We start from the raw sequence: 56413 nt of genomic DNA on the forward strand, positions 1-56413 counted from the left end.
GGTGTTTTCGGATGATGCCTATCTTGTCATCCGCTTTGAACGTACGTCTTTCTCTTACTTGTTTTTCCATCTCTAATCTCCATTTTCGGCTTGGAGTATTAGCTTAATTTAGGTCAGCAAAATTGCGTTTTCATCTGAACTGGAATAATACATAATCCATCCTGTATATTTTTTAAGAGTTAAACTGTATTTTACCTCTGTGGAAGTATTATTTTGAATTACAATAAATTCGTAATTCCTATCGAATTTTGCATAACTAGGAATAATTCCTAAACTGAAAATCATAGGTAATTCAAGGTAAGCTTCATTTAAAACGTCTAGTCGGTCTGATTTTAAAATGATGACAGTATCATACTTGTCTTTCATAGCTAAATTTTCTTTGGCAATTTTTACACGATCCACAGTGTGTCCGCGTTTCTCCAACATATCAGCTAAATCCTCTAAGTACCCATCCGTTATAAAAAGAATATTTTTTTTCTTTAAAGGACTTTTGTTGTCAGGAGAAGAAAAATCCATTTGATTTTTATGGATAGAGTAACTATAAAACGAACTAACACAGTTGGTAGCGAAAAATAAAATAGAAATGATAACTAGATATCTCATTTGATATATTCTCCATAACTTTTTACAACATCTGGGTGATAAGAAATACGGTCTTGGATCGGAATTTCAAAATCACCATCAGAGAATATACTTACAAGTTGCATTCCTTGAGGAATTGGGCATCGGATGTACTCTTCACCTACCTTTCCGGGAGGGAGCCATTCACTTCCGCTTCCTGGTGATCTAGCATCGTTACCAGAATTCGTTCCGTCACAGGAAAAAACTACAAAATCTGAATTATTGTTTTTATAGAATCTTTCAAATCTCTCAGGCCTATCCTTTAATTTGGATTTGAGTTTAACCATAACTCCTGCTTTCCGATATAGGTGTTCAAAATCAATAAGATCAGGATTTTTATTATGAACATCCGCAATACCTTCTAGATTATTACCCTTCATATATTTAAAATTAAATTCATCATAAGAAGTTTTCATTAATTTTAAGATTCTATATTTTTTTGATTTGTTTTGGTATGAAAATTTTATCTTGAGATACTTATTAGTATTATCAAGCTCTTCTGTTTCGTTGATTTCATGAATTATGATTTTCCAATATTCATCTTCAAATGTTGGGTTTATTGGAACGTATGTTCTCCCATTCAAGTTCCACTGATAAAAGGTAGTTTTACAATTTACTATAGAGAATAGAAAAAACGCCAAAAAAAGTTTATACATTAATTAAACTTCCTATTACAATCGTTGTACGAATTTATTGGTTCTTTTTATTTTGCATCGAAGGTTCGTCAACTAACAAAATATGGGATTTTCAAAAAGACTTACAAAGTATTGCATTGGTTTGTTGCTTAATCTGTTTTTTTTGTTTGGCTGAAAGTAAGTTCTGCAGAAATCGGAACTATCCGACCCCTCTTCGTTAATTCTTAGTTAGTCGGTCTCCGGTGCCTTCCCATCCAGGTCAGGCAACCTCCGACCCGTCCTGCTCGAGGTCTCAGGCATCCTGCCTTCGACAGAAACAGCTTCACGCTCCCTATGGGTCGCTACTGTTTCTGACTCTCGCAGTCGTTCGACTCCCGTCGTAAATCATTTGTTATACGACAATAATAATAAAAAACCAATCAAACGATTATATACTTTAGCGTAGGTAAAATAGTGAGGGTGTTTGTTGCGAAAAGCACCCAAGGATGGGTGCGGGCGGGAGCTCTGGCCATGGATGGCCAGGCGAACGCGAGCAATGAATATCCGAACTTTGGAGACGCCGGGAGTCGAACCCGGGTCCTATCGTCCTCAAATGCAGCTTCTACACGTTTAGTTTGCAAATAAATTTCGGAAAGACTTACCCTACAAACGGGGGACTCATTCCTATCCTACTTAGAGTTCAATTCGGCCCGAAGCGGGCGACAGATCCGAAAGGTCCTTAGAGAGGTGTCGGTTTCTTGGCCACCTAAGGAAACAGCCATGGAAACCGTAGAGCTTAAAACTAAGCTGCTAGAGCAAATTCGTTATTTGCAGTTATTGTTTTGAAGGTTTTTAAGAGGACCCTCACCCCTACGTGCCACTGAACCCAAGCCAACAACAGTCGAAACCAATGTCGTCCCCAATTCTTACTACTTAGACGAGTATATCGGAAGAGTTAGGAAGGAAAAGCAAAAAAGGTTGAATTGGAGTTTTGGTGTGATGGAATGAAAGAATTCCTATGAATTTATCCCTTCGGTATCCATTTACAGCGACGTTCTTTCTATTTTTGGCCTTGTTTTGTTCTCAAAAGGAACTTCCTTCCGATGCAGAAATTCGGGAGGCGGTTTACGGAAAAGATGCCGGACAAGTGGTTCGGGTTTTAGGCCAAAAGCAGATCAATTTGGATGAAACTCCCGAAATGGAAACTTTAGTTTTGTTTCAGTCAGGGACAAGTGAGGTTCTTGCAGCTTTTCGCAAAGAAGGTTCGAGTTGGACCTTTCTTTGGAAATTGGAATATTTTTTACAAAACTTAGGGCCTATGTTTTATGATGCCAAACTAAAGTCCTGGGTTTCGGGATCAGCACCGGGAAAAGAAAAGGTTACTTTTGCCGGGGATTGTCTTCGTCGAATTGTTGTTGCGGAACTTCCTGGAGATAATTTTAATTCTGTATTTATTGAAGTGCTTGCCGAAGAACCACCGTTAGGTTTATTTTCTGTTCCTATGGGATATCGTAAAGGCAAAAAAATTTGGGATGGATTCCAACTCAAAGAACATGAAGAGTTAAAAAGAAGTAAACGTGTAGACTTTGAATACAGCGCCAAGGACAAATCCTTTCGTATATTTCCCACCAATCCAAATTTTTCCCAAGAATTTGTATTCAATGGTTGGGAGATGATTGCAAACCTTCCCATGCAACCAGTGCCTTCCTTTGTATCTCTAGAAGTGACTCCGAAATTTGAAATTGGTAAAGAATCCCAAGTGACTTTACAACTTAAGAATCGTGGAAACTATGTGAGTCTGGCATATCTATCTTTGTCTTTTCCTGAAGCCGGAAGTGTTCGGTTGCCAGGGGAGACTCAAGGAGTTCGTTTGTATAAAAAGGGAGACATTGTTTACAATATTGTCTCAAATAAAAAAATTCCGGCGGACTATCCTTTATTGGAAGTAACTAAAGAAGGATGGGCCAATAACTTTCGTTATGGGGTGAAGTTTTTTTATACCCCGAAAGAATCAGTGACTCCAAAAATTTTATTTCGATCTACTTATAAATTTTATCATGAGATAGTTTCTATTCCCAACCAATTTTCCATTGCTCCTTTTGAACGCGACCAACAAGGATTTCCATCCTATCTTTTGGGAGCACCGGCTAACTAAACTGAAATGAAACACCAACTGACGGAAGAAGTCACACTTGCTAGAAGGGAGATTGTGCGTGTCCAAGTGGATCGATTTCATCTTTATTATTATGATTTTTTTCATCGCAAAGAGACAATTGAGATGGCAAAGTTTTTTTTTGAAACTGTATACAATTTAGATGGGAAGGAAGAATGGGAGGAGTTGGCTTTTACTACTTACGATAAAGTCAAAAACATGATGAAGGAAGGCACTCGGGAAAGTGTCGAACGACTAATGGAACTCAATACCATTACCGATGAACTTGATATTCAAATGGCCAAACTTCTCCTTTCGAAAGGATGGCAATCGGGAAAAGAATTGGATCAAGAGGAATACTTTACACTTTTTTGCGAATTGGATGAAAGAGAGATTCGAAAAAAACAATTAGAAGTTGTACTCTTTAATCTTAAAAAATTCTATGAATTGGCGCACAAACCAGTGAGTGCTTATATTATCAAACCCGCGGCAATGATGTCTCGTTTACTTGGAGTGTATCCTTTGTTTAAAAAAGTGGAACAAGGATACTATGCCACATTACCTGTCGGCCAAGATTTATTTAACGAGTTCTATGCGAAAGTAAAGGAAAAGGAATGGGAGTTTTTATATAAAGCCTTCCCAACCCTCGAAGGGGAAACATGAGAAGACGTTCCAGGTTTGTATCTAAAGAAGAAGAACATATTGAGGCACATGATCGTTGGTTATTGACTTATGCCGATATGATCACATTGTTACTTGGACTTTTTATTATACTATATGCCATCAGTAAAGTTGACGCCAATCGCCTAACTGCAGTAGCCAAGGATATCAAACGAGGGTTTGGTTTGAACGTAAGCTCTGTGGGAGCCATTTTAGAAGGTGGTTCGGGAATTTTAGAAGACGATACGATGGAACCAAAATCACAAGTATTTCGGCTTTGGGAACGGATAGGTTTTGCGTTGAAAACACTTCGAGAAAAAGCAAAGTTAAAACTTGGCCTTGCAGAAACGGAAGAACTCAAACTGACTTTTGCTGGTTCTGATTTGGCCTCGGACGATATTTTGAAAGCAGATCCAGACCTTAAATTTGCATTTGAACAATTGGCAGTTTTATCCAAGGGAATGGATATAGACATTGTCGTTCGAGTGCAAATTCCTTATGAATCGCAAATTGATAAATCGAAATTTCAAAATTCATGGGATTACCATTCTCATAGGGCTTCTTTACTTGCTGAAAAATTAGTGAACGAATACGGCATTCCCAAAGAACAAGTTTCTGTTCAAGGTTATGCGGTCTTTCAAAAAGCGAAAGAATCAGACACACCAGAAAAAAAAGCCAAAGAAGAACGAATCGAAATTCTCATTCGTAAAAAAGATACATTAGAAAATCCAAAATAACAAAAGGAAAATGATATAAATTTATGAAATTTAAAAGTATAATTGAATTAATTTTTGAGAGAGATAAACGCAATACGCATATCGCGCATGGTTTGGGGAATAAACGTGAAGCGGTTAACGTGCGAGGTAGGTGGGAAATTAAAGTGAGCGCGGCGAATAAACGCAATACGTATATCCCCCCTGCAATTTCGTTTTTTAAACGAATTACGATTAAAATCCCGGCTTCCCACTTAACAGCGTTTACAGATTTGAAATTAGTGTTTCCGATATTTTTATCTTCACTCATATTAGTTTTTCTTATATCTTGTAAAAAAGATAAAGGCATTATGAATGTAGATTGGCAAAATGAATCTTTAAGTTTAACGGCTGAGATTTGCGCCAAGTATAGAGAGTGTGCTGACAAAGAATGGAAATCTATTCCTGAAAATCTAAAGAAATTTACGGAAGGAAGGTTGGAAGAAACCCAATGTCAAAAAAGGTTTCGTGAGAGCAATGCATACAAACTTTTGGGAGCCGATCCATTAGCGATTCAAACTGCTTATAAGGATTGTCACAAACAAATTTTGCAATTTAGCTGTAAGGACTTACAAGAAGGAAAGATTGAAACAGTTTCATCTTGTGAAGTGTTTCAGAAGATCCAGAACGGGAATTAGAGAATGAAGGTCAGGTGTAATCTCCTGACTTTTTTGCAAATGTCTGTTCTAAGAGTTTGCAGTCAAAAGCCCATTATTTCTTTTATATGATTTGAGTTTTCCTCAGTGGTTAACATTTTTAAAAGTAGTAACGCGACACCTATTGCCGTCGCCGGACTCCAACTAGTGATAATATTCTTATCTACAACTATGGGAGAATTTTGAACAATAGCACCTAGTTCTTCTAGTTGTTTTTGTCTGACACTTTTTTTATGATTGTAAGTCGTTGCTTTTCGTTCGTTCAAAACACCAGACTTTGCGATTGGTAAAGCTCCCACACAAATGGATGTTATGATTTTATCTTTTTGGTTAAACCGTCTTATCAATTCCAAAAATTCTGGATGGTACGCTTCTTCATAAAAACCATATTCTTCAAAACCACCTGGTATTGCTAAAGCTTCAAAGTCATTGATATCAATTTCATTAATTAAATAATCAACATAGAGTTTAACACCAAAAGATCCAGTGACTTCTTTGGTAAAACCGCATGTATAGAGTTTTGTTGTTTTGTCTCCATCGACTAGGTTCCAACCGATAACATCAATGAAGACACTAGCTTCAAAAGATTCGAAACCTTTTGCGAGTAGGAGTAGAACTTTTTTCATACTTTAATCATTTACTTTGATTTTACCAGAGGTGATGTTTAATGATTTAAAACTCACAATTTCAAATGGAGTTTGTCCATCAATGGTACCATCCACTTCGGCAATGAGAACAAGATGATTTGTTTCTCGAAGGTCTATCATCAAAATTCCTTCTATTTGATAATCATTTCCGATGGCTCCATCATCGACAATATAGGCAAAAGGAACAACTCCTTCGCGTAATTCTGGTGCAAATATCTCATCGTCTCCATGATCAATAATGTATTTACCGAGAACATTCTCTTCTTCAATGTCTCCAAACCGATCATAGAAATCGATTTTTTTGTTTTTACTCATATGAAACCAATCGAAAAGAAGGATGTTCTTATTCATTGTTTTCTGAGCTTCAAATGGTATGGATACATTTGCCGGTTTGCCAAAAATCTTTTTATGTTCCCCAATAACTTGATTAAATATAACTTCATATTGATTCATATGTTATCTCTATTTATGATTAGATTTTAATAATCTTTAATTTACATTGATTCAAGGTTTACTGTAACTTGAATCAATCGAACATCTGATGTTAATCATTAATTTTTTAAGATAAACCAGGTCAATATTTTTCTAATATTATACTTTTATTAATCAATAAGAATGAATTAGAAAATTTTGCGTTTGTTTGGAATTAATGGGAAAAACGGTAATGATAACTGTTATGAAGGGACTGGAAATTGAAAAGTTCGGAAATGTATGGTAATATTCTTTGAAAGAGAATAAACTACTTTTAGGAGTCCTTTTGCTGATTCCAAGCAATAACTTTAACTCCTGGTGAATAATGACTTAATGAAGGACTGTTGAAGTTCACATAACCACTAAATTTTTTGTAATTTATATCTAAGTTTTTCAACTCAATATGAAATAATTCCCAGGGTTTGTGATGTATTTCCAATGGATTCTGGTATACAGTTGAATTTTTATATAAACAATATCTTTCTGTTAACCACAAATCTATGTTTTGCGGATTGTCTATTTTATTTGCAATATTGAATTCAATATCTATTTTACTTCGTTTCCCTAATAGAGCGTATGAGTTAGAAGATCTTTTTATATTTGAATATTTATAGGGTAAACCAGAAAGAAGATTTGCCATGATTGTTGGAAGAATTTTTTGAGCTTCAATGCTCAAAAAAAATACACCCGGCTTATTCTTGTTTTTAACATATGTTCGTAAGTTAACTTCATGGAAATTTGAAAAATATTTTATCTGAAAAGTGTTTCTGATATGAATTTTGTTCATTGTGAAAGCAACTATAGAAATCCAATAAGATCCATTTATTTGGTCTAAGTCTAAATAGTGCGGAACTAAATTTCTTAATATAGTTTCTTCAATTTGATAATGTAAAAAAATAGCATCATTCCATTCTTGATACCAAAACCACTTATTGTTTGGCATTTTCCAGGGTCTGTGTTTGGTAAATGATATAATGTCATCAATTGTTTTATTCATGATATCGGCATTGCAGTTATACCAAATACTTTATCACAACCGCTGCGAGTCCTGCACCAGCTAACGGTATAAATACGGGAAGCCAAGCATATTTCCAATTCGAATTTCCTTTATTGGGAATGGGGATTAGGGAATGAATAATTCTTGGGCCAAGATCGCGTGCAGGGTTGATCGCATAACCTGTGGTCCCACCCATGGAAAGGCCAATGGCCCAAACAAGTAAACCTACGAAGCCGGCACCAACAATTCCTGAGGCTCCCCCGTTAAGTGGAGAGAAGATGGCATGAATTCCTAAAATAAGGAGAAAGGTTCCAAAACCTTCGCTAATCATATTCGAGACTGTGTCTTTGATGGCAGGTTCTGTAGAGAATACCGCTAGAATTTTTCCTGGATCTTTTGTTTCTTTCCAATGGGGTAAGTAGTGTAGGTAGACAAGGAAGGCTCCGAGAGCTCCACCTCCGATTTGTGCCAGGCTGTAAGGGATAAAATTGGAATAATCTCCCGATTGGATACAAACAGAGAGGGTCACAGCAGGATTTAAATGGGCTCCTGGACTACCCAAGGCCTTTGCTACCAAAACACCAAAACAAACCGCAAGCGCCCAAGCAGTTGTGATTGTGATCCAACCACCATCCTTAGCCTTCGATTTTTCTAATAAAACCCCGGCAACAACACCATCACCTAGTAGAATGAGAACTGCCGTTCCAAAAAATTCTCCAACAAGTTCCAAATGAACCCCCCTCTGGCTTTTCGTAAGGACTTTATCTAAAGGGACATAGAACCATTCGCAACCCTTTTTGGAACTGCTTTTCACCAATTTATTCTAGGATTTTCCATTGAATCATAAATCGTGGGAAAATAGACCATGAAAAATAGCGCGCTTGAGTATCACTCTAGGTTTCCGAAAGGAAAAACCAAAGTAGTTCCGACAAAACCAACGGAGAACAGTTATGACCTGTCCTTGGCCTACTCACCGGGTGTCGCTTACCCTTGCCTCGAAATCGAAAAAAAACCAGACCTCGTTTATGAATACACGAACCGAGGCAATTTAGTCGGAATCATCACCAATGGAACTGCTATTTTGGGTCTTGGTAATATTGGTGCTTCCGCCGGAAAACCAGTGATGGAAGGTAAAGCTGTTTTATTCAAAAAATTTGCCGGCATTGATGTGTTTGATATCGAAATCAATGAAATCGATCCTGAAAAATTCATCACGATTGTAAAGGCCCTCGAACCAACGTTTGGTGGTATTAACTTAGAAGACATCCGTGCTCCAGAATGTTTCCATATTGAAAAAACTTTAGATGAAAGTATGAAGATTCCTGTATTTCATGATGACCAACATGGAACAGCAATCATTTCTACTGCGGCACTTCTCAATTCTTTAGAGATCACTGGTAAAAAAGCTGGTAACTTAAAAGTGGTCATCAACGGAGCCGGAGCTGCGGCCATTTCCATTGCAGGTATGTTAACACATATTGGAGTCAAACATGAATCCATTTATATGTTGGATTCCCGTGGTGTGATCAATCACAAAAGAACGAATTTACATGAGTCCAAATTGCCATTTGTTCGCACAACTGACGCAGAAACTCTAGAAGATATTTTCCCTGGAACCGATCTTTTTATTGGAGTGTCTGTTGCCAATGTGGTGACAGAAGCCATGGTAAAAACGATGGCAGAAAAACCCATTATGTTCGCTCTTTCCAATCCAGATCCAGAGATTCCTTATCCAGATGCAAAACGAGCAAGGCCTGATCTCATTATGGCAACCGGTCGCAGTGATTATCCTAACCAAGTGAATAATGTCCTTGGATTTCCGTTTATCTTTCGCGGCGCACTTGATGTTCGTGCAAAAGTAGTGAATATGGAAATGAAGTTAGCGGCAGCTTATGCACTGAGTGAGCTCACAAAACTTCCTGTGCCTACACAAGTCACCGAAGCATACAATGAATTAGAAATTAGATTTGGGGCCGATTATATCATTCCAAAACCTTTAGATTCACGAGTCCTTTACCATGTAGCACCCGCAGTAGCAGAAGCTGCTGTGAAAACAGGAGTGAATCAGGTGGAGTACCCAGGTCGCGAGGCCTATGTGAAATTTTTGGAATCGATCATGGCCCAACAAAAAGAACCAATCAGCGTTTTAGAAATCTAAAAAAAATCGGTTTTCCCCTAGAAAAAGTACTTGTCTAAATTTGTGCAATGCACATAACTGAGTTGTGCATTGCACAAATAGGTGAAAACCAGGAGCTAAATTATGGAAAAACAAATCATGGACATTCTCAACGCAGGTATCGGACTTTTCCAATCAGGAAAAGAAGGTCTTGGGAAAGCAAAAACTCAGTTGGAAACAACTTATAATGAATTAGTATCAAAAGGTGCTTTGGATAACACGGAAGATTCTGTAAAGATTCGCCAATCCGTTGACAAAATCCTAACAGACATTAAAGAATTCTCTAGTGTTGCAGGAAAAAACTACGATGAAACTCGTTCTAAAATCGTAGAAAACTACAACAAAATTGCAGAAGAAATCAAAGCAAAAATGCCTGAAGGAAAAATTGAATCCGTAAAAGCAAAAATCAACGAAGTTGCGGAATCTATCAAAAAAACAGGTGCTGCAAAAGCATAAGTTACACTCAATAGAAGAAGGGGTCGGGTTTTCCGACCTTTTTCTTTTTTCTCTCCCTTCTTCCAAACTCTAACTTTTATTTCTTTTTAAACCTCACTTCCCAACATATCAGATCATTTTAACTCACTTCACGCCCATCTAATGACCCTTTTGATAGATGATTGTTTGTAAACATTCGTTTGTTATAGTTTCCAATTGACAGACCTTTATTTTTGATCCATTCTGGAATCAATGTTTCGTTCCATTGCCTTAATCATTTGTATTTCTTTTTATTTTATCTCTTGTTCTCTTGCTGACCTACGTCCCCCCACCTTACAAAAAGAAGGTCTAAATCCTGATTTAAAAAAGAAAGGATTGTCAGTCATCACAAACCCTCCCGTGAAAGAACTAACCCCTGGCAATTGGAAAGATTACAAACATATCCAGTTTGTGATCAAAGATGTTTGGCATTCGAAGTTTGTTCGTTTTTTTACTCCTATAAGAGAATCCGAACAACGACTCCGCGTGTATTTGGATTTTGAAAAAGATGCGATGGAGGTAGAATTTCTCGGCGGTGAAAAAAAAGGCCTTATCCTCGGCCTTGTCAAAAAAGATGCCTACCAAATTGCCGCTGATACCGGAAAGGTTTTTACCGGTGATGATGAAGTCCGCATTTATTTAGAATCTCTCCGGCTGTACCTAACACTACCATGGCGACTGACCGAGTATCCGATCATTCAATATGCGGGCCCGATCCAAAAATTAGGCCAAGACTTTGAAGTAGTGTATTTTACCTCAGTCCAAGCCAATGCCACTCCTGATACGGACCAGTATGTTGGTTATTTTGAAAAAACAAGTGGCGCTTTGGAATGGATGGAGTTTACCTACCGTGAACTCTTTAGTTTTTACAAAGGTGTTTTGAAGTATGGGTATTATGAATCTTGGAATGAGAAACAATACCCAAGAAGGATAACAATTTTAGATCGTTTTGAAGATCCTGATTTTGTTCACGAAATTCGCATCGAAAAAATAGAAATCCCGAAACAACCCATGGAAGAAGAGGATAAAGTTTTGGAGTTAGGCGAGTAGCGAAAGGGATCGTAGCGGAAAGCCCGGTCCACCACTTTTCCAGTGGTGGATTCGCCCCAAAAAACAAAAAAGATTTTTAGTGAGATTGGAACTATCTAATTCAATGTAAATCGAATGGGGACAAGAACTTTTACCGTGATGGCTTTTCCTTCTAAGATAGAAGGAGAAAAACGTTTTCTACGATAAACTTTGATGGCTTCTTCTTCGAGTCCACCACCTAACTGCTTTCCTACGGATCTCACTCGTAATACTTCTCCCGTATTTCCGATGATGACTTCTAAAGTCATGGTTCCTGTTAAACCGAGTGCTTTTGCTTCGGAAGTATATTCAGGTCGGGCATTGGGAGATAAATCTACGGGTGAGGTTGCGCCAGATACAATGGGGTCAGAAGCACCAGCAATTCTTGGGTCTTCTTTTTTCTCTTCTTTTTCTTTGTCTGTAAGATCAAAGTCTCCATCGGTTGGTTTGGAATCAGTGGATGGTTCTTGGATTTGGACATTGTCAATGAATGCCACTTCTTCCACAAGACTATCCAAACTGTCCGTTTCCAAATGAGGAGTGAACCAAAAAAGAATGATGATGGCTTGTAAAAAGGCGGAAATGGCAAGACCAGTTTCGATTCGGTATCGATCGATAAATCGATGGATCCTTTCTCGTTTGGATCTTTTTGGTGTAACAATTGTTCCGTTCACTTTACTTCCCTTTTAACCCGCCACCTTGGGTGGTCTTGGTAACGAGGGAGACCTTTAAGGCCCCAATCTCTCGGAGGGTTTCGAATACACTATCTAACTCTTCATAAGTCAAATCTTGGTCCGCATGAATCAAAACTTTCAAGTCCGGTGTGGTAGAAAGTTTGGCACGGATTTCACTCATTGCTTCGTTGAGTTCCATTTTGACTGAGTTGAAATAGACAGTTCTCTTTTCATCAGCAGTTAAGTAAAGATTGGCGATCTTTTTGTTTAACTGTTCTCCACCAGGAACATCTGGTAGATTGATGGGAAGGTCTGGATCCGAATCCAATACGGAGGTTACCATAAAGAACACGAGGAGTAAGAAGGCAATGTCTGCCATCGAACTTACGGGAACTGAAGGTGCGACTCTCTTTCTTCGTAACATATTATTTCTTCTTTCTCACTGAGATTTTTTCAAATCCACGTAGTTGGATTGCTGATAATGCATCCAACATCTTTGCATATTTGGTATCACCGGTTGTAACAATGAGTGCTAGTTTGTTTTTAAGATCCGGGATTTCCATTTGGTTTAGGTCATCACGAAATTCTTGCAAATTAGTGTATTCTTTGGTTCCGAAAGCCGGATTACGCATTTTGTATCTGTCTTGAGTTACCAAAATTTCATATACATTCTTTCGTAAAAAAGGCTGAGGTTCGGATTGTTTGCGAGGAAGAGAAATGTTAAGTCCTTCCTTTACAAAGAATACGGCAGTCACCATAAAAAATACCAAGAGTAGAAAAGCAATATCCGACATGGATGCTGCCGATATCTCCTCTAGTTCTTGTTTTTTCTTTAACTTAATCATGGTTCGTTACTTTCCGTTACTTACGCTTTTCTACCGGCTTTGAGTTTTAAATATTCTTTGTAAATTTTGTTAGCGGCTTCTTCTACTTCAGATGTAAAAAATCCCACTCGGCCTTGTAAGTATTGGTAGAATGTCATTGCAGGAATCGCAACGATAAGACCTGCCGCTGTTGTAATAAGTGCTTCTTTAATACCACCAGCAACCACTTTTGCGTTTACTTGGTCAGCGTTTGCAATCGCATCAAAAGCGTTGATCATACCAGATACAGTTCCTAAGAATCCAACGAGTGGTGCAATGGTGGAAACAGCAGAAAGAACAGTGAGTCCTTTTTCTAGAAGTGTCATCACTTCACCAGCTTCTCTTTCAATACCAGAAGCAAAAATTTCTGGATCGTTTTGAGAAATTTCCATACCATTTTTTAAAATGTCAGTAATTCGTTGGCCTTCGTTTGCTTTTAAGAATTCATCAACACCATTCATACCGGATGCATCAATCGCATCTTGTAAGTCTTGGTTGTATCCTTTTCTTACGAGTTTTGCTGTGAAGAAAAAGTAGATTCTTTCAAGAATCACACCAAATCCAATAATCGAAGAAAGTAGGAGTGGCCACATAGACCATCCACCAGTTACAAATAACTTAACGAGTCCAATTTCGGATTCTTGTTGTGGTGCTTCGGCAGGTGCTTCCGCAACAGGAGTTGGAGTCTCTGCTGGAGTTTCCGTAGTTTGTGTGGTTTCAGTCGTTGGGGCAGCAGGTGCAGTTTGTGCTTCGAGTTTTCCTGCAAGAGTAAAGATTGTGATGAGTGCGATCACAAAAGACAAAGTGACTTTCGTTTTTGTCTGGTTACATGAGAATTTCATGAATGTCTCCATATCTAATTGATATGTTTCAAATTTAGATGATCCTTGTTACAAATAGATTACAGAAGGATGACAAAGAGGGAATTTAGAATGAGGAGAAGATCTCTTTTAATTTAGGAATCCCTTCTAGGAAAAGTGCCGGGCCTGGTTGTAAAATGATGCTTGGGTCCATTTCAAAAATTTTGTTCTTTTGTATGGCAGTTGTGTTTTGCCATTCCGGATGATTTCGCACCCAGTCCCAGTCCATGGCTTTCCCACACCAAGAACCCACGTAAATATCTGGATTCGCCTCTTTCACATCTTCAGCCGTGATGATTCGGTCTTTGGCCAGTTTTTTATCTTTTAAGTGCGAAAAGCAGTCCTCTCCACCAGCAAGTTCTATGGCTTCGCTGACCCATTGGATTCCCGTGATGATGGGTTCATCCCATTCTTGGAAAAAAACTTTGGGTTTGTCGGTTTGGTTTTCTGCTTCGAGTTTCCAGCTTGAGATACTCTTTTGCCATCCATCGATCAGGTTTTTGGCTTTTTCTGCCTGACCGACAAGGTTTCCGAGCATTTGCATATTGGCGAGGATCTCTGGTATGGATCTTTGGTTGAAGATGAGAACATTTAACCCGCGTTCAATGAGGTCTTTGGCAAGTTGGGATTGGATATCGGAAAAACCAATGACGAGGTCTGGTTCGAGGGCTGTAATCTTTTTTAGGTTCCCGCTGATAAAGGCAGAAACTTTTGTTTTTTCTTCCTTCGCTTGTGGAGGCCTTTCGGTATAAACAGAAATTCCTACAATCCGTTTTTCCTCACCGAGCAGATAGAGCATCTCGGTAGGTTCTTCTGTGAGGCAGATGATTCTTTCTGGGCCCAAAGTTTATGTTTCCAAAAATCGAGTGAGGTCTGTTTGTGAGCCGAACAATACAACCACATCGTCTTCGCGTAGCAAAGTGTTCCCATGTGGGATTCCTAAAATCTTTTCACCTTTAGAATCAGAAGCTCTTTTCGCTTCTTTGTTTGTAAAGGGGCGTTTGATGGTGATTACATTGATATTGTATTTATGACGTAAATCGGCTTCTGCAATCGTTTTGTTGATATACCGTTTGGGAACTGTGACTTCCACCACACTATAATCATCAGAAAGTAAAAAACTAGAACGCATACCTGAGAAGGATAAGGTTTCTGCCATACTTCTTGCGGCCCTTTCTTCTGGATTAAAAAGATCTTTGATTCCGAGTAGCTCTAAAACCTTCATTTGTAATGGAGTTTGGTAACGAGCGTAAATGGTTTTGACACCACATTTTTTCAAACTATCGGCACAGATAATGGATGTTTCAAAATCATCAGCAAGGGCTATCACTGCATAATCCACATCAGCAATTCCTTGCGATCTTAATGCATGTTCGTCGGTGGCGTCTAAAGCAACCGCCACTGTTACATAATCTTTAATCGAATCGATAATCACAGGATCTTTATCAATCGCAATGACTTCATGTCCATCATCAAATAGATATTGAACAAACAACTTTCCAAAACTTCCAATTCCGATGACTGCTATTTTTTTTCTTTGCATAACGATTAACCTACAACCACATATTCTTTTGGATATTCGTAAGAGATATGATCTACTTTTTTAGAAAGTGCGACAAGTAACGTTAAAATTCCTACCCTGCCCACAAACATGACAATACAAATAATGATTTTACCGTAATCACTTAAATGAGGGGTGAGGCTTCTAGTCAAACCAACCGTTCCAAATGCGGAAACCACTTCATAACACAAATCGATAAAGTTTGCATTTTCGGTGAGTAACAAACAAAAGATGGCAGAAAATATTACGAATAAGGAAAGCACAATGGTCGCACTCGCTCTTGCAATAGAGGAATTAGCGATGGTTCGGTGGTCAATTTCCATCCTTTCTTTTCCGCGAATTTGGTTGGTGATATTGAGCAGTGATATAGCAAAGGTAGTGGTTTTAATTCCTCCACCGGTGGAAACAGGGGAAGCTCCCACCCACATTAAAAAGAAGGAAATAAAGGTGATCGGGAATCCCATTTGGTTTAAATCTAAGGTATTAAACCCAGCAGTCCTTGTAGTTACGGAATAAAATAAAGAATGAAAGATTTGTTCTGTGGTGGTTAGGCCTTTTAAACTAGAGTTTCCTTCTAAAAAATAATAGGAAACCCAACCAAATAACAGAAGAAAGCCGGTTGTCCAGAATACTAATTTGGATGTGACGGACCATCGGAATTTATAATCAAAAGGATTGGAAAGCCGCCTTCGAATTTGAAATAAAACGGGAAATCCGAGTCCTCCGAGGACAATGAGAAACATAATCACTGATAAAAAACCTTCGGAATGTTTGAAGGCTTCTGTTGCCAGTCCATTCGGTAACAAACTAAAACCAGCATTACAGAAAGCAGAAATAGAATGAAAGATGGAATAGTAGATTTTTTCTGACAAGGCAATTGGGAAGTTGTCAGGAAAACTATAAAACAACAACACAGCACCTAATAGTTCAATCACTAATGTTTGGAGAGTAATTTGTTTTAAAATTTCTTTGGCTCGCCCCATAGTTTCTTCGGAGAGAAGGTCTTTGATCATCATCGTATCACTCACAGAAACTTTGCCCGCAAGGAAGATGGAAAAAAAACTAGTTAGGGTCATAAGTCCGAGTCCCCCCACTTGGATGAGAAGTAAAACCATAAGTTGACCTGTTAGGGTAAACTGGTTTGTCAGATCTACAGTGGAAAGACCTGTTACACAAGTGGCGCTTATAGTTGTAAAGATGATGTCAATGGACTTAACGGTTCCGTTAGTAGACTTTGGAAGATGTAAAAAACAAACTCCTAGTAAAATGATGAATGCAAAAGAAGATACAAATACAATCGAAGGGTTTAATTTTTTAGAATCATGATTTCTGGACAGACGAAAAAAATGCGCCAAATTGGAAAAAAGAAATAGAACTTGGTTGGCGGATAAAAAGATGAGAGTGGTGTCTTCTCCTGAAATATGGTAGGATTTTAGGATCGAAATTATATTCTTTTCATAAATGAATTCCAAACCTAACATCGATATAATGATAAGCTCTATTTTATGAAGAGATACATACTCCCTCCATCTTTTGTTTGTGAAAACCAAATGAATGGATTCATACAGAATAAAAAATGTAACAAGAGAACGAATCGAAATAGTTACATAAGGTTTCCATTCTTCTGGATAATAAAATCCAAAATCTAAAATCAAAATGGCGACCGATAAAAATCCGAATAGAATATAAAACGCCCTTCCTATAAAACGGAAGTGTTCCATATAGAACTTTCGCATTTCGAATCGTTGTACTTGTAGGTAAAGGAAAATGTGATGGAGAAAAACGAAAAATCGTTTGAACTTCAAGGGTAAACTTCGGCTACTTGTTTTTTCTTTTCCCGGTGTTCTTCCAATCTTTGTCTATCCAAATAGACATTGGTTCCAGAAAGTCCAGTGGTTCCGGTAATCATAATTCCACTCGCTAAAGCAGATTTTTGCATTGCAATGGGTAGGAGTGCCACTCCACCTGCAGAAGCCAGGATGGCAAAGGGCAAAGTCAAAAAGAAAATAATATAAGCCCTTCTGAATTTAGTTTCTTCGTAAACTGCATCTTCATCAAATTCTTCTTTTTGTTTTTTCTTTAACTCTTGTTTGACTCTACTTTTCTGCAATTGGTTTTGCAGAGCCTGCTCATTGATTTCACCAGTGAGTGGATTGATGGGTAAATTTTGGGAACCCGTTAAACTATAAGGATTGGTTGCGTTTTGACTTGAGTTGGATGTGGTTCTGGAATTGAGTAAGGAACCTGCACCCGGGATGGAGTCAATTCCGCTGTATTGGGTTTTTGCATTTTTGGGTGTCGCAAGGGCCGGGGTTTCAAACTTGGGCGGGAGTGTCACATCCTGCAAAACATTGGATTCTGGATCCGACTTCGGAAGATTTCTCAGATCGTAGTTATTTGTGTCATAAAATCCCTCTTTGGTTTGCCCAAGTAGTGGCCCCATAGTTAAGGAGATCACAATCATCGGCACAAATATTTGGGAAAAAATCCGCATACATTCCAGTTTACCTAATGTGTGTCAGGGTCAATCCAATTCACGGCCGGAAAGTTTCGTAGAACGATAGGAAAATGACTTTTCCCGAATGGTTTCTAAATCTTTTTCGGAAACTCCCGCCGTATGGGCATGTCCATACTCTTCAGGCATCGTGGTTCCAAAAAGACCTGGATCATCGGAACCGATTGTGAGCTTCAAATCATTTTGCAGAAATCGTGTGATGGGATGATCAATATGTGATTCTAACATCCCAATGTACAAATTGGAAGAAGGGCAACATTCAATCACAACGTCCGTTTTGGCGATCTTAGACATAACATAGTTTTGGAAGGTATGTAAGTATTGGGATTGTGTTTCATCAAAATGAATTTTGAGAATTTCGGAATCTGGTTTAGTTTTTAATTCCTTTCGTTTGAGTTCGAGTTCTTCTTTCGGATAAAAAGGACCAAAACTTGTGATCTCCGCATACGATTCCAATTCACATTCGATTTGATCTTTTGCTTCAGAAACCAGTTCAGTTCTTTCATCACCCAAAAAATAATCGGAATCAATTCCAAGGGCCAATGCATGTCCCAGTCTATGGGCACCATTCATTGCAGATTCTAAAACCCAACGAACTGCAGAGAAGGGGGTTTTGTCTCGAAAACTTTCTCCTACATGGTAGAGAATCGATAAAGCCGTGTTTGGTTCTGCTTTGTTGTCTTTGTTTACTGATTGGAAAAAAGTTTTTTTATCTTTGGGTGGATGACCTTCTTCGATATGACAGAAGTCAATTCCCACAAGGCCGTTACGAATCACAGATTCTTTTTCCATCCAGTTTTTCATCCAATCATAATGCCTTTCGAAATTTAAATCTCTATGTAAGGACATGACAAGTTTTGATTGGATGGTTTTTCCTTCTTTTTTAGCAGACTCCTCTCCTTGGGTCAGTCCTTGCAAACAAGCCATCAGTTTTGAATAAAAAATTTCCTTTGGTTCTTCTTTTCCAAACATCAAACGGTATTCCGCATAACTAATATCATCCAAACTATTCGAAAGCACTACATTATGAGTGACTTCGGTAATTTCTCTTTCATCAAACTTTACTAAGGCGATGATCAGATTGAACTTTGCTTGGAAATGTAAAAAGGGAGCCTTTTCTCGAAAGTGATAGAGTTTCGAAAACTTTTGAATGTCATCATAATCTTCAAAAAATGTCGAAGGTCGAATTTTTACACCATAAGCTTTTTCATAGGAATCCAAATACAGATGCCATCTAGGTTCGGCATTATTTTTTCCAATTCGAAACAAAGTTTCAGGGGGTAAACATCCATAAAGGTGGTTGTGTAGATCGCAATACATATAAGAATGACAAAACTATGCTTCACAAAATTAGACGCATCTTGAAGCCAACTCGATTGAATCAGAAAATTCTTGGATTAGCAATCCCTGTTTTTTTTGGAATGATCAGTTATACAGCCATCATGGTTGCCGATACTGCTATGGTTGGAAAATTGGGAGAGGTTCCTCTCGCCGCTGTGGGATTTGGTGGAATGGTATATTTTTCCATATTCGCTTTCCTTATGGGCGGATCTATGGCCGTGCAAATCATCGTAGCACGTCGATTTGGCGAAAAAAATGACAGAGGGGTCGGAATCACCCTAATCAATTCAGTCTATTTGTCATTAGTTTTAGGATCTTTATTATCCTATTTTGGATTCCTTTATTCTCCACAATTTATGGGATGGATCGGCGATGATCCACAAGTGATCGAAGTGGCAGGTGTGTATTTATCCTATCGATTTTTAGGAACAGTTTTGTTCTTTGTAGGGTTCGCCTTACGTGGATTTTTTGATGGAATTGGAATTGTACAAGCGGGTATGATCTCGTCTATTTCGGCGGCAGTCACAAATATCTTTTTCAATTGGTTACTGATTTTTGGGAACTGGGGTTTTCCAGCTTTGGGAGTCAAAGGGGCTGCGATTGCTTCTAGTTTGTCTTCTGTTCCGGCACTTTTTATCGTGTTGTTTTATTTTTTCCGCAAAGACGTAATCAAATTTTTTCAGTATGAAATTTTTGCGCCGAGTTTTGCAATCCTTAAAGAACTTTGTATGGTTGGGTTTGCGCCAGCTCTAGAAGGAACACTCGTTAACTTTGCTTTTTCCGGATTTTATAAAATTGCGGGAATGATCAGTACAACAACACTCGCATCGGCAAGCGTTGTATTAACATGCCTTAGCTTATCATTTATGCCTGGTTTTTCTTTTGGAATTGCAGCAACGACTATCCTCGGCCAATCCATGGGACAGGGTAAAATGCGTTTGGCTTACGAAGGAACCATGCGTTCGGCAACTTTTTCGGCCATCGTTATGGGAGGTATGGGACTTTTCTTTATCATCGGAGGCCCTTGGCTCATTGGACTATTCACGGATGTTCCTGCTGTCATTAAGGAAGCTTACCCTGCACTCTGTATCGTAGCTCTCATCCAAGCGGGAGATGCCTACCACATGGTGATTGGATCTGCACTTCGTAGTGCTGGGATGATGTACTATGTGATGTTTGTTTATTTGATTGTATCCTTCCTAGTCATGTTGCCACTAGCTTATTTATTCGGGATAGTCCTAGCATGGGGAACGATTGGAATCTGGTCTGCGTTTTTTATATGGATTTTACTCATGGCAGTGCTTTTTGTCGGAAAATTTCGTAGGAAGGAGTGGGTAAGTATACGAATTTAATAGGGTGAGGGGAAAATGAAACGAACTGAATTAGAACGGCAGGCCATACAAAAATTTTTAAAGTCTGTGGATTTGTTCAAAAAACTCCCTCCCTCGGTTTTGTTGCGACTTTCGAATAACGTCCAAGAAAAACTAATCCGAAGCCACGAAGCTCTCTACTATAAAGGAGAGTCTTCGGAATCCATCTATATTGTTCGGTATGGAGAAATTCTTCTCGAAAATGTCGCTGGCCAAAGTCATGTTTATGTTGGTTCCGGACAAGTGTTAGCTGAGAACTCACTCATTTCTAGTTCCAACCATTCTACTTCCGCCATTGCAGTCATCGATTCTCTCGTTTATGTTTTGAATGGAAAACTGTTTTTGCAATTGGCCTCACAAGAAAAGGTCTTTGCCCAAAACATCATTCAAATGATGGGATCTCGGATGCGAGAGAATTTAGACAGATCCAATCACAATCAGAAAGATCATTCTATCGGCTTACGAAGGTTATGTGTTCATGTTCCCTTGGAACCCGAATACCATTTTGGTGAAAAAGTTAAATCGTTCTTAGAGGAATATGGTGAGGTCACGAAAAAACTTTCTATTGCCATTCCCATCTCTACTTTTAAGGGAATGGATCCCACCCAAATTTCTGAATATCTTACGAATCTAAGAAACAAAACTCCGTTACTTCATATCTACTTTGATGAATCCACGGCCAGAATGGATTTACATTATCTCGTGGTCCAATCGGACTTTATTGTATTTTGGGAAGATGAACCAGAAAAGTTTTATAAAGAAAAAGAAGAGATCATTCATTTTTGGAAGAGTCGAATTCGAAACTTTGAAGGTCGTGCCATTCGTATGATGGAAAGTGGAGTTCGAAAAAGTTATCTTCCCCAAGACCAATCTTTAAAAACTTTTTATCAAAAGGACACTCTCGCAAGATACTTAGTGGCAAAAACTAGAGGTTTGGCGTTAGGTGGTGGTGGGGCTAGGGCTCTTGCTCACGTCGGATTATTAAAAGTTTTACATCGGGAAGGAATTCATTTTGATTTTGTGTCTGGTGCTTCGATGGGGGCAGTGATTGCCGCCTTGTATGCAAGAAAAAATACTCCAGAAGAAATCGAAGAAATGATCAAAAATTTCTTTGGTGGATTGGAAAGTGCCTTCGACCCAACTTTACCCGTTGTTGCTTTCTTTAAAGGCAAACGAATGAAACGGATGTTAAAAAAAGGATTTGGTGACCAAAGGATCGAAGAACTCCCCCTTCCTTTTGCCACATCCGCTGTGGATTTACAAACCGGAAAGGAACATATTTTTGACCAAGGCCCCATCACCGAAGCTTTGACCAGTGCGATGAGTTTGCCTGGGGCCTTCCCTCCCTATAGGCTCGGCGAAAAGCTGTTAGTTGACGGTGGAATGATCAACAATGTTCCCGAAAATCTCATTCGTACGAAAGGTGCCGATGTGGTGATGGGAATCAATGTATCTCCTTTGCAAGAGATTGTTCCGGTGAAACTTTTTGAAGATAGAAACACAACGGAAAAAGGATTCTTTCGTTATATTTGGGACACCCTCAAATACCCACCCATCTTACAAATTATGACAAGAACCATCACTTTGGAAGGAAGAGAGATCACTCGTCTCAAACGTCCTAAAATGGATTTGTTTGTGCACTTCCATTTAGAGGAATTTCAGTTATTTGATTTTGCCCGTTACCAAGAGATCATCGATAAAGGCGAACAGGAAGCCGAAGCCAATTTAGCAGAAATCAAACAATTGTTTTCTTAATGGAAATTGGTTTTATCTTGTATTTGTTGAAATAGGCTAACCCTTGAGTCCCAGAACGAAGTAGTTAGGCGCTGTAATGCGTAGTTGCCTATTTTAAAGAACTTTTCCAGTTAGTTTTGAATTGTAATACTTTGAAAAATTGAAATGAATGCACACATTGGATATTCAAGGATTCGCAAGCATCGGGTAATTTACGGTTTACTCCTTTCTTGGAAGGTTTTGATATTTCCGTTGTAACGATAGTTCTGCTGTTTGCATCTTCGATTGCATATGACAATAGAAATGGATCACGGCCTAATTTTTCAACGTCTATGTCGTTTGGGTTTGTGCTATAGGCAATTTCGACGCATTGACTTACTTTCTCTGGTTCTGCCGATTCATCCAATGTTAGTATTTTTTTATTTTTTTTGCACCACTTTGCAAGCAGATCATTTCCATTGATTAATTCTTCTAAAATTTCTATTGGTATTTTTACTTTATCGTTTTCTGCGTTAAATAGAATCCAGTCCCAAAATTCAGGGATATCTTCAATTGGATAGTAGTCCCTGTTTGCATCAATTAGGACATTTGCATCTAACAAAAATAACAACTTTTCTACCCGTTTTCAAATAGATGTGAAAGGTTGCTCGATTTTACACCTAATACTTTGCTTGCTTTTATTGTTGTTAAATTTCCGGATTGAAGCATTTGTTTGACAGTTTTAATTATTGCACCACCTATTCGATGTCGTCTTACAATATAATAGTCCGGTCCCTTTTCTTTATTGAGTTTTCGTTTTTCTTTTTTACTGATCTGGCTTTGTTCCCACAATATTTTAAATTTAGCGGCAAGCTTTTCCCATAATTCTCTCTTAATAATTCCTTTTTGATAGAGCCTATATGCAACCATAGAGCTACTTACATTCTTCTGTTTTGCAAATTCACTAATTAGATTTGCTGCTTTTTGCAAATTATTGATATTTTCAAGCGTAGGTAAATTTATCGTTTCGGGGAGGAGTATTTCCGCTGCTATATCATTACAGAATTTTTCTATTTTTTGCTCAAAATACATATTACTTATTCCACTTTCTCCCAAGAGTATATGAACTAATTCATGTAAAAGTGTAAAAGACCAAGCGAAATGTGAATCATGATCGTTTATTATTATGAAAGGTGCAGCTTCATCTGCAATTGCTACTCCTCGAAAAGATACAACGTCAATATCAGTGTGATGGCTACCTAGATTACCAGCAAGGATGACAAAAATTCCCTTTGACTCAATTTTATTTCTTAGAAATTTAAATAATTCATCAGGATCTTTTATTCGATCGATATCATTATGGGTAAATTCAAATAGTTCTTGAATAATTTTACTAACAGTTATTACGTTCATGCTAAAATTAATTTTTTGCTTAAAAGAGATAGGAGTGAAATCTTCTTCTTCTTCGATAGCTTCTTTTAATATACTTTGACGTATATGTATATCTCTGATAAAAGAATCGAAATTTAGATCTGGTCGGTAATCTTCTGGTAATGTTCGGAAATCGTTACCCTTGCTGGATGTAATTGGAATTTTTTTAAGATAAAAAACAAGTAGAGATCTTCGGTATATTTTAGACATATCGGAAAGAATCTTTCTGGAAGGCTTCTCATTTCCAAATTCTAATCGGCCTAGTTTCTCTGGATCTTTAAATTTCAGCTTTTTTGTTGCTTGTTCAATATTTAAGCCAGCACTCTCTCTTGCCCATTTCAAGACTTCTGGATTAGCATTGACTACCATAGTTTCATCCTTTCTTAGCTTTTTTTTTTGTATATAAACTTTCTCTTGGTAACGGTAGAATCTTTGGCAATTGCAAATAACAATTACTAATTACTAGTTATACGATCTGCGTATGAAATTGGATCGTTGTTTGATCCCAGTCTCCACCAAAAGAAGGTTAGGTTCTCTCTTTTGATGGAGTTTGTTTTCTTTAGTTTGCGATAAGGAAATTCAATTTACATCGAAGAAAGAATTTCTTTTTTCTTCGCTTCAAATTCCTCTGCGTTGATGAGTCCTTGATCGAGTAATCCTTTTAATTTCGCAATTCTTGCTGCAGGATCATTGGCAGCAGGAGCCGCACCCCCTTGCCCGGCTCCGCCTTGGTTCATCATATTGCCCATCATTTGGCCCATATTCATTCCCATACCCATGCCCATTCCGGCACCCATAGCACCGCCACCTTGGCCTTCGTTTTCGGCAGCCGCCTGTCCAATATCGAACATTTTCTTTTGTTGGTATTTATCACCGAGCATATCAATTTCAAACTTATCGGTAATGATTTTTTGGATTCGTTGGTAGTTCGGATCGTTTTGGTCAAAGTTCACCGAAGATACGTTAAACTCTGTTAAATCAATACCATACTTTTCAAATTCTGGTGCGAGTTTAACCCGTCCAGCCGTGGAACTTTCATCTCTATACTTATTAATCTCAACTACAGAGGTGTTGTTGTTTAAGATCACTTCAGAAATAAAATCTCCGATCCCACGTACGATGTTTGGTTTTAAAAATTCATCAATGGCTTCGTTTGTGGTACGATTTCCGCCCTTAACTACATTGATTAAAAAGGCTTTTGAATCTTTGATTCTAAATTTATAATCCCCAAAGGCACGGATGTTGAGAACAATTTTGTATTTGGGGTCTTCTAAAGGAATGGGGGTGTTTGTTCCCCATTTCATCGCAAAGATGGCTTTGTTTACATAATAAACCTCAGCCGTGAAGGGAGTTTTACCACCAAACGGAAGGTTGACGAGAGCCTCTAAAATAGGAATATTTCCCGTTTTTAAGGTATGGGTTCCTGGCCCAAACGTATCCAAAGCCTTTCCTTCTTTAAAAAAGATGGCTTCTTGGCTTTCATCGACTACCAGTTGTCCTGCGGTGCTGATTTCGTCAGAGGGATATTTCCAAACGATTTCACTGGGACTTCCTTCAAATTTAATTCTATCTATTAGTGCCATTCTACTTTTTCCTTATCCTATTATTTTAAAAAAATTGAGTTTCTTGATTCGAACTGTGTTTCAAAATCCAAAAACAATTTGTTTATGGATTCGATTGCCGCTTCGGGATTGGTTGCAAAGGATGTGGGGAGTGTTTCTAGAATTTCTTTTTGTAAAGTTCCCACTTTCTCTAACATAGAAAAGTCATGGTTCAGTAGTTTTTCCATTTCTTCCCCTGTGGCTTTAACACCGGTTCCTAGTCCATTCAGTCCACAACCTGCCGAGTTCACTTTCATTATGATTCGATCCAAAAGTGTGGTGGCCGAATTGGTTTTTCCGATATTTTGGATTTGGGCTTTTTGTACAAAACCTTCCTCTAGTTTGCGAAAACTTTCTTTGAAAGAACTGAGAATTCCTCCGAGTTCTTTTCGGATGAGAAGGTCTGTTTTTTCATACTCTTGGTTGGCAAGTGCTTCTTCAAAGAGTTTGGTTTCTTTTAAGAACTTACGAATCGGATCTTGTTCGTTCTTAAATCGTTCTAATGTTGCTTTTAACCAAGTTTGGTCCATTTTATTCCTCTGTCGTAGCGTCTTCTAACGTTTGTATGGTGTCGCAAGTGATGTAATTAAAGATTACACTTTTTTCTGTTTGGTAGAGTGCTTTGGCTGGTAGTGATTTCCACTTGGACTGATCAAATTCACAATCATGTTTTTCCCCTTTGGTTTCTCCGCTGGATTCTATGAAATAAACCATATACTTTTCTGTTTTCGGTCCTAACTTTTCACAACCAATGGCCGTACTTGCACATTCGCGGATTTGGGGAGTGGGCCAATAAGGTTCTTGTGTGGTTCCAAATCCTTTAGCCACTGCGTTGCGGTCAAAGGCCCATTTATCAATCCGGTAACTGCAATGGTCATCATAGACTGGTTCTTGTCTGTATTTGGTAGTGCAACTTTCACTTTCGGAAAAAGTTCCATCCCCACGATCCGAACGAACTGTATGGCAATCTTCTCCATCGGGAATACTATTATAACTTCTGATTTGGCGACTTCTGGACACACTGTACGCACCCATAGGCATGGAGTCACACCATTCGGATTCGGAAACAGGTTTGAATTGGTCAATGGCGATGGTGCGAGACCATTCATGATGGGTGATTTGGAGTTCTACTTTTTCTGTCCATAAAACTCCAAGGCAAACAAATCCAATCCCACCAAAAACAATGGAGCCAAGTAACCAAAGCACCCATTTAGGAGTTTTGGGATGGGGTTTGACAAATTCAGAATTGGCAAAGGCCAAATCTTCTTTTGCTTTTTGGACAGAATCTTCTGCGGTTCCCTCTTGGTCCGAACGAAGTTTTACATTTTGTGCACCATCGAGAGCACCACCGCAGTTTCCGCAGAAAGTGGCTTTGGCACCGTTGGCTGTTTGGCAAAAAGGACAAACCTTATCGACGCCGTAGTAAATATGATCCTGAACTGCGACCTTATCCGCATCATTGGGAAAGTACCTACGGGTGGGATCTTGTGTGGCTCCACAATTGGGACAATGCCTATGAGTTTTACCGAGTAGTTTTTTAGAACCGCAGAATTCGCAGTCCCAGAGCATTTCATAGATTTTTTCTTCTGCCATCGCAACCAAGGTTTATCCGCAAAAAATTGACTTTTGCAAGAAAAATATTTTCAAATCCCAAAATCCAACCTAGAATCTTAAGAATATGAGATTGGTACTAAATCTAATTCGCAGGTTCCGCTATTTGATTCTATCTTTCACCTTCGTGATTTTATCTTTTGGTTATGTTCACTCAAGGTCAAAACAGAATACGGTTCATCCTTTAGATAGTTTGTATTTGAAACTATCACCTAATACAGAAAAGGTGGATAGAAAAATTTCTCTCCGTCGTTTATCCCTCCATTTACGAGGTGTGATTCCCAGTGTGACCGAATGGAAGGAATTAGATGCACTTCCAAAAGATCAAAGTTTAGAATCTTTCGCAGTTAATTTTTTAAAACAACCTGAATTTGCCGAATATTGGGGAACTAAGTTTACTTCGATGTTACGAGACAAATCCAAAGGCCGTAAAATTCCTACAGGTGTTTTCTTTCAATATATTGCCGGTTCACTTCATAAAAACAAACCTTATGATACACTCGTGCAGGAAATGTTGACTTCAAGTGGTTCTGTGAAGGAATCACCGGCCACGATGTTTTACATTCGAGATGGGGCCGATCCTTTACAAACAGCAGAGTATGTGGGAAGACTTTTTTATGCAAAGCGAGTCGCATGTGCTCGCTGCCATGACCATCCGTATATTTCTGATTTTACAAGAAGGGATTATTACGCACTTGCTGCATTCTTTAGCCAACAATTCTTTCGAGATGGAACTTGGGAAGCCGATCGGTATGGAAAATCTTTCAGTTATGTGCCTCGGGAATTAGAAGTCCATCTTCCCATGGAAGACCAAAAAACCTTACAAGATAAAAATAATGAATGGAATCGGGACAATTGGAACAAATGGACCGACGAACAAAGAAAAGACTACCAAAAAAAACATGAAGTCGCCTATTCCACATTATACTATGAACCAAAACTTGGACTTCGGTTTCCCCATACAGACGATGCACCCGGTGGGGATTTGGTTCGGCCCAAATTTTTAGATGGGAAAGAAGCAAAACTAAAACCAGGGGACGACCGAAGGAAGGTCTTTGCCAATTGGCTCACAGACAAATCCAATGACCGGTTTCGTAAAGTCATCATCAATCGTGTTTGGACCGAACTTATGGGTTGGAGTTTTTTCACTCCTTTAGATGATTGGAACGAAGATACGGTGGTAAAGGGAGAAGAGATCCTCAACCATTTGGATTCTTATTTTTTGGCAAACCAGCTCAAATTGAAAGAACTCATTTTGTATATCGTCACATCCAATGCCTACAATCGTTCTCTCACCAGTAGTACCGGCGACCAGGATCCCATTCGTTATTTTTCACCCAAACGATTGGACAGCGACCAACTTTTGAACTCACTCATTCGTGTTTCTGACTTACAAAAGATTAGTAACATTCGTGAAAGAAATCTATCCTGGCTCACAAATCTTATGGGACAAAAACCATATGACTTAACCGGCACGGGATCTGTTCGTATTCCAACAGACAATCTAAAAGAATTCACAAACGCTGTGGAAGTGGAAAGGCCTGCACCTTATCATACGATGTTGTCTGTTTTTGGTTCTGGCCCAAGAGTTGATATCTCTGATGATGTCGAGGAACTGACCATCGAACAAATGTTAACACTTATGAATGGTCGAGTGGTTGGGAAGTTGGTTTGGGATTTTGGAAACAAAGACTCCCTAGTCAAACAAGAATTTGATCAGCTAAAATCCATGAATCAAGTCATTGATAATCTCTACTATAGGCTTCTTGGACGCCTTCCTTCGAATGGGGAAAAGGAAAAACTAAAGACGTTAATGGCAAAACCAGATAACGTTTTTGACAAAGACCTTCTCCAAGATATCTTCTGGGCTCTACTCAATAGCCAAGAATTCCAACACATCAACTAAGGAATCAAAATGCACCGTAAAGAATTTTTAAAAAAAGCAATGATGAGTCTAGGGATTAGTCCCTTTTTATTTTCCACAAATCCTTTTGGGAGTTTACGAGCTGCCGAAGAAGAAGAGGAATCGATAACCCTTCCTTCTAAGGTAAAGTCCGTCATCTTTATCGAAATGATGGGAGGGATGAGTCACGTAGACACTCTCGATCCCAAACCCAATAGTGCTTTTGGTAAGGTGAGTTCCAGTATCTCCGGACTTTCTCTACTGGAACCATTTTCCTTCACCGCCAAACAAATGCATACGATTGGAATCGTTAAATCCACTTGGAGTGAAGAAGGAGACCATGGATTTGCCCAGATGTTACTTGGAACCGGCTACCGAATGACAGAAGCTATGGGGTTTCCAGACATCCCCCATTTCGGTGCTGTCATTGCCTATGCCAAAAAATCCAAAATCAAATCATCGTATTTTCCAAGTTATGTGACAATTGGAGGTAGGGGTGGGAAAAATGGAAACTCTGGTTTTTTAGGAATCGATTATTCGGGTTACCATGTGGGCAATGTAGATGAACCCATCCAACACCTCAATCCATCTTATGGAAAATTCTCTGAAGATCGGATTCTTAGAAGAAAAGATTTGGTTTCCTTTATGAATGGAGAGTTTTCAAAAACCTATCCTACCACTGAATCCAAACATTGGAAAAATATGCTCGTGGCCGCAGAGGAATTTCGAAACTCCAAAAACATCGATAGTTTTCGGATCAGTTTGGAAGATGAAAAAACGCGTGCTCGGTATGGAACCACTTGGCAAGGAAAAGCTATGTTACTTGCTAAACGACTCGCTGCCCAGGAAGTTCCCTTCATTCATATTTCCATCGGCGGCTTTGACACTCACACCGGCAACAAAGCACAAATAACAAAAATTATGAAAGAAACGGATATAGGCATTGCTTCTCTTTTAGAGGATCTAAACAACACCGGTCTCATTAAACAGACGTTATTTGTTTTAACGAGTGAATTTGGTAGAACCCCCGATGTGGGTTCAAGGGATGGACGTGACCACCATCCAAAAGTTTGGTCTACCTTACTCGGGGGAGGTCCTTTTGCCAAAGGATATGTTTTGGGGGAAACAGATGAAACAGGATCCAAAGCCTTAAAACCAACAGAGGCCCTACATGTAAGAGATTTGGTGGCCACCATTTACAAAGCAGCAGGGGTAGATCCAGACGGATCCCTTACCAATTCCTTTGGCCGCCCCTTTTTATTAACTACAAAGAAAGCCAAAGTGTATGAAGGATTGTTTTAGTTTTTTTGGTTTTGTCGATACCGACCGAAAGTGGAATTCCAAACTTTAGGGGCGAAAGGCAAAAGAAAATAGGGCCTACTTTTTGGGATTATTTACCCCACCTGGCCCATTTTTCCTTTTCTTACTAAAGAAACTTAAAATACTGATCCCTGATCTATGAAAAAAGCACTCATTACCGGAATCACAGGCCAAGACGGTTCCTATCTGGCAGAACTCCTCCTCCAAAAAGGGCACGAAGTCCACGGAATCGTTCGCAGAACGAGCCTTTTCAATCGCAATCGAATTGAACACCTTCATGGAAATCCAAATCTTCATCTCCACTACGGAGACATGACAGATTCCTCGAACTTAAACCGAATCTTAGAAAAAATCCAGCCATCTGAAATCTATAATTTGGCAGCTCAGTCTCATGTTCAGGTTTCTTTCGAAGTTCCTGAATACACTGCAGAAGTGGATGCTGTGGGAACATTACGGATTTTAGATGCGATCAAACAAACAGGGATCAATACACGGTTCTACCAAGCGTCTACTTCTGAACTTTACGGCCTCGTTCAGGAAGTTCCACAAACAGAAAAAACACCATTCTACCCACGTTCGCCTTATGCAGTGGCTAAACTCTATGCTTATTGGGCTGTTGTGAATTATAGAGAAGCGTACAATTTGCACGCATCTAACGGAATTTTATTCAATCATGAATCTCCGAGACGTGGTGAGGCATTTGTTACTAGAAAAGTAACCATTGGAGTATCTGAAGTCAAAGCAGGAAAACTTTCTCACATCACTATGGGAAATATCGATTCCAAACGGGACTGGGGATATGCTCCTGACTACGTAGAGATGATGTGGATGATGTTACAAAAAGACACTCCTGACGACTATGTAGTGGCAACCAATGAAACACATACTGTTCGTGAGTTCATTGAAGAAGCTTATAAAATTGCTGGGTACGAAGTAGTTTGGGAAGGTAAGGCTGACAAGGAAGTAGGTAAGGATAAAAAAACCGGCCAAGTTCTTGTAAAAATTGATCCTAAATACTACAGACCAACAGAAGTGGAGCTTTTAATCGGTAATCCAGAAAAGGCAAAACGCCAGTTAGGTTGGGAACCAAAGGTTAAATTTAAAGAGCTAGTAAAAATCATGATGGAAGCTGATTTAAAAACTCAAGGATTTTAACCAGTTCAAACATTAGTAAACTTATCCTTAAGTTCCGAGGGAGAGAGTCTCTGCTATTTTTGTCAAACCTTCAAAGTCGGTAATATAAACATTACCGTCTGAAATGTTCCATTCACTCGTAAAGCACGAGCATTTTCGTCTCTATTTGTTATGAATTGTGTTTAAAGATTTATGATTTGTAATGAATCAAAAGATTATGACCCAATGGTTTCCACTGCCATTAATAAAGGCAGTGGAATTTCAAATCAGTTTTAAAGTGGAAAGTATTAAAAATTAGTTTGGTTAGGTTTAGAGACCAAAAAACTGATCCAACATCAATTTCTTCAAAGTTTCTTTTAGTTTTTCTTGGATGTTGACAATCTTCACTGTCATTTTCTTTTCATCTGCTTTGTTTTTGAAAGAAAGCAGGCGAGAGATCCCGAGGGAACTCACAATCACCACTTTTTCCAAATCCAAATAGATTTCTTGAACGTTCTTTTCTAGGATCTCCGCTAAAATTTCCCGTAACTCCGGCGCATTTCCGTCCAGAATCTGATCCATAAAGCGAACACGAATCGTGTTTCCCTTTTCTTCTACTAGTATCTTATCACTCATATTTCTTTGGCCTCTAACATAAGTCAGGAGAGGAAAGTTTGCAAGAAGTTATTTCAGCTTCTTTAGCTTATTCTCCATGTTAGCCTTTTTATGATAGAATTGGACGAGTTTTTCTAGCTCTGCCATGTCGGAACAAACAATTTTTCCCATATCCATACGAATAAATTTATTATTCTTCATGATATCGGAAATAATGAGTTCATCTTTTGGATCCGTAAGGCCCACCATTTTGAGAAGGTCTTTGGTTCCAATTTCAAAATTGTAAGCTTGTTTGGCAGCTACTTTGATTCTGTTCTTTTCTGCCAGAGTCATTAGGGTATCTACGATACGGCCTTGTGGATCTTTTAGAAGTAAGTTTGCTAATTGTTTGTAAGCAATCCAAATCCTTTCGGATAGTAAAGTGATGAGCCTTGTTGCCAATTGTGGTTGAGCTTTCACCATTCCTTCAAAGTTGGCTTTGTTGATGGCAAGTAGTTCCACATCTCCTGCGGCCACTGCTGAGGCAGAACGAGGTTTGTTATCAAGAATTGCCATCTCTCCAAAAATGTCTCCCGCTTGGAGAACTGCGAGCATCACTTCGTTTTGGTTTACGATTTTGGAAATCTTTACTTTTCCACTTTGTAAGATGAAAAGTTCCTTACCAGGTTCGTGTTCACAAAAGATCATCTCACTATCTTTGTAGTTTCGATTGAACTTTGTATAATCGATCGCTGCCGCTTGAAACGGTTGGTTCATGGTTTGTAATCGCAACTTAGCCTGCGGTACAAACTGTCCATTGGGAAGATGTTTTAGATAACTTTGGTATGCGAAGGAGGCATGTGAAATATTTTGCTGTTGGAAATAGTATTCGCCAATTTTGAAGAGTTCGTTTGGATCTTCTTCGACTGCATTTCTAAAAGATAATCGAGTGATTGTGGTATCAAATTGTCGTAACTTCATGGAGAAGAAACGAATGATATTCATCGCAACTGCTGTAGACTTTTGGATTAAGGTTCCAAATTGGTCATAACTAACAGATATTAACGATACATTTGTAAGTGAAGTGGCGGATTCAATTTGAGGGTGTTGGCTCATGGCAGCCACTACGCCAAAGAAGTCACCAGGTCCTAAAACTTGGTTGGGATCTTCTCCAACAACAGCAGTCTCACGAGTGACACGTACTTTACCCTCACGGATGATATAGAAATTGTTCGCATCCTTTTTCCCCTCTACAATAATGTAGGAGTTCGCCGGGAAAGTAACCATTTGAAAAAACGACATTCTTAAATCTCTGAACCCTTTTTGCTCAACGTGCCTAGTTTATTATCGGAGATCCCTAGGGCAATATTTTCGTAAAAATTACTTATTTTTACTCTCTCCCAGAATTTCCATCTGGGTCAGTTCTAATTCCGCTTCTTGTGCAATTTTGCTAGAATACGTATTTTTAATAATGTCCTGAAAAATCTGATAGGCTTTATCTTCCCGGCCCATACGGACATAAGCTTTGCCTGAAATTAAGTACGATTCGAGACCTTCTTCTGTATTGGGAAATTCTTTATAAATTTTGAGTTCGTTTTCGGCAAGAGCTAAAATATCTCCTGTCATGCGGTAGTTGGAACTTAAAACCTTCCGAACTTCCCTTGTTTTGGGATGGCTTGGGTAGAGTAATAAAAAACTTTTACAGGATTCTACGGATTGGTAATGGTTTCGATCTTCCAAAAACTCTTTTGCTTTTTGGTAAAGAATTTCCCCCTGTTTGGTGCGTTCATTGGCAAAAATTTGACTTACCGAACGGTCAGCGGTTAGGGGTAAAAATCCCGTAGAGAGTAGGATTCCTAGGGCGAAAAGGGCCCTTCTCCAAAATTGCCAATCTGTCGAATTCTGTCTCATTACTATCAGTTTCGGTCGAAACCAGGGTTCTACTGAACGGGTTTTTCTTCTGATAGGGCAAGAATTTTCGGAATCCCAGTCATATCCCAGAGTTCGGCGGAGGCCCGCATCCGTTTTCCAGTGGGCAATCGAAAGGTCCAACGCCCTTTTCCTTCTGGCCCCAATTGGAATTCGATTTGGTGTTTGGCGAGATCTCCCATTCGCCTCTCTCGCAAGGGAGGAACTGGAAAACTTCGCAACTTTTCTTCCGCTGGATAAAGGTACAACTGCACCATATAGGAGGTATTGGTCACTCCTGTGTATTCGTAGTTTAGAATGTAACCTGATTCAGAACCATCTTCATAAGGAAGGATATTTAGAATTTTGATTTGGTTTTCTTTGGGTAAGTTTGGTACTTCTGTCTGCAATGGTTTTGCATTGGAATTTGAGAGAATCATAGATTCTGGGTCATGTGCAAAAAAAATCCGTTGGAAGGAAGAATCATAATCTTCTGGTCGTTTTAAGGGATAATAATTTCCATCACCCAAAATCGAAAGTCGTTTGAGATCTTCTTCTCCTTTTGGATCAATATCAATCCCAAGGACTTGCAAACGGAATTTTTTGCCTGATTGTTTGAGTTGGTAAAGCACCGATTTTGGGTCACCTTCACAACTTTCGACTCCGTCAGAGATAAAGATAATTTCTGTTTCTTGCAAATCATTTAAGAGGTATTCTCCCACAACACTTAAAGTCTGTGCGATGGGTGTAGAACCTGCGGGAACAATGGAGGAGATTTTTTGACTCACAACCGAAGCCGCCCCTTTTTGGATGGGATGATACAACCTTGCGGAAGAACAACCAGCGATTCTGTTTCCATAAGCGACAAGCCCAACGCTCACATCTTTTGGAAGTCCGCCGAGTAATTGTAATAATTTTTCTTTGGCAACGGCCATCCGGGTTTTGCCATCCCATTTTTCTGACATGGAACCACTGGCATCAAGTATAAACACATATCTTTTGTTAGGTTGGACTTGTGCGAGAAGGGGAGTCAATATAAGTAAAAGAAAACAACCAACAAAAAACAGAAAACGATCCAAAAACAATTTGTTTAAGTTTTCTTTTCGGTTCCGCACTTGTACAACATCGGCGAAAACCGAATTTGACCTTAGAGGGATTTGGGATCTAAATAGGGCGGTTTTGTCAGGTTGGGTTTGACGATAAGGGGAGTTCTATCAAAGGAAGAATGTTCTCGGAGGAAACGCAAAATGAGTTCACAGGTGGCGCCCCAAAGAAGGCCGTCACCTAGATCAAAATAATAGGCAAAATGCTCCCGGCCGGGGATCTGGATGGCGTAAAAAGGCTTTGTCCAAAGATCGGAAAAGGGGAGAAGTAAAACCCGGTCCACTTCCGCTGTATTGTGATAAAAGGAAAAATCACCTTCATAAGTGGCTAAAAATGGGGTAATATGGAAACCCGTTCTTGTGTGTAGGCCTTCCAGTTTTCCGAGAACGTTTAGAGTGGAACGGTGGACGCCCATCTCTTCTTCCCATTCACGGAGGGCCGTGACAAGGAGATTGGGATCTTGGTCTTCTTTCACTCCTCCCGGAAAGGAGATTTGTCCCGGGTGAGATTTAAGGTTTTTGGAACGTTCGGTGAGGATGATCCCTTCGGCAGATTCTTTGGATCCAAAGAGTGGAAAGATGACACCAGATTTGATCTCTGGTGTATCAGGAAGTTCATCGAAGTCCCGTGAAAGTTTTTCGACAAAAGACTGGTAGGGTAACATCAACCCTCATCTTTCGAGTTTTGATTTTTCCTTCGTTTGGCAACAAATGCTTCTTTGGATCGGATGGCTACCAAACGGTTAATCATCGAATCAAAAGACAATCCTTGGATGGCAGCAAGTAAACTCGGTCCATAGTTTTGAACTTTCCAATCCGAAAAAACATGTAATGCTTTTAGTTCTTCTAAGTCTTTAGGTCCGGCGCGTAAAATGGTAATCAGCTGTTTGTTTGATGGAAGAAGGGAATGTTCCATCCGCCTAGCGCGCATAATACGGAGTCGCCATTTTTTGGCATTCCCGAACTTGTGGTTTTCGTCTTCGTTTAAATCTTCGCCGTGACGTTTTGAAAGTTCTGATGTATCGATAGGATCGCTATATTCTGCAATTAATAGTTTGAAGATTTCTGTTCCATCTTTTTTACCAAACCATTCGACACATTTTTCTTCGTTAGGTTGTTCTCTCACTGCTTGAGAGAGTCTATCGTTATTAAAAACTCTAAAACTTGCTTTGTTAATTCGTTTTGCTTTTTCATCACGATAACGAAGGAGTTCTAATATTTTTCTTCTTTCGAGAGGTGTAAAATTTAAAATGTCAGGAAATTTTCCAAGGGAAAAACCTTCTCCTTCTTTGGCTACATACTCTTCGGAAGCAATGAATTCGAATTCTGATTTTGCTTCATCATATAATGTTCTACGTTTTAGTTCTTCTTCCATTTTTAACCAAATGGATTCTAAATAAGCAGTATCTAATGCAGCATACTTGAGTTGTTGTTTTTGGAGAGGACGAAGTTCCCAGTTAGACTTCTGCTCTACTTTAGAAAGAGTCACTTTATGATAATGTTCCACAACATGTGACAAGGAACTTTGTTCTAATGACAACAAACGAGAGCTGATCATTGTATCTGCTGTGTTCACAAACTTAAACCCAAAGTCTCTTTTTAAGGCTTTGATGTCATCTTGTGCCGAATGGAAGATTTTGAGAATGTTCGGATCTTCGAACAAAGGACCCAAAGCTGACAAATTTGTGATTTTTAGGGGGTCAATCAGGTAATTTTTGCCATTAGAATTGATCTGAATGAGACAAACTTTGGGGTAGTACGTGTAATAACCGGAGGACTCGGTGTCGATCGACATGATTTTGGACTGTCTGAGATTAATCAGAGCTAAATCCAAAGCTTTTGCTGTATCAACGAGAATATAGTTGGAATTGATTTGCATCTAATTGGGATTTTGGAAATACTGCAATTGTCATTCTAACAATGATTCTCCAATCTGACAAACCAAAAGAAGAATGTGCCATATACGGCATCTACAATAGCAAGGAAGCTGCTAATTTTACCTACCTAGGTTTGTACTCAATGCAACACCGAGGCCAGGAGTCCAGTGGGATCGTCACAACCGATGGATCTCACTTATACCGGTATGCCAACATGGGCCTCGTGGCAAATATCTTCACTCAACCGAAGATCAAAGAGCTCATAGGGGATTCTGCCATTGGTCACAACCGGTATTCCACAACGGGGGCGAGTTTTTTACGAAATGCCCAGCCCGTCCGCGTGGAATCCCACTTAGGTCCCGTGGCTCTGGCGCATAATGGAAACCTGGTCAACTCTTGGGACATCAGAAATCGTCTCGAAAGAGACGGATCTATCTTCCAAACCACCATCGATTCCGAAGTCATTGTCCACCTTATGGCAAAAAGTCATAAATCGGATTTGCTCGAAGCTCTTTGTGAGTCACTCGGGCAAGTGCGTGGTGCCTACTCTCTGTTAGTTTTAACTCCAAGATACCTAATTGCTGTTCGGGATCCTAATGGTTTCCGACCTCTCGTGATGGGGAAACGTTCTGATGGTGCCATTGTGTTTGCCTCAGAAACTTGCGCTTTTGACATTACGGATACAGAATATGTGAGAGATGTGGAACCGGGCGAAATGGTTGTCATTGACCATACCGGAGTGCGTTCTCTTTATCCGTTTCCAAAAGCAAAACCAAGTCTTTGTATTTTTGAATACATATACTTTGCAAGACCCGATTCCTATATTTTTGAAGAATCTGTTTATAAAGTAAGAAAATCTCTTGGCCGCCAATTAGCGCGTGTTATGCCCGTGGAAGCAGATGTAATCATTCCTGTTCCCGATTCTGCAAATATTGCGGCACTTGGATACAGTGAAGAGTCTGGGATTCCTTACCAAAGTGGACTCATTCGTTCCCATTACATTGGTCGAACCTTCATTGAACCGGACCAAAAAATTCGGGACTTTGGAGCCAAAATCAAATACAATGTAGTGAAAGAAGTTGTGAATGGGAAACGAGTTGTGATCATTGATGACTCGGTGATGCGGGGAACCACAAGCAGAAAGATCATTAAAATGATTCGGAATGCCGGTGCCAAAGAAATCCATTTTAGAGTTTCGGCTCCTCCAACAGTATCGCCTTGTTATTATGGAATCGATATTCCTACTCATAAAGAGCTCATTGCCTCAACACATAGCATTGATGAAATTCAAAAGTATCTTCGTGTGGATACACTTGCTTATTTAACATTGGATACAATGCACAAAGCGGTGGAAGGGCATAAAGGTGGTGGATTTTGTGATGCTTGTTTTACATCCAATTACCCTGTGGAATTCCAAGACCATGCCGGAAACCAAAAGTCACTGTTTACGGAATACGCGACGGAAGAGTAATGGAAGAGATTGAACTTTCCAAAACCTTTGGTTTTGAAGCGGCCCATTTTCTACCAAATGTTCCGGAAGGACATAAATGTCGCAGGATGCACGGCCATAGTTTCCGGTTTGCAGTGTATCTCAAAGGGCAAATTGATCCCCATACAGGTTGGATCATGGACTTCGGTGAATTAAAATCCATCGTAAAACCAATCTTAGATGAACATTTGGATCATTATGTGTTAAATGATGTTCCAGGTCTTGAGAATCCAACGAGTGAAAACATTGCGGTTTGGCTCTGGAATCAGTTAAAACCGAAACTTTCTCTACTCGATAAAATCACTTTGTATGAAACTTGCACTAGCTCTTGTGTTTACCGAGGACCTAAATAGGATTTTTTTATGGCTACGAAGTCTAGGGGAGCCGTTATACTTCTGTCAGGTGGTCTTGATTCAACCACTTGTTTATACATAGCAGCAAAAGATTACGGGTACCCAAAAGATAAAAAGTTACCATTACTTGCCTTATCCTTTGATTATTCTCAAAAACATAAAATTGAATTACAAAAAAGTAAAAAAATCGCAAAACTTTTGGGAATCAAACATGTGATTCAAAAATTGGATCCTGGTTTTTTTCTCGGAAGTTCGCTCACTGAAAAAAAAATTAAGGTGAGAAAAAACGCCAAATCTTTGCTAAGCGGTGCGGAAAAGGAAATTCCTAATACTTATGTTCCTGGAAGGAATATTTTATTTTTGTCATTTGCACTTTCTTTAGCGGAAGGCCATGGCTTTGATTCCATTTATATTGGTGTGAATGCCTTAGATTATTCTGGGTACCCGGACTGTCGGCCAGAGTTTATAAAAGCCTTTCAGAAGATGGCAAATCTTGGAACCAAAAAAGGTGTAAGTGAAAAGGGAAATTCTATTCAGATCAAAACTCCTCTTTTGCATTCCAACAAAAAGGATATTGTTCTAAAGGCAATGGAAGTAGGTGCACCCATCCATTTAACACATTCATGTTATGATCCAATCCAAGGAAAACCTTGTGGGAAATGCGATTCCTGTATTTTAAGAGCAAAGGGATTTTTGGAAGCTGGATTTTTAGATCCAGCCATTTCGATTCGATAATATTTGGCAGGGTTCTATGAGAATTCGGATATTACTGTTTTACTCTTTCCCTATTTGATTGCACAAAAAGCCAACTAAACAACTTTTCAGATTCACAATTTCTACTTCCTCCATTTACTTGGATTGGAAAAGTTTTTGGATCGGCCAGGTTTAAAATGAAACTTAGAGTTATTCATTTTGGGAGGATTGAAACGTGCATTATTGAATTTGAAACGTCCGGGTTTGATATCCATTCTACTTTTAGGGATATGAGTCCTTTCTTTTAAAAGGGAAACAAGACCACCGAGATCAATCTCTCCCATGGCGGCACCCCCTCCGCCACCAGCCAGTTCTTCCCCTTCTTCGTCATCCTCATCATCGTCGTCATCAACTCCGTCTCCCTCGTTATCCCCCTGTTTCTTTTCATTTCCCATAGCAATATCTAAGTCGAGTGGTTTAGGTTCAATGTATCTGGATTGAAAAGTAATTTGAGGATAGAATTCTAAAATGCTCGATTCTGCTAACTTGGGTAAGGTTTCTATATTTGTTTCGCTTGGTAAACTTCGGGAAAGGATATAAATTTGGCTTTGGGATTTGAAACAAGAAAATACATAATATTCTTTTTTGAACTGGTCCTTTCCGGCATCTGGTTTGGCAACTTCTAATGTGAAGGTGTAGGTTCCATCTCTGTATTCGGGTGAATAAATTTCATGAATGATTCCAGACTTAGGATAGTTTTTCTTTATTTTATCAACTAGATTGGTGGTAATAAAGTTCTTTAGTGTTTTTTCAAAACCGTTAGTGATGATATCTGAATTTAATTTTTCATTCACATTGATGGCTTGGATTTTGAAAAGGCCATGGATGGGATCAAAAAAACTAACATTGTATTTTCCATCACGAATTACAGCAAAACGTTTATCTATCGGAATGCGTGTTTGAAAGAGTTTTGAATCGGAAGTGTAATTTTCACCAAGTATGTCGCCATAAACCGGATTCAATCGTTTGATAGGTAGGGGTTGGCTGTGTTTATTTTCTAAGGCAGACAAAAACTGGTCTTTGGTATGATCAAAAAATCGGTAGTCGTTGTTATAGTTTTCTACTTTATTAAAAAAATTAAATGTAGGTAATAGAAGCCATGTCAATAACCTTCTATATCCAAATTTATAAGTTATGTTTGTAAGTTTTGTTTCATAAGCCTTTCGTGTATAAACTGTGAAATAATGATTTTCGTAGTTCACTGTAGGAATGATTCCGAGAGATATTAAGAATAACACAATGTTGTAATTGTCTTTTTCCCTTTTTGCATAAAACAAGTGGTAGTATGTGTCACAATTTTCGATTTCATGAAACATTGGGTATTTATCGGAAGAATGAAAGAATGTATCTGCATCTACTATTTCTGCATATTTCAGTATAGTTTTCTTATCTTGTTTGTCAATTGTTGAGTTTTGAATTTGCTTAAAACGTTCAAATGACTTTTCTTTGCGAAGTGACTCTAGTTCTTTTAGATAGGACAAGGATTCCGGAATCCCATAAATTTCTTTAATGTGTCTCGTGTTTGTATTTTTTAGTTTTAAGTTGGTTCTGATATTTTCTATGAATTGGGAATCAATGGCGGGGAAATTTCCAATAAAGTTTTCATCGATGGCACCCACCTCTTTAAACTTTACTTGGGAAATAAAACAGGAAGTTCCTGTTTCTCTGAGGAGGTTTGGCCCTTCTGGAAGTGGCAGCTCAGTGCCCGGGCTCGGCGAAACGCGAGTGTGGTACCAGCTGATTTGGCAATTGCAGAGAAATAAAAATAAAACTAAATATGATTTCATGGTCGGGGCCTACCAAAAAATTTGATGGAACCCAAGATGTTGTCAAAGAGAAAAAGTAACACTAACAAAGAGTTGGTGTTCACTGGTCTCTTTCGAAGTCTTTTTCATCAGTTGTGAGGGGAAGAATTTGGCACAGAGCCTGAAAATTCGGGAAAACCACCTCCCAGACGAAGCGAGGTGGCAAAACCATGTAAAATTTTGTTTCCAAAATGGCCAATTTTTCCATAACTACTTCTAGTATATGGAAATATTTGTTACAGCCGTCACGATTTTCGTTTTAGCGATCTTCGTGGGATTTGAAATCATCACAAAAATCCCTCCCATCCTCCACACCCCTCTTATGTCGGGTTCTAACGCCATTTCCGGCATTACCTTAATTGGTGCGCTCTATGCTGCCGGAATCCAAGAGAGTAACATCACAAAAATTTTGGGATTACTCTCTGTTATTTTTGCTACGATCAACGTAGTGGGTGGGTTTCTCGTAACTCACAGAATGCTCGGAATGTTTAAGAAAAAGGATTCACCAAAATAATGGAACTAGTCAGTATTCTTAACCTTTCTTATCTCGTTGCTTCCATACTTTTCATCGTTGGAATCAAACAATTAGCTCATCCAAAAACGGCATCACGAGGAAACTTACTCGGCGCCTTGGGTATGTTTATCGCCGTAGTCGCAACTCTCTTTGACCAAGCCATCTTAACTTATGATTGGATCATTGTTGGCGTTCTTATTGGTTCAGCGATCGGTATCATCTTAGCGATCAAAATCCAAATGACTGCAATGCCACAACTTGTTGCTATTCTCAATGGATTTGGTGGGATTGCTTCCGTTTTTGTTGCGGGAGCAGCATTACAACTTTCCATTCCTAAGTATGCATTTGCAGTCAACTACCAAGAGATTGTTTCCATAGTATTCTCTGCGATAGTTGGTGGGATCACTTTCTCTGGAAGTTTTATCGCCTTCGGTAAGTTACAAGGTTTCATTACAGAAAAAGCCGTTCGTTATCCTGGTGACCAACTAGTAAAAATTTTAGTCGGTCTTACGGCAGTCGGCCTTGGTGTTTACGGATGTTTAGAACCTACGGACGAATCCATATATTGGATTTTAAGTGGTGTGAGTTTACTTCTTGGTATCTTCCTTGTGATCCCGATTGGGGGAGCAGACATGCCGGTTGTGATTTCCCTCCTTAACTCGTATTCAGGGATTGCAGCATCCGCAACAGGATTTGTTCTTAACAATAACGTTCTTATCATTGCAGGATCTCTTGTAGGAGCCTCTGGAATTATTCTAACGCAGATCATGTGTAAAGCGATGAATCGAAGTTTGACGAATGTTTTATTCGGTGGATTCGGGGCTGTCGCTACAGAAATGAAAGATGATGGCGATTTTTACTCTGGTAAAATCAAATCAACCAGCGCAGATGAAGTGGCTATGCTCTTGGATGTTGCAAGAACTGTAGTGATTGTCCCTGGTTATGGTATGGCTGTAGCACAAGCGCAACATGCAGTACGTGATTTGTACCAACTTCTTACTGCACGCGGTATCGATGTAACATTTGCAATCCATCCAGTTGCGGGTCGGATGCCTGGGCACATGAACGTATTACTTGCAGAAGCAGATATTCCTTATGATCGATTGAAAGAGATGGACGAGATCAATAGTACTTTCGAAAATGTTGATGTTGTGATCGTCAATGGTGCGAATGATGTCACTAACCCACTTGCAAAAACAGATCCAAAATCACCGATTGCCGGTATGCCGATTTTGGATGTGGGAAATGCAAAAACGGTAGTTGTGATTAAACGTTCCTTGAGTCCTGGATTTGCCGGAGTGCCTAACCCACTCTTCATCGCTGACAACTGTTTGATGTTGTTTGGTGATGGTAAAAAAGCAACGCAAGAGATGATCGCAGCTTTAAAAGAATCTTAGAGCCGGAAAATATGAAGAAACAAGTCTATATCGTTGATGACCACCCTCTTGTAGTAGATGCACTACAAAACTTAATTGCTAAATCAGAAGATTTAGAGTGCATCGGGAGTGCGGATAACATTGAAAAATCATTTAATGATATAGAAAAACTGCAACCAAGTTTGGTCTTAATTGATATCCAACTCAAACAAAACCAAAATGGTTTGCAGTTACTCAAACGCCTAAGAACTACTTTTCCAAATATCGCCGTCATCATTATCAGTATGTTGACGGATGATACCTTTGTGGATCGTGCTTTCAAATTAGGTGCGATGGGTTATGTTTTCAAAGAAGACACAACCACACAAATTGTAGAAGCCATCCATACCGTTCTAAAAGGTGATTATTTTGTAAGTTCCTCACAAGCCACTCGTTTGTTAGGTCACTTATACAGAGCTTCCCAAAAAGACGAAAAAGACCCAATTGATAGATTATCGAATCGTGAATTGGAAGTGTTTCTTATGATCGGTGAAGGGATGCCTGTGAAGGAAATTGCCGCCAATATGGGACTTGCTCCCTCTACGATTGAAACTTTACGCTCTCGGATCAAATCCAAACTCAGCATTACGGAGAACGAAAAACTCATCCGTGTGGCGGTAGAATGGAAATACACCCAAGCTAAAACGGATATTGTTGTTTCTTAATTTTTCATACAACTATATTTGAAAACACGAGTGTTGATACTCGTATTCAAATATAGTTAATTCAATAGAAGAAAATTAATACCTAAGTTTAAAATAGTGATAAAGTAAATCTTTTCCCTCACGGGAAGAGAGTAACATTCTGTAAGCTTCGGCAATTTTAGATTCGTTTTGGGATTGTTTTTGGATGAAATGAAAGAAGTCGTTGGCTCTTTCGTCATACCCTAAGTTCAAAAGTAAATTTAAGTAAAAACTTTGGTCGTATTCATCAGCAAATGGTGAGTAGGCGATGGGTCTCAGTAGATTTTCCGCATCTCTCCATTTGCGAATTTCAAAATAACACCGTGCGTAAACTTTTTTCTCTCTCCATCCAAGAAGTCTCTGGTTTTTTACATACGTAAGTGATTTTTTAGGATCTTTTTCTGTCATGTAAACCACACGGCCCATCAGATGGGATGCTTGTATGTGTTTTGGATCTTGTTCTAAGATGGTGACAAGTTCTGTTTTCGCTTTTTCTGTTTCATTGAGTTCTAAATAAGTTTTTGCCAAAATAAACTTTGCTTCGTTGTAGTTTGTTTTATATTCAAGTGATTTGTTTAAAGATAAAATTGCATTGTTATAATCTTTTAAAATATAATAAGCAAGCCCCAGATTGTAATGATAAAATGGATTGTAAGGAGAGATTTGGTTGGTTTCCATCCAAGTATTTTTGGCTTCGGACCAACTGTCTTCTTGTGCGTAAATCATCCCGAGTAAAAAACTTGCGGCCTCATGGTTGGGTTCTTTTTTAAGGGCTTTGTTTAAACTTTCTTTTGCCTCTTGCCATTCCATTCGAGAGTATAACAAACTTCCGTTTAAATAATCATACTCAGGATAAGATTTATAAACTTCTGTTTGGATTTTTTTCCATTCGGTATCAGCTAAAACAAACCTCCCATAACGGAGGGCATTGATAATATTACGACTGACTTTTTCTAATTCAATCTTTGCATTGATTTCGATGGTTTCTTTGTCTTCTGTTTCCGAGAAAACAGGATTTACAGAGAAAAATAGAGTAAGACCAAATAATAGAATTTGAATTTTAGCTTTCATAAATTGATTCTAACCATTTCAAAATTTTTAAGTGAGCATCGCGAACTAATTTTATTTTTGAATGAGGAAAAGACTTTGGGAAACTTTGCTTCTGAGGTAAAGAGGTGAGAGATCCTATATAGGGAATTCCCATTTCCTTTTCTGCAAACTCACCTAAGGATTCATGAATCGGCGTAATTCCTACTAAAGATACTTTTTTCCCATTGGCCACAGATTCCATCATGGTCTGGCCAAAATAGGTTAACACAAAGTCAGAGGTTTGAATTTCTTTTAAAAACTGTATATAGGACAATCGGGGATAGTATTTAATGTCTTCTGATTTTGGCTTTGTCCCACCGATTCTTACCAACGAATTTATATTAGGTGCCAAGTTTCTATTGGTTTGGTTTAAAAATTGTAACAGGTAAGTATCAATTTGTTCTGATTCTTTGTGATTGAGGTTTCCGGCATACACAAGAACTCGTCCCAGGACTGAAACTTCATTCCAATCCAACTCAGAGAGTGGGGAACTATAATAGGAGATAACCTCTTCATTGGTTTTTGGAGCGAATGGATTGGGTAAAAAGAAACTAGCATTGGCTTCATTTGGCAGATGATTGAGATTATCAATATAAAACTGATTCACCAAAGCGAATTCGTTTTCTCGAACATCCAAAATATGTGGTAAGTTTGGCGAATTGGAATCGACTTCTGTAGAAAGTTCTACATGGAAGCCTTTCATTTCTAAAAACAAGGATAGGGACTTACATCGTTCTAAGTGTCCACTTCCAAATAACGATGGTTCTCCATAAACGATTCGCACTTTTTTTGATTCTTGGTTTAACTTGGGTAGTGGGAAAACCACTTGTTCCACAGAGGAATTAATCGAAAAAATTTCTGGTTTGTCTTTTGTTAGTTGGATGACTTCTTCGGCTCCAAAAAAAGAATTTTTGGCTCCTAATTCTCTCCATAGTTGACAAACGAGTTCATAGTCTTTTGGTTCATCCACCGTGATACGTAGAGAATTAAGGCTAATCTCCGTTAAATGACTGAGATGGGGTGGATGAAGCCTGTATTGTTTATGAATTTCTGGATGTTCTTTGATGTGTAGGGAGACATGTTCGGTGTGCCTTTCGGGGGCCGGGCTTTCGGTTTCATACAGTAGAGACTCTCGTGAAAAACACTCGACACCCATCCCAAGAGGTAGGCCTACCATAGAAAGACTGTAATAGGTATCGGAGATTGTCGTTATGGCTTCATACAAATACCGAAGGGATTCTAAATCAATATAGGGATTATCGCCTGTTAAACGAAAAATATGTTTGGCATCAAACTTGCGACTCGCTTTACGAAAGCGGTCCCGTACATCCTTCTCAGATCCAACAAAGGATTGGTAGTTCCTTAGATTTAAATAATCGAAAAGTTCGTAATCGCCTTCAGGAACTAAAAAAACGATCTGCTCTTTTGGAAAGATGGTAGAAAGTCGGCTGTGGATATGGTCAAGGACTGAAGTATTTGATTCTTCCGGTATGGATTTTAGAATCTTTTTGGGAAGTCGTGTGGATCCTAGTCTTGCCTGAATGAAGGCAAAACAATCACGCGTTGAAAGTATACCACTCATCACAACTCAAACAAGGAGCAGGAATTTTTCCATGTTCACCATTAAAACTTAATTTAAAAAAATCTAATCCCTTTCGCCAAATATCACTTAACGATTCTGAATACAAATTTCCAATCACTTCGGTTTGGTTTTGTTTGCAAATGGATACATTGCCATTGACAGAAACAGATAAGTCACGAACCAAATGCCAACAATAATCTCTGTGAATCGGAGTGAGATCACTTACCCTACGTTCGGGAAGTTTGTTTGCAAAGGTATTGTATTTTTGTAAGATGATATTGATTCCTTTTTTCTCAAAGAAAGTAAAATAAGGATCAATCTCCTCTTCTACTTCTTTCATTTTGATCATTTGAACATGTAGTGACTTACTCGGGAGAATCTCAGCAAGTAAATCAATCGTTTTTAAAACATTCTCCAGTTCTGATTTTCCATATAAGGATTTATACACTTCTGGCTTTAAAGTTGTTACATTTACGATAATACAGAGTTTTTCTTTTTCGGAAGAATCCAAACTGTTTACGAGAGAAAGTAATGATTCCGTATTTGTATAAAGTGCGGTTTCAATAATGAGTTCAGATAAGGAACTTAGTTTTAAGATATCTGTTACGACAGATTGAAAGTTTGGATGCAGGAGGGGTTCTCCATTTCCAGAGAGGCTAATGGTAATTTGTGAATTTAGTTCTGCATTGAGTTTGGAAATGGTTTTTTTCACATCCTCTAAAGAAACAAAACTTCCGTCATTAGTTTTGTCCGTAAACTCACGCGGACAAAATGTACATTTGAGCTCACAACCTTTATATATTTCCCATTCCAGATAGGAAGGGACACTGCGAAATAATTCCGGGTTTTCTTTTAGTTTAGGAAGTAAGTTTTCGTAGGGCAACACTTCACCAAGGGATAATAAACCTTGAATAAGAGTGAGTGAACGAAAAGAAGCCAAACGAAAGTCGAGTCGTAATTGGCGCAGGTCTGGTGCTTGGAAAAAAATATCTACATCATATTGGTTGATATTCTTTAGAAAAAACGAATGGACATCTGTAACTAAAGTATCTGGTAACGATGTGAGAAATTCCCGTGTGATGATGGTGGGTATGAGTCCCGGCGGTAAGTTTTCCGAATAAGAATACTGACTAAAAAAATTTTTATGACGGCCCCATGCTTTTTCTGTTAGCTGAGAGTCGAGAAGTGGAGAAATTCCGGTAAAATAAAGAAAACAAACTTCGTCCCAATCAGGATCTTTGAATTTAGATTCGGGTAAAAGTTTTCCCAGTTTGAGTAGGAATTCATACTCCTTGGAAACATCTTCATGGAGTTTGAGTTTGTCTTTCAGGGAACTGGAAATAATTTTTTCAGAAAGTGTGGAATCTGTATTGATATGGATTTGGATTCCAGGAAATACTTGGGACAATCGATGCAGAAATTCTTCCCACAATTCCACTTTAAAGTTTTGATTTAAAAAATGAATGGATTGGGAGTCCAAATAGACTACCGCAAAACTTGGATTATAGTCCTTTCGGTTCATCATCAGTCTATGTTGTATTTTTCTTCCGGGTTACTGATGCTGTGTTCTTTGATGTAGATGGGATCAAAGATAGAAATAGATGTATTTTTCCGTGTATTGGTAACCCATTCTTCAAAAGAGGTTTGTTCCTTTTCTCTAAATAAAAACCCTTGGATTCCTTTTCTAACTGCATCCAAAGGAGTTGGTCTCATTCCTTCAATATAAACCAAACAATAACGTTTGCGATCATCGCGAAAAACTTCAGAAATTTTTCCGGGACCACCTACTTGTGATAATACGGAGGCTGTGGTTGGATGCGTTTTGAACAACTCAAAAGTAGGAACCCAGTTGACCAAACCCCCATTCAAACGATAACGCGATTCATTTCTTGGACCAGAGGCCACTAGTTTAAAAAATGAGGGATCTTTTAACGATTTATTTCTAATTTCTGTAAGTTCGTTGAAAACTCGGGATTCTTCATCAATGGATGCATTGGATGGTGAAAATACAATTTCTCGAAATTTAAACTCAGATCCTACCTTCGATTTGTTTTTGTTATACCATGCTAGAACTTCTTGTTCTGAAGGGAGAGGTGGACTGACTTTAATTTGTAGGAGTTGGCCTTTTTTGATTTGGTATGGTAAATCTTCCAACCAAACATCATAGGGTAAATTAAATTGGGTTTGGACAGCCTTTTTAAATTGTTCTAAGTCGCTGATCCCTTGTGCTTCCATCCTTTTTTGGATTTCTGCTTCGATCCGTTTTTCATTTACCTGGATAGATTCTTCATCGGCAACATTGTCCACAACAGCTCTATCGATTAAAAAATCAATGACCTGGGCGTGGAGGGATCCTTTTTTTCGATAGTTAGGAAAGAATCGAGATAGGTTTTTATACCGTTCGATTCCTTCTTCATAATCCAAACTGGAAATGGACTTGGGTCCAACGATGGCCATAACCGCATTTAAGGATTCGTAGGAACTTAAACTTATGAGAGGGGCAAATAGAAGGCTAAAGACAATTACCGGTGCAAAAAACAAAACGAAAATTTGAGATAATCGTGATCCTTTTTGCATACGGTCGTAAACTTACCCGATGAACGTGGTATGTAAAGCCTTTACTGCATCTTCCGCTTGGTTTTGTTTAATGACGCAGGAAATTTTAATCTCTGATGTCGAAATCATTTCAATATTGATGTTTTTTTCAGCAAGTGATTGGAACATTTTAGCGGCCACACCTACGTGCGATTTCATCCCAACACCTACTGCAGAAACAATAGAGATGTTTTCATCGAACTCTGCCTTTCCATTTCCATGGTCTTTTGCGTAAGCCTCGATGATTGGTTTTGCAGCTGTTAGGTCTTTTTTCGCAATGGTAAAGGAAATGGTATTGATTCCATCTCTTGGTGACGATTGAACTATGACATCCACTATCACATCTTTATTTGCTAATTGTGTAAACAACTCTGCCGCAATCCCTGGTTTGTCTTTTACATCAGCAATGGTCACTCGTGCTTGGTCACCTTTGGCTGTGACTCCACTTACTTTCATTTTTTCCATAATTTTGTCCTCACTCATCACTAAAGTTCCCGGTTTGTCATGGAAACTGGATCGTACGTGGATGACCACGTTATAGTTCATACCTAATTCCACACTCCGAGAGTGAAGGACTCCAGCACCAAGGCTTGCGAGTTCCAACATTTCTTCGTATGTAATTTGTTTGTGCATCTTTGCGGTTGGAATTTTACGTGGATCGGCCGTGTAAACACCATCCACATCTGTATAAATTTCACATTCATCGGCACCGAGAGCTGCGGCAAGTGCTACGGCAGATGTATCACTTCCTCCGCGACCAAGGGTGACAATGTTTTCGTCTTTATCAATTCCTTGGAAACCGGCAACGATGACCACCTTCCCTTTGTTAAATGCTTCATCAATACGAGAGCGATCGATCATTTCAATCTTTCCGTTAGAAAAGTTTCCATCGGTAAGAATTTTTAATTGAGAGCCAGTAAAGGACTGAGCAGGGACTCCGAGTTCGTTTAGCGCAATGGCAAGAAGTGCAATCGACACTTGTTCTCCAGTGGAAAGCAACATGTCCATTTCTCGTTTTGGAGGATTTTTAGAAATCTGATCGGCCAAGTCGACAAGTTCGTCAGTAGTATGTCCCATTGCAGATACTACAACGGCAACTTTTTGGCCTTCATCGTGGTAACGTTTGATACGTTTGGCCACATTTTGGATTTTAGTGGTGTCACCAACGGAGGTTCCACCGTATTTTTGGACAACGATTTTCGATGACATGGGTTTATGGACAGGGTGCTATAAGCAAATCGGGAATCAAGTAGAATGAATTTTTTTGCAACCAAACACCAGTGGAGGACTCCAATAAGTATAGGTTTATTTGAATGAATTCTTCTCCCTCTACTGTAACGCCCGTTGTCAAAGAACGAGCACCCTTACTTTTCCTCGTTTTGTTCTTATTAGTTCAGGCCACAGTCCTCACTGTTTTTACTGTTCCGTTTTCCTGGTCTCTCGTTTGGGTGGCTGTTGGATCCTACTTTCTTCGGATGTTTGGAATTACCGCGGCCTACCATCGTTACTTTTCCCACGCTTCCTTCAAAACCTCTCGGGTTTTCCAATTTGTTTTGGCCTGGATTGGGGCTATGGCAATGCAAAAAGGTCCTCTTTGGTGGGCTGCACATCACAGAAACCACCACAAGTATTCCGACACAGAAAAGGACATTCATTCTCCCAGCCGGAAAGGGTTTTGGTACTCTCACATGTTTTGGTTTCTTCGAGATGATTATAACGATTACGAAGCCAAACTCATTCCTGATTTTTACAAGTATCCGGAACTTCGTTTTCTCGATCGTTACCATTGGATCGCCCCTTTGAGTTACGCGGTTTTACTGTACACCGTCGGTGGATGGGGCTGGCTTGTGTATGGATATGCAGTATCTACTTTCGTTTTGGGACACGCCACTTGGACGATCAATTCTTTATCACATGTGTATGGTTCAGTTCGGTATGATTCTAGGGATACAAGTAAAAACAATCTATGGCTTGCCCTTCTTACTATGGGAGAAGGTTGGCATAACAACCACCATTACTATTGTTCATCTGCCAACCAAGGTTTCTATTGGTATGAAGTCGATGTTTCGTATTATATTTTAAAAACTCTAAGTTGGTTTGGAGTTGTTTGGGACTTAAAAAAACCACCAAAGAAAGTTTTAGAAGAAGGACTTCTTCGTGACAGGGAACAAAAAGAAAAAAAACGTATGTTACAAGAATCGAAACAACCGGCTAAGTTAAAAAATAAAGTGGGAGTCCTTTCTACTTAAGAGTTTATACTCCCAATCGTTTGCGAATGTCAGCCGGGATACTTTGGATCGAATCGTATCTTTTTTTCTTTCCCCCCGGCAGGGACACATAATAAAATCCGTTGATCATTTCTAAAAAGTAATCCTCTCCTTTTTCCCCTAAAGATCTGTTGTCCAGTTCCTTTACCATCTTTTGGTATTTGGAAGGAAGGAGATTCCAATTCATATAATTGGTAACTACTCCTTGGTCGTTAACAGTATAAGCACCATCTTGGTGGAGGATTTTGGTTCCATTATAATCAAAAATTTCCATAACCTTTAGGTTTGTGTCTTTTGCGGATTTGGAATCTTTTTTGGATTTTCCAGCAGAGGAGTTGGATGGGTCATCGGCCCCAGATCCTTGTTTTGATTTTGAGTTAGCGGGCGTTTCTTTTTTTCTCAGCTTTCCAAATAAAAGTAGTGAAACACCAGCAAACAGAAGTGAAACGAATAAGAAAATTTCTGGAGTGGATAAATCAAATAAGTAACGCCACATAACTATTTGAAGCTTGTACCAATTGCCTTACAAGAACCTGGAACATAGCCCTCTGTGTTCCAGGTAACGCAATCAATGAGTTCAATGGCTCGAAAACAAAGTTTCAGATCATCAATTTTAACTCTTCCGAGTAGTAGTGCTCCTGGAAGTTTGTTCGTGCCACAAGCTGAATTTTTCAGAGCATAGGTTTCAAATGTTTTTTGGTTTCCTTCCGGTGCCGAATAAAACAAGTCGTCTCGATTTTGGATGCAATGGAAAGATAACCCAGCAAAAACAAAGAGGATCCATACCCCCGAAACAAACCATTTCATTTTTTTAGTTTGATCCGAGAGACTTCCCGGACGGGAATAGGAAGTTTTCCAAACACACTATCCACTTCGACCGTGCCGTAAATTTCGAACTCAGCCTCTTCCCCGCGTTTTGCTGCTTCAGAGAGTTGTCTTGCTAAAAGTAAAAGTTTAGGAAGGATCGATTGTTTTTGTTCTGGAATGAGTTTCAGAACCACGAGCGACTCCGATTTTGGTTCCACTTCTAAGGGAGATTCATTTTGAAGTTTTCCAATGTATTCTTTTCCATTCGCAGTGATGAGTTGGATTTCCAAATCAAATTGATAAATACTAACTTTAGTATCGTTTGGGTTCTGAACTGAAACTTGCGGGTACAAATCAACTAAAGGAATGATCGGAAAGTTAGGATTTGGTTTTAAGTCAATACGAACATCCACCAAATCAAACTTACACGCCTTAAGACTTTCTAAATTTTTCTTTGTATCACTCAAACAATGATTGAATGAAAATGAAGATACGAAAGCAAATAAAAATAAGATTCTACGGACCAAATACTACCTTCCCTTCGGTCATATGTTGTTTATAAAACTCCAAACCTTCTTTGTATTCCTCAAACTTAAATCGTTTGTTGATTTTGGTTTGGAAAACGGTTTTAAGAAATTTTTGTGCTTCTTTGGCTTGTTTTTGGAATTCTTCCAATCCAATTTCATAAATCCAAGAGGATAACCAAAACCCTTCGATCTTTTTGTTTTGGAATAACATAATTCCCGCATTCACCGCAAATGGTTTTTCTGACAAAGCACCATAACATACAATTTTTGATCCATAAGGCATACATTCCACAAGGGATTGTGCTGTTTCCCCGGCTACCGCATCAATGGCATAGGTTGCGTTTAATTTTTTAGAAATTTTATATAAATCTTTTTGATAGTTGGGGGAAGAGGAATTAAGTATATTTTCTGCTCCAATTTCAGTGAGACTATCTTCTTGTTCTTTTTTTCGCACAACATTGATTAGTGGAATTCCCCGTTCTTTACATAGTCGTACTACCATTTTGCCCAGAGCACTGGCAGCAGCAGTTTGAATCATGGCAGGATGGCCTTCTTTCGCACAACGAGATACCATAGCCCAAGCAGTCATTGGGTTTACAAAAAAACTAGATCCTTCGTCAAGAGTCACTCCATCCACTAACGGCAAACAGTTGTCTTCGGTAGTAATCATGTACTCAGCCCAGGTCCCATCATTTTGTGGCGCCACACAGGAGACATTCATCCCCACTTTTAGAGTTTTGATCGCACTCCCTACGGCATCGATGGTCCCACTTGCTTCAAATCCTGCAGACACGGGTGCTTTTTTTTTGAAACCATAAAGTCCACGAATGAACATGAGGTCGGAAGGATTGATGGGAGAAAGATGGATTTTGATCCGAACTTCATTTTCTTTCGGTGTAGGAATTTCTTTTTCCCTAAGTTCTAATTGTGGTTCGGTTTCGTCGTATTTTAGGATGGTGACTGCTTTCATCTTCTCCCATTCAGTCATTTAAAATCTGCTTGCCAACTCTTTCTTTCGAAGGAAGAATTTTAAGTCTGCCGTGAAATCAAAAAAGTTATCGAAGGAAACCCTAACAGGAATCGTTTTTTTTTCTATTTTGGTCTTTGCTTTTTTCACCACCGTCATTGAACCGGATCGTCCGGCCAAAAAATATCCTTACAGGTTATCCCTTTTTTACTCTAGAATCGATGGAATCAAAGAAGGTACTGAAGTTAGAATTTTAGGAATTCAAAAAGGGTATGTGGCCCATATCGATTCCAGACCTCTTCTCGATGTACCGGATCGTCGTTTTTTAGACCATAACATGGATCATGCGATTGAACTCCATATTGCCTTAGAAGATCCATTAACTCTTTGGGACAATTATGAAGTGGATTTCCAAACGATCACTTTATTTTCCGGAAGGATCATCAATATCAATCCAGGAAGTTCCGATGGAAAACGTCCCTTTTTTAAACCGACATTTCGTGAAGGGGAAAAATCCCCCGACTATTTGCCCTCGGCTCGGTATTTTGATGATTTTTTTAAGGCAACTTCGGTCACTATGGAAGAAAATCGATCGGATCTTCGGCAAATCACATTGGATTTTCGTTCGATCACCGATAAATTAAATCATACAGAAGGCACAATTCCCAAATTAATTGGTGATACAGAAATGTATGATGAACTTCTTGCGACGATTAAAGACGCAGAAACGATAGGAAAAGAAGGACGGCGTTATATGGAGAGTTCCCGAAATTTGGAGAGCACCATGCCAATACCTTTTTTGATTACAGCATCGTATTACGGACGTACAACGCCAATTACGGGAAGAAGGATTGGACCACAAAACTAATGAAAGTTGCAATTATACATGATTGGCTCACCGGTATGCGCGGTGGAGAAATAGTTCTAGATAGTTTAATTAAAGCATTTCCCGAAGCGGATTTATTTACTCTTTTTTATTCCAAAGGAAAACTTAACGAAAGGATTGAAAGCCGTAAAATCACAACGGCGTTTACAAACAACCTTCCTTTCAAAGAAAAATATTACCGTTACTACTTACCGGTTTTTCCCACTGCCATTGAGTCTTTAGACCTTAAAGGATATGATGTCGTAATTAGTTCTTCGCACTGTGTTGCTAAAGGAGTCATCCCTCATCCAGATACGTTTCATTTAAGTTATATCCATAGTCCTATGCGTTATGTTTGGGATATGTATTACGATTATTTTCCAAGTAGGAAAGGTTTTAAGTTTTTTCTATTACAATCGATAGCCAACTACCTTCGTACTTGGGATGCTGCCTCGGCGAATCGAGTGGATTATTTTACGTGTAACTCTCATTTTGTGGGAAGACGAATTCAAAAGTATTATAGACGTGATTATAAAATTATTTATCCACCTTGTTTGCCCCAAGATTTCCGAGTCCATGATGTTTCGAAAGATGATTATTATCTGATGGTCTCGGCCTTTGCTCCTTACAAAAAAATCGACTTAGCCATTGAGGCTTTCCGCGAAAATGGAAAACCACTCATCCTTGTCGGTGGGGGCCAGGAAGAGGGGAAACTTGTCAAAAATTTACCAAAAAACATCCTTTGGAAAAAGGGTCTGCCTCGCACCGAGGTGATTGAACTCTACAAAAAAGCTCGTGGGTTTATCTTTCCTGGGATGGAGGACTTTGGGATCACTCCTGTCGAGTCCCAGGCCTATGCCACTCCGGTCATTGCTTATGGGAAGGGTGGAGCTTTGGAGTCGGTCAAAGAGGACCGAACTGGGGTATTTTTTAAAGAACAGACCGTAAAATCCTTAAATGAGGCCATCCAAAGGGCAGAAAAGATCCAGTTCAAACGCGGAGATTTCCAAAATTCCATCAATCGATTTACGGAAGAAAAATTCGTAAGCGAAATTCGAAAGGTAGTCGATAGACATAAGTAGAAATCTCTGAAGGGGGATCTCCTGGTCATTTTACATCGACTCAAAGGTGCGGAATTTGTTCTCAATGCAGATTTGATTGAGACCATTGAAGCAAATCCAGATACGATCATTACTCTTGTAAATGAAAAGAAATTCATTGTACAAGAGCCCGTCGCGGAAGTTGTGGAAAAAGTGGTGTCCTACAAAACTAGGATCCATGGTCTCCCCCGAGTCAAAGAAGATGCCTGAGGAAACATAAGAAATGGATATAGCTACAGTCATTGGTTTGGCCCTTGGAGTGGCCTTGATGTTACTTGGGGTGGTTTCGGGGGGTCTGGCCTTAACAGACTTAATCGATATTCCCTCGGTGATGATTACATTTGGTGGTGCGGCAGCCGCTACGATCATTTCCTTCCCTTGGACTTCCACCATTGGTGTGGGGGCAGTGACAAAAAAAGCCTTTCAAAATCCACCTTCTGACTTACCGGGTCTCATTACGACACTTGTTAGTTTTTCGGAGAAAGCTCGCCGTGAAGGTTTACTTGCCTTGGAAGATGATATCAATGAACTTCCTGAAGAATTTTTAAAGAAGGGAATCCAACTCGTTGTGGATGGAGCAGACCCGGAACTTGTTCGAAATATTATGGAAACCGAAATTGGGAACACGGCCACAAGGCATGCTTACGGTCGTGCATGGTGGGATGCTTACGCTGGTTTTGCGCCAGGGTTCGGGATGCTTGGGACCCTTGTGGGTCTTGTGGGGATGTTAAAGAACTTAGGTGGTGGGGATGCGAGTGCCATTGGACAAGGTATGGCGACAGCTCTTATTACCACACTGTACGGATCGTTAGCGCAGAACTTATTTGCAGCACCAGTTGTAAGAAAACTAACAAGACGATCGGAAGATGAACTAGTGATCAAACAAGTTATGGTGGAAGGAACATTATCTATTCAGTCAGGGGACAACCCACGGATTGTAAAAGAGAAGTTGGCGA

59 protein-coding genes and 1 other RNA gene (1 of these 60 cut by a window edge) are annotated in these 56413 nt (G+C 39.1%); 23 read left to right on the top strand and 37 right to left on the bottom strand.

What is annotated here, in order from left to right; translation table 11 throughout:
• Positions 1-108 precede the first annotated feature (108 nt).
• From LEP1GSC199_RS02230 to ssrA, 3 genes are all read right to left on the bottom strand, one after another.
• Positions 109-516: a hypothetical protein gene (locus LEP1GSC199_RS02230; protein WP_157356589.1), complete on the bottom strand. Its 408-nt coding sequence runs from the start codon at positions 514-516 to the stop codon at positions 109-111.
• Positions 517-599: 83 nt separating this feature from the next.
• A complete protein-coding gene (locus tag LEP1GSC199_RS02235; protein ID WP_232420580.1) occupies positions 600-1205 on the bottom strand; it encodes a hypothetical protein in 606 nt (201 codons plus the stop codon).
• A 601-nt stretch (positions 1206-1806) separates the two neighbouring features.
• Positions 1807-2156, bottom strand: a transfer-messenger RNA (tmRNA) gene (gene ssrA, locus LEP1GSC199_RS20655).
• Positions 2157-2253: 97 nt separating this feature from the next.
• Between ssrA and LEP1GSC199_RS02240 the strand changes: the two genes are divergently transcribed.
• The 4 genes from LEP1GSC199_RS02240 to LEP1GSC199_RS21610 are packed head-to-tail and all read left to right on the top strand — an operon-like array spanning position 2254 to position 5437.
• Positions 2254-3390, top strand: coding sequence for an LIC13341 family surface-exposed protein (locus LEP1GSC199_RS02240; protein WP_002977118.1), 1137 nt, complete (start codon positions 2254-2256; stop codon positions 3388-3390).
• 6 nt (positions 3391-3396) lie between these two features.
• Complete coding sequence (locus LEP1GSC199_RS02245) at positions 3397-4050, top strand: FFLEELY motif protein (RefSeq protein ID WP_002977235.1); 654 nt, start codon at positions 3397-3399, stop codon at positions 4048-4050.
• Positions 4047-4784 (top strand): flagellar motor protein MotB, encoded by a 738-nt coding sequence (locus tag LEP1GSC199_RS02250; protein ID WP_002976802.1) that lies wholly within the window; start codon positions 4047-4049, stop codon positions 4782-4784. Before LEP1GSC199_RS02245 ends, LEP1GSC199_RS02250 begins: the two co-directional genes overlap by 4 nt.
• Positions 4785-4807: 23 nt before the next feature.
• Positions 4808-5437, top strand: a complete 630-nt coding sequence (locus LEP1GSC199_RS21610; protein WP_002976919.1) for an LA_2478/LA_2722/LA_4182 family protein — start codon at positions 4808-4810, stop codon at positions 5435-5437.
• Between the two features lie 62 nt (positions 5438-5499).
• On the opposite strand, the gene LEP1GSC199_RS02260 is transcribed toward LEP1GSC199_RS21610, so the two are convergent.
• The 4 genes from LEP1GSC199_RS02260 to LEP1GSC199_RS02275 form a co-directional block, all read right to left on the bottom strand.
• Positions 5500-6081 carry a DJ-1/PfpI family protein gene (locus LEP1GSC199_RS02260; protein ID WP_002976894.1) on the bottom strand — a complete coding sequence of 194 codons (582 nt, stop codon included), beginning with the start codon at positions 6079-6081 and terminating at the stop codon, positions 5500-5502.
• Positions 6082-6084: 3 nt separating this feature from the next.
• Positions 6085-6555: a hypothetical protein gene (locus LEP1GSC199_RS02265; protein WP_002976986.1), complete on the bottom strand. Its 471-nt coding sequence runs from the start codon at positions 6553-6555 to the stop codon at positions 6085-6087.
• A 292-nt stretch (positions 6556-6847) separates the two neighbouring features.
• Positions 6848-7570 (bottom strand): YqjF family protein, encoded by a 723-nt coding sequence (locus tag LEP1GSC199_RS02270; protein ID WP_002976829.1) that lies wholly within the window; start codon positions 7568-7570, stop codon positions 6848-6850.
• A gap of 16 nt (positions 7571-7586) precedes the next feature.
• Positions 7587-8300: an MIP/aquaporin family protein gene (locus tag LEP1GSC199_RS02275; protein WP_039925917.1), complete on the bottom strand. Its 714-nt coding sequence runs from the start codon at positions 8298-8300 to the stop codon at positions 7587-7589.
• Between the two features lie 135 nt (positions 8301-8435).
• On the opposite strand from LEP1GSC199_RS02275, the gene LEP1GSC199_RS02280 reads away from it, so the two are divergent.
• From LEP1GSC199_RS02280 to LEP1GSC199_RS02290, 3 genes are all read left to right on the top strand, one after another.
• Positions 8436-9728: a malic enzyme-like NAD(P)-binding protein gene (locus LEP1GSC199_RS02280; protein WP_002977112.1), complete on the top strand. Its 1293-nt coding sequence runs from the start codon at positions 8436-8438 to the stop codon at positions 9726-9728.
• 102 nt (positions 9729-9830) lie between these two features.
• Complete coding sequence (locus LEP1GSC199_RS02285; protein ID WP_002972640.1) at positions 9831-10202, top strand: phasin-related domain-containing protein; 372 nt, start codon at positions 9831-9833, stop codon at positions 10200-10202.
• 231 nt (positions 10203-10433) lie between these two features.
• Complete coding sequence (locus LEP1GSC199_RS02290; protein WP_002976843.1) at positions 10434-11270, top strand: LBF_0142 family lipoprotein; 837 nt, start codon at positions 10434-10436, stop codon at positions 11268-11270.
• Positions 11271-11365: 95 nt separating this feature from the next.
• Here the strand turns inward: LEP1GSC199_RS02290 and LEP1GSC199_RS02295 are convergent, their stop codons facing one another.
• The 9 genes from LEP1GSC199_RS02295 to LEP1GSC199_RS02335 form a co-directional block, all read right to left on the bottom strand.
• Positions 11366-11962 (bottom strand): energy transducer TonB, encoded by a 597-nt coding sequence (locus LEP1GSC199_RS02295; RefSeq protein WP_002977176.1) that lies wholly within the window; start codon positions 11960-11962, stop codon positions 11366-11368.
• Position 11963: 1 nt separating this feature from the next.
• Positions 11964-12386 (bottom strand): ExbD/TolR family protein, encoded by a 423-nt coding sequence (locus tag LEP1GSC199_RS02300; RefSeq protein ID WP_002972391.1) that lies wholly within the window; start codon positions 12384-12386, stop codon positions 11964-11966.
• 1 nt (position 12387) lies between these two features.
• A complete protein-coding gene (locus LEP1GSC199_RS02305) occupies positions 12388-12807 on the bottom strand; it encodes an ExbD/TolR family protein (protein WP_002977138.1) in 420 nt (139 codons plus the stop codon).
• Positions 12808-12827: 20 nt separating this feature from the next.
• Positions 12828-13667 (bottom strand): MotA/TolQ/ExbB proton channel family protein, encoded by an 840-nt coding sequence (locus tag LEP1GSC199_RS02310; protein ID WP_002976946.1) that lies wholly within the window; start codon positions 13665-13667, stop codon positions 12828-12830.
• Positions 13668-13752: 85 nt separating this feature from the next.
• Positions 13753-14484, bottom strand: coding sequence for a cobalamin-binding protein (locus tag LEP1GSC199_RS02315; RefSeq protein ID WP_232420612.1), 732 nt, complete (start codon positions 14482-14484; stop codon positions 13753-13755).
• Between the two features lie 48 nt (positions 14485-14532).
• The gene (locus tag LEP1GSC199_RS02320; protein WP_002977185.1) at positions 14533-15228 is read right to left on the bottom strand and encodes a potassium channel family protein; all 696 of its coding nucleotides are present in this window, start codon (positions 15226-15228) and stop codon (positions 14533-14535) included.
• A gap of 5 nt (positions 15229-15233) precedes the next feature.
• Complete coding sequence (locus LEP1GSC199_RS02325) at positions 15234-17051, bottom strand: TrkH family potassium uptake protein (RefSeq protein ID WP_039925825.1); 1818 nt, start codon at positions 17049-17051, stop codon at positions 15234-15236.
• On the bottom strand, positions 17048-17740 hold the full coding sequence (locus LEP1GSC199_RS02330; protein ID WP_002976912.1) for a hypothetical protein: 693 nt from the start codon (positions 17738-17740) through the stop codon (positions 17048-17050). Before LEP1GSC199_RS02330 ends, LEP1GSC199_RS02325 begins: the two co-directional genes overlap by 4 nt.
• 30 nt (positions 17741-17770) lie before the next feature.
• Positions 17771-19081, bottom strand: coding sequence for an amidohydrolase family protein (locus LEP1GSC199_RS02335; RefSeq protein ID WP_002977251.1), 1311 nt, complete (start codon positions 19079-19081; stop codon positions 17771-17773).
• A gap of 56 nt (positions 19082-19137) precedes the next feature.
• Here LEP1GSC199_RS02335 and LEP1GSC199_RS02340 point away from each other — a divergent pair, with 56 nt between their 5' ends.
• Together LEP1GSC199_RS02340 and LEP1GSC199_RS02345 are read left to right on the top strand one after the other, a co-directional pair.
• Complete coding sequence (locus LEP1GSC199_RS02340) at positions 19138-20454, top strand: MATE family efflux transporter (RefSeq protein WP_002977225.1); 1317 nt, start codon at positions 19138-19140, stop codon at positions 20452-20454.
• Positions 20455-20469: 15 nt separating this feature from the next.
• Positions 20470-22227, top strand: coding sequence for a patatin-like phospholipase family protein (locus LEP1GSC199_RS02345; protein WP_002977062.1), 1758 nt, complete (start codon positions 20470-20472; stop codon positions 22225-22227).
• 88 nt (positions 22228-22315) lie between these two features.
• Here LEP1GSC199_RS02345 and LEP1GSC199_RS02350 read toward each other — a convergent pair whose 3' ends face one another.
• The 5 genes from LEP1GSC199_RS02350 to LEP1GSC199_RS02370 form a co-directional block, all read right to left on the bottom strand.
• A complete protein-coding gene (locus LEP1GSC199_RS02350) occupies positions 22316-22807 on the bottom strand; it encodes a DUF4411 family protein (RefSeq protein WP_002977197.1) in 492 nt (163 codons plus the stop codon).
• A gap of 14 nt (positions 22808-22821) precedes the next feature.
• Entirely contained in the window at positions 22822-23985 is a 1164-nt protein-coding gene (locus LEP1GSC199_RS02355; RefSeq protein ID WP_002976859.1) for an ImmA/IrrE family metallo-endopeptidase, read from the bottom strand.
• 215 nt (positions 23986-24200) lie between these two features.
• Complete coding sequence (locus tag LEP1GSC199_RS02360) at positions 24201-25199, bottom strand: SPFH domain-containing protein (RefSeq protein WP_002976907.1); 999 nt, start codon at positions 25197-25199, stop codon at positions 24201-24203.
• 20 nt (positions 25200-25219) lie between these two features.
• Positions 25220-25747, bottom strand: coding sequence for an LIMLP_15305 family protein (locus LEP1GSC199_RS02365; RefSeq protein WP_002977018.1), 528 nt, complete (start codon positions 25745-25747; stop codon positions 25220-25222).
• 1 nt (position 25748) lies between these two features.
• Positions 25749-26819, bottom strand: a complete 1071-nt coding sequence (locus LEP1GSC199_RS02370; protein WP_002976957.1) for a zinc ribbon domain-containing protein — start codon at positions 26817-26819, stop codon at positions 25749-25751.
• A gap of 76 nt (positions 26820-26895) precedes the next feature.
• Here LEP1GSC199_RS02370 and LEP1GSC199_RS02375 point away from each other — a divergent pair, with 76 nt between their 5' ends.
• The 3 genes from LEP1GSC199_RS02375 to gmd all read left to right on the top strand — a co-directional run bounded on the left by LEP1GSC199_RS02375 (position 26896) and on the right by gmd (position 31206).
• Positions 26896-28734, top strand: coding sequence for a DUF1553 domain-containing protein (locus tag LEP1GSC199_RS02375; RefSeq protein ID WP_039925837.1), 1839 nt, complete (start codon positions 26896-26898; stop codon positions 28732-28734).
• A 9-nt stretch (positions 28735-28743) separates the two neighbouring features.
• Positions 28744-30033: a DUF1501 domain-containing protein gene (locus LEP1GSC199_RS02380; protein WP_002977196.1), complete on the top strand. Its 1290-nt coding sequence runs from the start codon at positions 28744-28746 to the stop codon at positions 30031-30033.
• 156 nt (positions 30034-30189) lie between these two features.
• Entirely contained in the window at positions 30190-31206 is a 1017-nt protein-coding gene (gene gmd / locus LEP1GSC199_RS02385) for a GDP-mannose 4,6-dehydratase (RefSeq protein WP_002976810.1), read from the top strand.
• 288 nt (positions 31207-31494) lie between these two features.
• On the opposite strand, the gene LEP1GSC199_RS02390 is transcribed toward gmd, so the two are convergent.
• The 6 genes from LEP1GSC199_RS02390 to LEP1GSC199_RS02415 form a co-directional block, all read right to left on the bottom strand.
• Positions 31495-31800 carry an STAS domain-containing protein gene (locus tag LEP1GSC199_RS02390; RefSeq protein ID WP_002972217.1) on the bottom strand — a complete coding sequence of 102 codons (306 nt, stop codon included), beginning with the start codon at positions 31798-31800 and terminating at the stop codon, positions 31495-31497.
• 48 nt (positions 31801-31848) lie between these two features.
• Positions 31849-33060, bottom strand: a complete 1212-nt coding sequence (locus tag LEP1GSC199_RS02395; RefSeq protein WP_039925841.1) for a Crp/Fnr family transcriptional regulator — start codon at positions 33058-33060, stop codon at positions 31849-31851.
• 78 nt (positions 33061-33138) lie between these two features.
• Entirely contained in the window at positions 33139-33669 is a 531-nt protein-coding gene (locus LEP1GSC199_RS02400; RefSeq protein ID WP_002977240.1) for a tetratricopeptide repeat protein, read from the bottom strand.
• A 29-nt stretch (positions 33670-33698) separates the two neighbouring features.
• On the bottom strand, positions 33699-34781 hold the full coding sequence (locus LEP1GSC199_RS02405) for a vWA domain-containing protein (RefSeq protein WP_002977149.1): 1083 nt from the start codon (positions 34779-34781) through the stop codon (positions 33699-33701).
• Positions 34782-34813: 32 nt separating this feature from the next.
• On the bottom strand, positions 34814-35434 hold the full coding sequence (locus LEP1GSC199_RS02410) for an NUDIX hydrolase (RefSeq protein WP_002976794.1): 621 nt from the start codon (positions 35432-35434) through the stop codon (positions 34814-34816).
• A complete protein-coding gene (locus LEP1GSC199_RS02415) occupies positions 35434-36648 on the bottom strand; it encodes a ribonuclease D (RefSeq protein ID WP_002976932.1) in 1215 nt (404 codons plus the stop codon). The genes LEP1GSC199_RS02410 and LEP1GSC199_RS02415 overlap by 1 nt, the downstream gene beginning before the upstream one ends.
• 41 nt (positions 36649-36689) lie before the next feature.
• Here LEP1GSC199_RS02415 and purF point away from each other — a divergent pair, with 41 nt between their 5' ends.
• From purF to queC, 3 genes are read left to right on the top strand one after another with little or no spacing between them, the layout of a single operon-like run.
• Positions 36690-38117 carry an amidophosphoribosyltransferase gene (gene purF, locus LEP1GSC199_RS02420; protein WP_039925843.1) on the top strand — a complete coding sequence of 476 codons (1428 nt, stop codon included), beginning with the start codon at positions 36690-36692 and terminating at the stop codon, positions 38115-38117.
• Complete coding sequence (gene queD / locus LEP1GSC199_RS02425) at positions 38117-38488, top strand: 6-carboxytetrahydropterin synthase QueD (RefSeq protein ID WP_002977298.1); 372 nt, start codon at positions 38117-38119, stop codon at positions 38486-38488. Before purF ends, queD begins: the two co-directional genes overlap by 1 nt.
• Positions 38489-38497: 9 nt before the next feature.
• Positions 38498-39223, top strand: a complete 726-nt coding sequence (gene queC, locus LEP1GSC199_RS02430; RefSeq protein ID WP_002977090.1) for a 7-cyano-7-deazaguanine synthase QueC — start codon at positions 38498-38500, stop codon at positions 39221-39223.
• Positions 39224-39324: 101 nt separating this feature from the next.
• On the opposite strand, the gene LEP1GSC199_RS02435 is transcribed toward queC, so the two are convergent.
• Positions 39325-41028 carry a hypothetical protein gene (locus LEP1GSC199_RS02435; protein WP_002977241.1) on the bottom strand — a complete coding sequence of 568 codons (1704 nt, stop codon included), beginning with the start codon at positions 41026-41028 and terminating at the stop codon, positions 39325-39327.
• A 241-nt stretch (positions 41029-41269) separates the two neighbouring features.
• Between LEP1GSC199_RS02435 and LEP1GSC199_RS02440 the strand changes: the two genes are divergently transcribed.
• Genes LEP1GSC199_RS02440 through LEP1GSC199_RS02450 form a run of 3 tightly spaced genes read left to right on the top strand, consistent with a single transcriptional unit; the run spans position 41270 to position 43640 of the window.
• Positions 41270-41560 carry an NAD(P) transhydrogenase subunit alpha part 2 gene (locus LEP1GSC199_RS02440; RefSeq protein WP_039925846.1) on the top strand — a complete coding sequence of 97 codons (291 nt, stop codon included), beginning with the start codon at positions 41270-41272 and terminating at the stop codon, positions 41558-41560.
• The gene (locus LEP1GSC199_RS02445) at positions 41560-42957 is read left to right on the top strand and encodes an NAD(P)(+) transhydrogenase (Re/Si-specific) subunit beta (protein WP_002977055.1); all 1398 of its coding nucleotides are present in this window, start codon (positions 41560-41562) and stop codon (positions 42955-42957) included. The genes LEP1GSC199_RS02440 and LEP1GSC199_RS02445 overlap by 1 nt, the downstream gene beginning before the upstream one ends.
• 11 nt (positions 42958-42968) lie before the next feature.
• The gene (locus LEP1GSC199_RS02450) at positions 42969-43640 is read left to right on the top strand and encodes a response regulator transcription factor (RefSeq protein ID WP_002977218.1); all 672 of its coding nucleotides are present in this window, start codon (positions 42969-42971) and stop codon (positions 43638-43640) included.
• A 75-nt stretch (positions 43641-43715) separates the two neighbouring features.
• Here the strand turns inward: LEP1GSC199_RS02450 and LEP1GSC199_RS02455 are convergent, their stop codons facing one another.
• From LEP1GSC199_RS02455 to LEP1GSC199_RS02475, 5 genes are read right to left on the bottom strand one after another with little or no spacing between them, the layout of a single operon-like run.
• Entirely contained in the window at positions 43716-44729 is a 1014-nt protein-coding gene (locus LEP1GSC199_RS02455) for a tetratricopeptide repeat protein (protein WP_002976885.1), read from the bottom strand.
• Complete coding sequence (locus LEP1GSC199_RS02460; protein ID WP_002976927.1) at positions 44719-46329, bottom strand: cytidylyltransferase domain-containing protein; 1611 nt, start codon at positions 46327-46329, stop codon at positions 44719-44721. The genes LEP1GSC199_RS02455 and LEP1GSC199_RS02460 overlap by 11 nt, the downstream gene beginning before the upstream one ends.
• Positions 46304-47854, bottom strand: a complete 1551-nt coding sequence (locus tag LEP1GSC199_RS02465; RefSeq protein WP_002976982.1) for a spiro-SPASM protein — start codon at positions 47852-47854, stop codon at positions 46304-46306. The genes LEP1GSC199_RS02460 and LEP1GSC199_RS02465 overlap by 26 nt, the downstream gene beginning before the upstream one ends.
• Positions 47854-48906, bottom strand: coding sequence for a putative peptidyl-prolyl cis-trans isomerase (locus LEP1GSC199_RS02470; protein ID WP_002977108.1), 1053 nt, complete (start codon positions 48904-48906; stop codon positions 47854-47856). Before LEP1GSC199_RS02470 ends, LEP1GSC199_RS02465 begins: the two co-directional genes overlap by 1 nt.
• A gap of 12 nt (positions 48907-48918) precedes the next feature.
• Complete coding sequence (locus LEP1GSC199_RS02475) at positions 48919-50133, bottom strand: aspartate kinase (protein ID WP_002977253.1); 1215 nt, start codon at positions 50131-50133, stop codon at positions 48919-48921.
• Between the two features lie 104 nt (positions 50134-50237).
• On the opposite strand from LEP1GSC199_RS02475, the gene LEP1GSC199_RS02480 reads away from it, so the two are divergent.
• Positions 50238-51173: an acyl-CoA desaturase gene (locus LEP1GSC199_RS02480; protein WP_002976866.1), complete on the top strand. Its 936-nt coding sequence runs from the start codon at positions 50238-50240 to the stop codon at positions 51171-51173.
• 4 nt (positions 51174-51177) lie between these two features.
• On the opposite strand, the gene LEP1GSC199_RS02485 is transcribed toward LEP1GSC199_RS02480, so the two are convergent.
• Genes LEP1GSC199_RS02485 through LEP1GSC199_RS02500 form a run of 4 tightly spaced genes read right to left on the bottom strand, consistent with a single transcriptional unit; the run spans position 51178 to position 53495 of the window.
• Positions 51178-51687: a hypothetical protein gene (locus tag LEP1GSC199_RS02485; protein ID WP_002977217.1), complete on the bottom strand. Its 510-nt coding sequence runs from the start codon at positions 51685-51687 to the stop codon at positions 51178-51180.
• 2 nt (positions 51688-51689) lie between these two features.
• A complete protein-coding gene (locus LEP1GSC199_RS02490; protein WP_002977032.1) occupies positions 51690-51998 on the bottom strand; it encodes an LIC13255 family lipoprotein in 309 nt (102 codons plus the stop codon).
• Positions 51995-52525, bottom strand: a complete 531-nt coding sequence (locus LEP1GSC199_RS02495) for an LEA/WHy family protein (RefSeq protein ID WP_002977071.1) — start codon at positions 52523-52525, stop codon at positions 51995-51997. Before LEP1GSC199_RS02495 ends, LEP1GSC199_RS02490 begins: the two co-directional genes overlap by 4 nt.
• Entirely contained in the window at positions 52515-53495 is a 981-nt protein-coding gene (locus LEP1GSC199_RS02500) for a zinc-binding dehydrogenase (RefSeq protein ID WP_232420586.1), read from the bottom strand. The genes LEP1GSC199_RS02495 and LEP1GSC199_RS02500 overlap by 11 nt, the downstream gene beginning before the upstream one ends.
• Positions 53496-53565: 70 nt before the next feature.
• Between LEP1GSC199_RS02500 and LEP1GSC199_RS02505 the strand changes: the two genes are divergently transcribed.
• The 4 genes in view from LEP1GSC199_RS02505 to LEP1GSC199_RS02520 are tightly spaced (at most 21 nt apart) and all read left to right on the top strand, a layout consistent with a single transcriptional unit that may run on beyond the window.
• Positions 53566-54360 carry an MlaD family protein gene (locus tag LEP1GSC199_RS02505; RefSeq protein ID WP_002976783.1) on the top strand — a complete coding sequence of 265 codons (795 nt, stop codon included), beginning with the start codon at positions 53566-53568 and terminating at the stop codon, positions 54358-54360.
• Complete coding sequence (locus LEP1GSC199_RS02510; protein ID WP_039925850.1) at positions 54360-55439, top strand: glycosyltransferase; 1080 nt, start codon at positions 54360-54362, stop codon at positions 55437-55439. Before LEP1GSC199_RS02505 ends, LEP1GSC199_RS02510 begins: the two co-directional genes overlap by 1 nt.
• Positions 55440-55460: 21 nt before the next feature.
• Positions 55461-55667: a flagellar FlbD family protein gene (locus LEP1GSC199_RS02515; protein WP_039925852.1), complete on the top strand. Its 207-nt coding sequence runs from the start codon at positions 55461-55463 to the stop codon at positions 55665-55667.
• A 13-nt stretch (positions 55668-55680) separates the two neighbouring features.
• Positions 55681-56413: the 5' portion of a motility protein A gene (locus LEP1GSC199_RS02520; protein WP_002977117.1), read on the top strand. Its footprint extends 50 nt past the window's final position; 733 of the gene's 783 nt are visible here — the first part of the coding sequence; it begins with the start codon at positions 55681-55683; the stop codon falls past the right edge of the window.

Origin of the sequence: Leptospira vanthielii serovar Holland str. Waz Holland = ATCC 700522, from assembly GCF_000332455.1 — a bacterium.
GTDB lineage: Bacteria > Spirochaetota > Leptospiria > Leptospirales > Leptospiraceae > Leptospira_A > Leptospira_A vanthielii.

What these genes read in the sequence shown, in the direction of transcription:
- LEP1GSC199_RS02230 (WP_157356589.1), bottom strand. Translation starts at nt 516, where the DNA reads ATGGATTTTTCTTCTCCTGACAACAAAAGTCCTTTAAAGAAAAAAAAT.
- LEP1GSC199_RS02240 (WP_002977118.1), top strand. Translation starts at nt 2,254, where the DNA reads ATGAATTTATCCCTTCGGTATCCATTTACAGCGACGTTCTTTCTATTT.
- LEP1GSC199_RS02245 (WP_002977235.1), top strand. Translation starts at nt 3,397, where the DNA reads ATGAAACACCAACTGACGGAAGAAGTCACACTTGCTAGAAGGGAGATT.
- LEP1GSC199_RS02250 (WP_002976802.1), top strand. Translation starts at nt 4,047, where the DNA reads ATGAGAAGACGTTCCAGGTTTGTATCTAAAGAAGAAGAACATATTGAG.
- LEP1GSC199_RS21610 (WP_002976919.1), top strand. Translation starts at nt 4,808, where the DNA reads ATGAAATTTAAAAGTATAATTGAATTAATTTTTGAGAGAGATAAACGC.
- LEP1GSC199_RS02260 (WP_002976894.1), bottom strand. Translation starts at nt 6,081, where the DNA reads ATGAAAAAAGTTCTACTCCTACTCGCAAAAGGTTTCGAATCTTTTGAA.
- LEP1GSC199_RS02265 (WP_002976986.1), bottom strand. Translation starts at nt 6,555, where the DNA reads ATGAATCAATATGAAGTTATATTTAATCAAGTTATTGGGGAACATAAA.
- LEP1GSC199_RS02270 (WP_002976829.1), bottom strand. Translation starts at nt 7,570, where the DNA reads ATGAATAAAACAATTGATGACATTATATCATTTACCAAACACAGACCC.
- LEP1GSC199_RS02280 (WP_002977112.1), top strand. Translation starts at nt 8,436, where the DNA reads ATGAAAAATAGCGCGCTTGAGTATCACTCTAGGTTTCCGAAAGGAAAA.
- LEP1GSC199_RS02285 (WP_002972640.1), top strand. Translation starts at nt 9,831, where the DNA reads ATGGAAAAACAAATCATGGACATTCTCAACGCAGGTATCGGACTTTTC.
- LEP1GSC199_RS02290 (WP_002976843.1), top strand. Translation starts at nt 10,434, where the DNA reads ATGTTTCGTTCCATTGCCTTAATCATTTGTATTTCTTTTTATTTTATC.
- LEP1GSC199_RS02300 (WP_002972391.1), bottom strand. Translation starts at nt 12,386, where the DNA reads ATGTTACGAAGAAAGAGAGTCGCACCTTCAGTTCCCGTAAGTTCGATG.
- LEP1GSC199_RS02305 (WP_002977138.1), bottom strand. Translation starts at nt 12,807, where the DNA reads ATGATTAAGTTAAAGAAAAAACAAGAACTAGAGGAGATATCGGCAGCA.
- LEP1GSC199_RS02310 (WP_002976946.1), bottom strand. Translation starts at nt 13,667, where the DNA reads ATGAAATTCTCATGTAACCAGACAAAAACGAAAGTCACTTTGTCTTTT.
- LEP1GSC199_RS02315 (WP_232420612.1), bottom strand. Translation starts at nt 14,484, where the DNA reads ATGCTCTATCTGCTCGGTGAGGAAAAACGGATTGTAGGAATTTCTGTT.
- LEP1GSC199_RS02320 (WP_002977185.1), bottom strand. Translation starts at nt 15,228, where the DNA reads ATGCAAAGAAAAAAAATAGCAGTCATCGGAATTGGAAGTTTTGGAAAG.
- LEP1GSC199_RS02330 (WP_002976912.1), bottom strand. Translation starts at nt 17,740, where the DNA reads ATGCGGATTTTTTCCCAAATATTTGTGCCGATGATTGTGATCTCCTTA.
- LEP1GSC199_RS02335 (WP_002977251.1), bottom strand. Translation starts at nt 19,081, where the DNA reads ATGTATTGCGATCTACACAACCACCTTTATGGATGTTTACCCCCTGAA.
- LEP1GSC199_RS02345 (WP_002977062.1), top strand. Translation starts at nt 20,470, where the DNA reads ATGAAACGAACTGAATTAGAACGGCAGGCCATACAAAAATTTTTAAAG.
- LEP1GSC199_RS02355 (WP_002976859.1), bottom strand. Translation starts at nt 23,985, where the DNA reads ATGGTAGTCAATGCTAATCCAGAAGTCTTGAAATGGGCAAGAGAGAGT.
- LEP1GSC199_RS02360 (WP_002976907.1), bottom strand. Translation starts at nt 25,199, where the DNA reads ATGGCACTAATAGATAGAATTAAATTTGAAGGAAGTCCCAGTGAAATC.
- LEP1GSC199_RS02365 (WP_002977018.1), bottom strand. Translation starts at nt 25,747, where the DNA reads ATGGACCAAACTTGGTTAAAAGCAACATTAGAACGATTTAAGAACGAA.
- LEP1GSC199_RS02375 (WP_039925837.1), top strand. Translation starts at nt 26,896, where the DNA reads ATGAGATTGGTACTAAATCTAATTCGCAGGTTCCGCTATTTGATTCTA.
- LEP1GSC199_RS02380 (WP_002977196.1), top strand. Translation starts at nt 28,744, where the DNA reads ATGCACCGTAAAGAATTTTTAAAAAAAGCAATGATGAGTCTAGGGATT.
- gmd (WP_002976810.1), top strand. Translation starts at nt 30,190, where the DNA reads ATGAAAAAAGCACTCATTACCGGAATCACAGGCCAAGACGGTTCCTAT.
- LEP1GSC199_RS02390 (WP_002972217.1), bottom strand. Translation starts at nt 31,800, where the DNA reads ATGAGTGATAAGATACTAGTAGAAGAAAAGGGAAACACGATTCGTGTT.
- LEP1GSC199_RS02395 (WP_039925841.1), bottom strand. Translation starts at nt 33,060, where the DNA reads ATGTCGTTTTTTCAAATGGTTACTTTCCCGGCGAACTCCTACATTATT.
- LEP1GSC199_RS02400 (WP_002977240.1), bottom strand. Translation starts at nt 33,669, where the DNA reads ATGAGACAGAATTCGACAGATTGGCAATTTTGGAGAAGGGCCCTTTTC.
- LEP1GSC199_RS02410 (WP_002976794.1), bottom strand. Translation starts at nt 35,434, where the DNA reads ATGTTACCCTACCAGTCTTTTGTCGAAAAACTTTCACGGGACTTCGAT.
- LEP1GSC199_RS02415 (WP_002976932.1), bottom strand. Translation starts at nt 36,648, where the DNA reads ATGCAAATCAATTCCAACTATATTCTCGTTGATACAGCAAAAGCTTTG.
- purF (WP_039925843.1), top strand. Translation starts at nt 36,690, where the DNA reads ATGATTCTCCAATCTGACAAACCAAAAGAAGAATGTGCCATATACGGC.
- queD (WP_002977298.1), top strand. Translation starts at nt 38,117, where the DNA reads ATGGAAGAGATTGAACTTTCCAAAACCTTTGGTTTTGAAGCGGCCCAT.
- queC (WP_002977090.1), top strand. Translation starts at nt 38,498, where the DNA reads ATGGCTACGAAGTCTAGGGGAGCCGTTATACTTCTGTCAGGTGGTCTT.
- LEP1GSC199_RS02435 (WP_002977241.1), bottom strand. Translation starts at nt 41,028, where the DNA reads ATGAAATCATATTTAGTTTTATTTTTATTTCTCTGCAATTGCCAAATC.
- LEP1GSC199_RS02440 (WP_039925846.1), top strand. Translation starts at nt 41,270, where the DNA reads ATGGAAATATTTGTTACAGCCGTCACGATTTTCGTTTTAGCGATCTTC.
- LEP1GSC199_RS02445 (WP_002977055.1), top strand. Translation starts at nt 41,560, where the DNA reads ATGGAACTAGTCAGTATTCTTAACCTTTCTTATCTCGTTGCTTCCATA.
- LEP1GSC199_RS02450 (WP_002977218.1), top strand. Translation starts at nt 42,969, where the DNA reads ATGAAGAAACAAGTCTATATCGTTGATGACCACCCTCTTGTAGTAGAT.
- LEP1GSC199_RS02455 (WP_002976885.1), bottom strand. Translation starts at nt 44,729, where the DNA reads ATGAAAGCTAAAATTCAAATTCTATTATTTGGTCTTACTCTATTTTTC.
- LEP1GSC199_RS02460 (WP_002976927.1), bottom strand. Translation starts at nt 46,329, where the DNA reads ATGAGTGGTATACTTTCAACGCGTGATTGTTTTGCCTTCATTCAGGCA.
- LEP1GSC199_RS02465 (WP_002976982.1), bottom strand. Translation starts at nt 47,854, where the DNA reads ATGATGAACCGAAAGGACTATAATCCAAGTTTTGCGGTAGTCTATTTG.
- LEP1GSC199_RS02470 (WP_002977108.1), bottom strand. Translation starts at nt 48,906, where the DNA reads ATGCAAAAAGGATCACGATTATCTCAAATTTTCGTTTTGTTTTTTGCA.
- LEP1GSC199_RS02475 (WP_002977253.1), bottom strand. Translation starts at nt 50,133, where the DNA reads ATGTCATCGAAAATCGTTGTCCAAAAATACGGTGGAACCTCCGTTGGT.
- LEP1GSC199_RS02480 (WP_002976866.1), top strand. Translation starts at nt 50,238, where the DNA reads ATGAATTCTTCTCCCTCTACTGTAACGCCCGTTGTCAAAGAACGAGCA.
- LEP1GSC199_RS02485 (WP_002977217.1), bottom strand. Translation starts at nt 51,687, where the DNA reads ATGTGGCGTTACTTATTTGATTTATCCACTCCAGAAATTTTCTTATTC.
- LEP1GSC199_RS02490 (WP_002977032.1), bottom strand. Translation starts at nt 51,998, where the DNA reads ATGAAATGGTTTGTTTCGGGGGTATGGATCCTCTTTGTTTTTGCTGGG.
- LEP1GSC199_RS02500 (WP_232420586.1), bottom strand. Translation starts at nt 53,495, where the DNA reads ATGAAAGCAGTCACCATCCTAAAATACGACGAAACCGAACCACAATTA.
- LEP1GSC199_RS02510 (WP_039925850.1), top strand. Translation starts at nt 54,360, where the DNA reads ATGAAAGTTGCAATTATACATGATTGGCTCACCGGTATGCGCGGTGGA.